General features: G+C 70.0%; 49 protein-coding genes and 1 pseudogene. 35 read left to right on the forward strand and 15 right to left on the reverse strand.

Going from position 1 to position 44,383, the window contains the following annotated elements:
- Positions 1 to 157: 157 nt before the first annotated feature.
- The 10 genes and pseudogenes from folE (at position 158) to QM634_RS05610 (ending at position 7,412) form a co-directional block, all read left to right on the forward strand.
- Entirely contained in the window at positions 158 to 754 is a 597-nt protein-coding gene (gene folE, locus QM634_RS05565) for a GTP cyclohydrolase I FolE (protein ID WP_415041777.1), read from the forward strand.
- A gap of 8 nt (positions 755 to 762) precedes the next feature.
- Positions 763 to 1,617 carry a dihydropteroate synthase gene (gene folP / locus QM634_RS05570; protein ID WP_415041823.1) on the forward strand — a complete coding sequence of 285 codons (855 nt, stop codon included), beginning with the start codon at positions 763 to 765 and terminating at the stop codon, positions 1,615 to 1,617.
- Entirely contained in the window at positions 1,610 to 1,996 is a 387-nt protein-coding gene (folB, locus tag QM634_RS05575) for a dihydroneopterin aldolase (RefSeq protein ID WP_415041778.1), read from the forward strand. Before folP ends, folB begins: the two co-directional genes overlap by 8 nt.
- Entirely contained in the window at positions 1,993 to 2,541 is a 549-nt protein-coding gene (gene folK / locus QM634_RS05580) for a 2-amino-4-hydroxy-6-hydroxymethyldihydropteridine diphosphokinase (RefSeq protein WP_415041779.1), read from the forward strand. Before folB ends, folK begins: the two co-directional genes overlap by 4 nt.
- Positions 2,538 to 3,062 (forward strand): DUF3180 domain-containing protein, encoded by a 525-nt coding sequence (locus QM634_RS05585; protein WP_415041780.1) that lies wholly within the window; start codon positions 2,538 to 2,540, stop codon positions 3,060 to 3,062. Before folK ends, QM634_RS05585 begins: the two co-directional genes overlap by 4 nt.
- A gap of 84 nt (positions 3,063 to 3,146) precedes the next feature.
- The gene (locus QM634_RS05590; protein WP_415041781.1) at positions 3,147 to 4,064 is read left to right on the forward strand and encodes a DUF6779 domain-containing protein; all 918 of its coding nucleotides are present in this window, start codon (positions 3,147 to 3,149) and stop codon (positions 4,062 to 4,064) included.
- A 133-nt stretch (positions 4,065 to 4,197) separates the two neighbouring features.
- Positions 4,198 to 5,145, forward strand: a complete 948-nt coding sequence (locus tag QM634_RS05595; RefSeq protein ID WP_415041782.1) for a Rossmann-like and DUF2520 domain-containing protein — start codon at positions 4,198 to 4,200, stop codon at positions 5,143 to 5,145.
- Positions 5,142 to 6,095 carry a pantoate--beta-alanine ligase gene (panC, locus tag QM634_RS05600; protein WP_415041783.1) on the forward strand — a complete coding sequence of 318 codons (954 nt, stop codon included), beginning with the start codon at positions 5,142 to 5,144 and terminating at the stop codon, positions 6,093 to 6,095. The genes QM634_RS05595 and panC overlap by 4 nt, the downstream gene beginning before the upstream one ends.
- 4 nt (positions 6,096 to 6,099) lie before the next feature.
- Positions 6,100 to 6,501 (forward strand): annotated as a pseudogene (panD, locus tag QM634_RS05605) (aspartate 1-decarboxylase); the annotation flags it as partial.
- A gap of 110 nt (positions 6,502 to 6,611) precedes the next feature.
- Entirely contained in the window at positions 6,612 to 7,412 is an 801-nt protein-coding gene (locus QM634_RS05610) for a type III pantothenate kinase (RefSeq protein ID WP_415041784.1), read from the forward strand.
- 97 nt (positions 7,413 to 7,509) lie between these two features.
- Here the strand turns inward: QM634_RS05610 and QM634_RS05615 are convergent, their stop codons facing one another.
- Positions 7,510 to 8,034: a LysM peptidoglycan-binding domain-containing protein gene (locus tag QM634_RS05615; RefSeq protein WP_415041785.1), complete on the reverse strand. Its 525-nt coding sequence runs from the start codon at positions 8,032 to 8,034 to the stop codon at positions 7,510 to 7,512.
- 318 nt (positions 8,035 to 8,352) lie between these two features.
- Between QM634_RS05615 and QM634_RS05620 the strand changes: the two genes are divergently transcribed.
- The 6 genes from QM634_RS05620 (at position 8,353) to QM634_RS05645 (ending at position 12,567) form a co-directional block, all read left to right on the forward strand.
- Positions 8,353 to 8,790: a rhodanese-like domain-containing protein gene (locus QM634_RS05620; RefSeq protein WP_415041786.1), complete on the forward strand. Its 438-nt coding sequence runs from the start codon at positions 8,353 to 8,355 to the stop codon at positions 8,788 to 8,790.
- A 125-nt stretch (positions 8,791 to 8,915) separates the two neighbouring features.
- The gene (lysS, locus tag QM634_RS05625; protein WP_415041787.1) at positions 8,916 to 10,463 is read left to right on the forward strand and encodes a lysine--tRNA ligase; all 1,548 of its coding nucleotides are present in this window, start codon (positions 8,916 to 8,918) and stop codon (positions 10,461 to 10,463) included.
- A gap of 8 nt (positions 10,464 to 10,471) precedes the next feature.
- Positions 10,472 to 10,957, forward strand: coding sequence for a DoxX family membrane protein (locus tag QM634_RS05630; RefSeq protein WP_415041788.1), 486 nt, complete (start codon positions 10,472 to 10,474; stop codon positions 10,955 to 10,957).
- 69 nt (positions 10,958 to 11,026) lie between these two features.
- A complete protein-coding gene (locus tag QM634_RS05635; RefSeq protein WP_415041789.1) occupies positions 11,027 to 11,437 on the forward strand; it encodes a DUF5313 family protein in 411 nt (136 codons plus the stop codon).
- 38 nt (positions 11,438 to 11,475) lie between these two features.
- On the forward strand, positions 11,476 to 12,108 hold the full coding sequence (locus QM634_RS05640; RefSeq protein ID WP_415041790.1) for a hypothetical protein: 633 nt from the start codon (positions 11,476 to 11,478) through the stop codon (positions 12,106 to 12,108).
- Between the two features lie 30 nt (positions 12,109 to 12,138).
- Positions 12,139 to 12,567 (forward strand): hypothetical protein, encoded by a 429-nt coding sequence (locus QM634_RS05645; protein WP_415041791.1) that lies wholly within the window; start codon positions 12,139 to 12,141, stop codon positions 12,565 to 12,567.
- A 10-nt stretch (positions 12,568 to 12,577) separates the two neighbouring features.
- On the opposite strand, the gene QM634_RS05650 is transcribed toward QM634_RS05645, so the two are convergent.
- Positions 12,578 to 14,152: a FadD3 family acyl-CoA ligase gene (locus QM634_RS05650; protein ID WP_415041792.1), complete on the reverse strand. Its 1,575-nt coding sequence runs from the start codon at positions 14,150 to 14,152 to the stop codon at positions 12,578 to 12,580.
- Positions 14,153 to 14,194: 42 nt separating this feature from the next.
- On the opposite strand from QM634_RS05650, the gene QM634_RS05655 reads away from it, so the two are divergent.
- The 5 genes from QM634_RS05655 (at position 14,195) to QM634_RS05675 (ending at position 20,341) form a co-directional block, all read left to right on the forward strand.
- Positions 14,195 to 15,529 carry an acyl-CoA dehydrogenase family protein gene (locus tag QM634_RS05655; RefSeq protein ID WP_415041793.1) on the forward strand — a complete coding sequence of 445 codons (1,335 nt, stop codon included), beginning with the start codon at positions 14,195 to 14,197 and terminating at the stop codon, positions 15,527 to 15,529.
- The gene (locus tag QM634_RS05660) at positions 15,526 to 16,335 is read left to right on the forward strand and encodes an SDR family oxidoreductase (RefSeq protein WP_415041794.1); all 810 of its coding nucleotides are present in this window, start codon (positions 15,526 to 15,528) and stop codon (positions 16,333 to 16,335) included. The genes QM634_RS05655 and QM634_RS05660 overlap by 4 nt, the downstream gene beginning before the upstream one ends.
- A gap of 22 nt (positions 16,336 to 16,357) precedes the next feature.
- Positions 16,358 to 17,512, forward strand: a complete 1,155-nt coding sequence (locus QM634_RS05665) for an acetyl-CoA C-acetyltransferase (protein ID WP_415041795.1) — start codon at positions 16,358 to 16,360, stop codon at positions 17,510 to 17,512.
- Between the two features lie 97 nt (positions 17,513 to 17,609).
- Entirely contained in the window at positions 17,610 to 19,118 is a 1,509-nt protein-coding gene (locus tag QM634_RS05670) for an aldehyde dehydrogenase family protein (RefSeq protein ID WP_415041796.1), read from the forward strand.
- Positions 19,115 to 20,341, forward strand: coding sequence for a serine hydrolase domain-containing protein (locus QM634_RS05675; RefSeq protein ID WP_415041797.1), 1,227 nt, complete (start codon positions 19,115 to 19,117; stop codon positions 20,339 to 20,341). Before QM634_RS05670 ends, QM634_RS05675 begins: the two co-directional genes overlap by 4 nt.
- A 10-nt stretch (positions 20,342 to 20,351) precedes the next feature.
- On the opposite strand, the gene QM634_RS05680 is transcribed toward QM634_RS05675, so the two are convergent.
- Positions 20,352 to 20,786 (reverse strand): hypothetical protein, encoded by a 435-nt coding sequence (locus QM634_RS05680; protein ID WP_415041798.1) that lies wholly within the window; start codon positions 20,784 to 20,786, stop codon positions 20,352 to 20,354.
- Positions 20,787 to 20,876: 90 nt separating this feature from the next.
- On the opposite strand from QM634_RS05680, the gene QM634_RS05685 reads away from it, so the two are divergent.
- Positions 20,877 to 21,479 carry a TetR family transcriptional regulator gene (locus QM634_RS05685; protein ID WP_415041799.1) on the forward strand — a complete coding sequence of 201 codons (603 nt, stop codon included), beginning with the start codon at positions 20,877 to 20,879 and terminating at the stop codon, positions 21,477 to 21,479.
- Complete coding sequence (locus QM634_RS05690; RefSeq protein WP_415041800.1) at positions 21,476 to 21,988, forward strand: hypothetical protein; 513 nt, start codon at positions 21,476 to 21,478, stop codon at positions 21,986 to 21,988. The genes QM634_RS05685 and QM634_RS05690 overlap by 4 nt, the downstream gene beginning before the upstream one ends.
- Here QM634_RS05690 and QM634_RS05695 read toward each other — a convergent pair.
- Positions 21,970 to 22,578, reverse strand: a complete 609-nt coding sequence (locus tag QM634_RS05695) for a TetR/AcrR family transcriptional regulator (RefSeq protein WP_415041801.1) — start codon at positions 22,576 to 22,578, stop codon at positions 21,970 to 21,972. The two genes, QM634_RS05690 and QM634_RS05695, sit on opposite strands and share 19 nt — an antisense overlap.
- Before the next feature lie 76 nt (positions 22,579 to 22,654).
- Between QM634_RS05695 and QM634_RS05700 the strand changes: the two genes are divergently transcribed.
- Positions 22,655 to 24,103, forward strand: a complete 1,449-nt coding sequence (locus QM634_RS05700) for an MDR family MFS transporter (RefSeq protein ID WP_415041802.1) — start codon at positions 22,655 to 22,657, stop codon at positions 24,101 to 24,103.
- Positions 24,104 to 24,107: 4 nt separating this feature from the next.
- On the opposite strand, the gene QM634_RS05705 is transcribed toward QM634_RS05700, so the two are convergent.
- From QM634_RS05705 to QM634_RS05735, 7 genes are read right to left on the reverse strand one after another with little or no spacing between them, the layout of a single operon-like run.
- Positions 24,108 to 24,674, reverse strand: coding sequence for a nitroreductase family protein (locus tag QM634_RS05705; RefSeq protein WP_415041803.1), 567 nt, complete (start codon positions 24,672 to 24,674; stop codon positions 24,108 to 24,110).
- 42 nt (positions 24,675 to 24,716) lie between these two features.
- Positions 24,717 to 25,829: a class I SAM-dependent methyltransferase gene (locus QM634_RS05710; RefSeq protein ID WP_415041804.1), complete on the reverse strand. Its 1,113-nt coding sequence runs from the start codon at positions 25,827 to 25,829 to the stop codon at positions 24,717 to 24,719.
- A gap of 10 nt (positions 25,830 to 25,839) precedes the next feature.
- A complete protein-coding gene (locus tag QM634_RS05715; protein ID WP_415041805.1) occupies positions 25,840 to 27,789 on the reverse strand; it encodes an acetoacetate--CoA ligase in 1,950 nt (649 codons plus the stop codon).
- A 39-nt stretch (positions 27,790 to 27,828) separates the two neighbouring features.
- Complete coding sequence (locus QM634_RS05720; RefSeq protein ID WP_415041806.1) at positions 27,829 to 28,914, reverse strand: NAD(P)H-dependent flavin oxidoreductase; 1,086 nt, start codon at positions 28,912 to 28,914, stop codon at positions 27,829 to 27,831.
- Entirely contained in the window at positions 28,911 to 29,663 is a 753-nt protein-coding gene (locus tag QM634_RS05725; RefSeq protein ID WP_415041807.1) for a CoA-transferase subunit beta, read from the reverse strand. Before QM634_RS05725 ends, QM634_RS05720 begins: the two co-directional genes overlap by 4 nt.
- On the reverse strand, positions 29,660 to 30,550 hold the full coding sequence (locus QM634_RS05730; RefSeq protein WP_415041808.1) for a CoA transferase subunit A: 891 nt from the start codon (positions 30,548 to 30,550) through the stop codon (positions 29,660 to 29,662). Before QM634_RS05730 ends, QM634_RS05725 begins: the two co-directional genes overlap by 4 nt.
- Complete coding sequence (locus tag QM634_RS05735) at positions 30,550 to 31,320, reverse strand: enoyl-CoA hydratase family protein (RefSeq protein ID WP_415041809.1); 771 nt, start codon at positions 31,318 to 31,320, stop codon at positions 30,550 to 30,552. The genes QM634_RS05730 and QM634_RS05735 overlap by 1 nt, the downstream gene beginning before the upstream one ends.
- 64 nt (positions 31,321 to 31,384) lie before the next feature.
- Between QM634_RS05735 and QM634_RS05740 the strand changes: the two genes are divergently transcribed.
- Complete coding sequence (locus QM634_RS05740; protein ID WP_415041810.1) at positions 31,385 to 32,179, forward strand: SDR family oxidoreductase; 795 nt, start codon at positions 31,385 to 31,387, stop codon at positions 32,177 to 32,179.
- 29 nt (positions 32,180 to 32,208) lie between these two features.
- Positions 32,209 to 33,105: an SDR family oxidoreductase gene (locus tag QM634_RS05745; RefSeq protein WP_415041811.1), complete on the forward strand. Its 897-nt coding sequence runs from the start codon at positions 32,209 to 32,211 to the stop codon at positions 33,103 to 33,105.
- Between the two features lie 24 nt (positions 33,106 to 33,129).
- Here the strand turns inward: QM634_RS05745 and QM634_RS05750 are convergent, their stop codons facing one another.
- Positions 33,130 to 33,786, reverse strand: coding sequence for a GNAT family N-acetyltransferase (locus QM634_RS05750; RefSeq protein WP_415041812.1), 657 nt, complete (start codon positions 33,784 to 33,786; stop codon positions 33,130 to 33,132).
- A gap of 174 nt (positions 33,787 to 33,960) precedes the next feature.
- Between QM634_RS05750 and fadD8 the strand changes: the two genes are divergently transcribed.
- Positions 33,961 to 35,568 (forward strand): fatty-acid--CoA ligase FadD8, encoded by a 1,608-nt coding sequence (gene fadD8 / locus QM634_RS05755; protein ID WP_415041813.1) that lies wholly within the window; start codon positions 33,961 to 33,963, stop codon positions 35,566 to 35,568.
- Position 35,569: 1 nt separating this feature from the next.
- On the opposite strand, the gene QM634_RS05760 is transcribed toward fadD8, so the two are convergent.
- On the reverse strand, positions 35,570 to 36,826 hold the full coding sequence (locus tag QM634_RS05760; RefSeq protein WP_415041814.1) for a cytochrome P450: 1,257 nt from the start codon (positions 36,824 to 36,826) through the stop codon (positions 35,570 to 35,572).
- 113 nt (positions 36,827 to 36,939) lie between these two features.
- Between QM634_RS05760 and QM634_RS05765 the strand changes: the two genes are divergently transcribed.
- Complete coding sequence (locus QM634_RS05765) at positions 36,940 to 37,539, forward strand: TetR/AcrR family transcriptional regulator (RefSeq protein ID WP_415041815.1); 600 nt, start codon at positions 36,940 to 36,942, stop codon at positions 37,537 to 37,539.
- Here QM634_RS05765 and QM634_RS05770 read toward each other — a convergent pair.
- Both QM634_RS05770 and QM634_RS05775 read right to left on the reverse strand, forming a co-directional pair.
- A complete protein-coding gene (locus QM634_RS05770; protein WP_415041816.1) occupies positions 37,536 to 38,018 on the reverse strand; it encodes a nitroreductase family deazaflavin-dependent oxidoreductase in 483 nt (160 codons plus the stop codon). The two genes, QM634_RS05765 and QM634_RS05770, sit on opposite strands and share 4 nt — an antisense overlap.
- Before the next feature lie 7 nt (positions 38,019 to 38,025).
- Positions 38,026 to 39,189, reverse strand: a complete 1,164-nt coding sequence (locus QM634_RS05775) for a steroid 3-ketoacyl-CoA thiolase (protein ID WP_415041817.1) — start codon at positions 39,187 to 39,189, stop codon at positions 38,026 to 38,028.
- 176 nt (positions 39,190 to 39,365) lie between these two features.
- Here QM634_RS05775 and QM634_RS05780 point away from each other — a divergent pair, with 176 nt between their 5' ends.
- From QM634_RS05780 to QM634_RS05810, 7 genes are all read left to right on the forward strand, one after another.
- Entirely contained in the window at positions 39,366 to 40,628 is a 1,263-nt protein-coding gene (locus QM634_RS05780; protein ID WP_415041824.1) for a cytochrome P450, read from the forward strand.
- Positions 40,615 to 41,079 (forward strand): nuclear transport factor 2 family protein, encoded by a 465-nt coding sequence (locus tag QM634_RS05785; RefSeq protein WP_415041818.1) that lies wholly within the window; start codon positions 40,615 to 40,617, stop codon positions 41,077 to 41,079. Before QM634_RS05780 ends, QM634_RS05785 begins: the two co-directional genes overlap by 14 nt.
- A 67-nt stretch (positions 41,080 to 41,146) precedes the next feature.
- Positions 41,147 to 42,289, forward strand: coding sequence for an NAD(P)/FAD-dependent oxidoreductase (locus tag QM634_RS05790; protein ID WP_415041819.1), 1,143 nt, complete (start codon positions 41,147 to 41,149; stop codon positions 42,287 to 42,289).
- Positions 42,289 to 43,185, forward strand: a complete 897-nt coding sequence (gene sigJ / locus QM634_RS05795; protein ID WP_415041825.1) for an RNA polymerase sigma factor SigJ — start codon at positions 42,289 to 42,291, stop codon at positions 43,183 to 43,185. The genes QM634_RS05790 and sigJ overlap by 1 nt, the downstream gene beginning before the upstream one ends.
- 9 nt (positions 43,186 to 43,194) lie before the next feature.
- Positions 43,195 to 43,644: a flavodoxin family protein gene (locus tag QM634_RS05800; RefSeq protein ID WP_415041820.1), complete on the forward strand. Its 450-nt coding sequence runs from the start codon at positions 43,195 to 43,197 to the stop codon at positions 43,642 to 43,644.
- Positions 43,645 to 43,684: 40 nt separating this feature from the next.
- A complete protein-coding gene (locus QM634_RS05805) occupies positions 43,685 to 44,176 on the forward strand; it encodes an RNA polymerase sigma factor (RefSeq protein WP_415041821.1) in 492 nt (163 codons plus the stop codon).
- On the forward strand, positions 44,173 to 44,383 hold a 211-nt coding region (locus tag QM634_RS05810; protein WP_415041822.1), incomplete at its 3' end, for a hypothetical protein. The genes QM634_RS05805 and QM634_RS05810, both read left to right, overlap by 4 nt.

A 44,383-nucleotide genomic window follows, 5' to 3' on the forward strand; every position in this document is an offset into this window, starting at 1 on the left:
GCCCAGCCGACCGCCTCCGGCGTCGACTACGGCGCCCCGGCGGGCTGGTCGGCGCCCGGTTGGCCCCCGGCGCCGCCGCAACCCGGTCAGCCGCAGGCCGCACCCGAGCCCAACGGGCACGTCCCGGCCGAGCAGGCGAACCCGGAGGCGGGCGGCGATGAGCGCTGACGAAACGTCGACCGAGAACGGTCGATTCGACCAGGCGCGCGCCGAGGCGGCCGTGCGCGAGTTGCTGATCGCCGTCGGCGAGGACCCCGACCGCGAAGGACTGCGCCGCACGCCCACGCGCGTGGCCAACGCCTTCCACGAGGTGTTCGCCGGGCTCTACACCGACCCCGACGAAGTCCTCGAGACCACCTTCGACGAGAACCACCAGGAACTCGTGCTGGTCAAGGACATCCCGCTGTACTCCACCTGCGAGCACCACCTCGTTGCCTTCCACGGCGTCGCCCACGTCGGCTACATCCCCGGTGCGTCGGGGCGCGTGACCGGACTGTCGAAGCTGGCACGTGTGGTCGACCTGTACGCCAAGCGCCCGCAGGTCCAGGAGCGGCTCACCAGCCAGATCGCCGACGCGGTGATGAACAAGCTCGACCCGCGCGGCGTGATCGTCGTGATCGAGGCCGAGCACCTGTGCATGGCGATGCGCGGCATCCGCAAGCCGGGGTCGCGGACCACGACGTCGGCGGTGCGCGGCATCTTCAAGTCCAACGCGGTTTCGCGCAGCGAGGCCTTGCAGCTGATCGTCAACTGACGGTGAAGATCCTCGGCGTGGTGAACGTGACCGCGGATTCGTTCTCCGACGGCGGGAAGTACCTCGACGTCGATGCGGCCCTGGCCCATGCCCGCGGGCTGGTCGCCGACGGCGCCGACATCGTCGACATCGGTGGCGAGTCGACCCGTCCCGGCGCCCACCGGGTCGAGGAGGACGTCGAGGCCGACCGGGTCGTCCCGGTGATCCGGGAACTCGCCCGCGAGGGCGTGACGGTCTCGGTGGACACGATGCGCTCGGGTGTTGCCGCCGCCGCCATCGAGGCCGGCGCGGCCTACGTCAACGACGTCTCCGGCGGCCGCGCCGACCCGCAGATGGCCAAGGTCGTGGCCGCGTCGGGGCTGCCCTGGATTCTGATGCACTGGCGGCCGCTGACCGATCGGGCCGGTCGCGACGGTCCCTACGGCCCGGAGGACTTCACCCACCGCCCCGGTCAGACGGGCGCCTACCGCGACGTCGTCGGCGAGGTCAGCGGCGAACTGTTGGCGCAGGTCGACGCGGCGGTGGCCGCGGGGGTCGACCCTGACCGGTTGATCCTCGACCCCGGGCTGGGCTTCGCCAAGAGCGCCGAACACAACTGGGAGCTGCTGCGCGGCCTGCCGACGCTGCTCGGACTCGGGTTCCCGGTCCTGGTCGGCGCCTCGCGCAAGCGGTTCCTCGGGACGCTGTTGGCGGCCGACGGGGCCGAGCGACCGCCCGCCGGCCGCGAGATCGCCACCGCCGCCATCTCGGCATTGGCGGCCGCGGCAGGCGTGTGGGGAGTACGGGTGCACGACCCGGCGGCCAGCCGTGATGCGATTGCGGTGGCCCAGGCATGGACCGGAGCGGGGGAAGCAGATGGCTGATCGGATCGAGTTGCGCGGACTGAGGGTGCGCGGGAACCACGGGGTGTTCGACCACGAGCGGCGCGACGGTCAGGACTTCATCATCGACGTCTCGGTGTGGCTCGACCTGTCGATCGCCGCCGACTCCGACGACCTCGGCGACACCCTCGACTACGGCGAACTCGCCCAGTTGGTGCACGACATCGTCGCCGGCGAACCGTGCAACCTGATCGAGAAGGTCGGCTCCGACATCGCCGAGGCCGTGATGGCCGACGACCGGCTGCACGCCGTCGAGGTCACCGTGCACAAACCATCGGCACCGATCCCGCTCACCTTCGAGGACGTGGCGGTCGTGACGCGCCGTTCCCGCAAGACGATGCTCGCCCGGGGGCATGGATGACGCGACGGTCCACCGCCGTGCTCTCGGTCGGCTCGAACATGGGCAACCGACTGGCCCACCTGGCCGGCGTCGTCGACGGCTTCACCGCCTCCGGCGACCTGGTGCGGGCGGTCTCACCGGTGTACGTCACCCCGCCGTGGGGCGGCGTCGAGCAGGACGACTTCTACAACGTGACGATGATCGTCGAAGGGGAGCGCGACGGACTGTCGTGGCTGCGCCGCGGCGCCGAGTTGGAGCAGGCGGCCGATCGTCGTCGCGAGGTCCGCTGGGGGCCGCGCACCCTCGACGTGGACGTCGTGGCGGTGCGCGACGACACGGGTGCGCCCGAGTTCAGCGGCACCGACGAGCTGACCCTGCCGCATCCGCGCGCGCACGAGCGCGGATTCGTGCTGATCCCGTGGCTGGCCGCCGACGCCGACGCCGTGCTGGACCGGCCCGACGGGTCGTCGATCCGGGTGGCCGACCTCGTCGCCGAGCTCGACCCCGCCGAGCGCGACGCCATCACACCGCTGGGCGTCGACCTGCCCGTCGGGGGTGGGCGATGACCGCCGCGCCGCCGCCGCCGGACCAGTCCGAGGGGCATCTGGGCCCCACCAAGGTGCGCGACCTGGTGCTGGTCGCCGCCGGTGCCGCGGTCCTGGGCTGGGTCTTCATCGCCTACAACTTCGGCGACTTCCCGATCATCCGCTGGTACACCAGCGCAGTGCTGCTCGTCCTGGCCGCTCTCGAGGGGAGCGCGGCCCTCGTCGTGCGCCGACGGGTCGCCGACAACGAGGTCGGACAGGCGCCTCAACAACTCCACCCGGTGATCGTCGCGCGCCTGGTCGCCCTGGCCAAGGCGTCGGCGTTGCTGGGTGCGGTGGCCGCCGGCGGGTGGGGTGCGATCACCGTCTACCTGTTCCGCCTCGACGACGTCGCGAGTGCCAACGCCAGCAAGGCGGGTACCATCATCGGAGCTTTGGGGGGCATCGCGCTGGTCGCCGCCGCGTTGTGGCTCGAGCAGTGCTGTCGGACCCCCGACGACCCGACCGAGGACGGACAGGTCGCCAATCCCGACGCCGCGTGAGCGGTTTCGGGGCGCGGAGGGCAATAGTGACTCTCCGGTGGAGCTTGAGCCCTTTCCCGATCACAGACAGGTAAGTTCACGATTATGGCGACCAATGGGAGTCGTTCGGCCGACCGGCGCGCGGCTTCGACGCGCGCGGCGGGCCAATGGCTGCTGGGTCTGCTCATCGTGTTGGCGCTGATCGCCAGCTGCCTCATGATCTGGAGCAAGCAGCTCTCGGTCCCCGCCTCGATCGCCGTCATCGCCGCCCTGTGGGCAGCGGTCCTGGGTGCCATCGGCATCACCCGCTTCCGCCGTCAGGCAGAGGTGGCCGAGGCGCGCAGCCGCGACATGCGTCTGGTCTACGAACTGCAGCTGGAGCGGGAGATCGCCGCGCGCCGCCAGTACGAGATGGACATCGAGGCGCAGATCCGCAGCGAGGTCGCCGCCGAGGCGAACCACGAGCTGCAGGAACTGCAGGCCCAGATCGCCTCGCTGCGCGCGAGTCTCGAATCGATGATGGGACACCCGCTGCCGGAGGAGCGCGTCGCGCTGCCGAATGAGCGGCTGCGCGAGCTGGCGTCGTCGATGCCCACCTACGAGCCCGACGACAGCGTCCTGGCAGCCACCGACTTCGCGTCGACGGCGCCGCCGGCCGGCGAGGGGCGACACGTCCCGCCGCCCGAGGGCGGCCAGGCCGATTGGACCGAGATCATCCCCGTCGTCGAGGACGCCCGCGAGCAGCCGCCGTCGTACACCGCACAGTGGGACGACGCGCAGGGGTACTCGGCCGGCGACTACAGCGTGACGACGAACCCGCGCGGGACCGACGATTCCGATGACTCGCCGACCGAGTCGTGGGTGACCCCGTCGCGGCAGAGCGACGTCCTCGGCGACTTCGACGCCCCCCAGCGCCCGGAACCGCGGTCGGGCGGGCGTCGCCGCGGCGACGGTCACGGTAAGCGCGACACGGGGATCTCGGCCGCCGAGCTCCTCGATCAGCTCCGCCGCGAAGACGGCTGATCACCCGCGGTGAGACGCCCGGGTGAGGCCGGTCACACCGCATAGTCACGATTCGCCCAAGCGCAGTATTCTGGGGTCGTAAACGTCTGGTACCCGCCGATGGTGGGACTGGAACGACTCTGGAGGATCCACGGTGACCGATTCACCGATGCTGGGTGTTGCCGACCCGTCGGCGCCCGCCCGCCTTGCCGTGGGGCTCATCTCTGCCGGTCGCGTCGGCACCGCGCTGGCCCAAGCGCTCGAATCCGTCGGCCACGTCGTCGGCGCCGTCCTCGCCCGATCCGACGAGTCGCGTGAACGTGCGGCGCAGCGCCTCCCGGATTCGGAGGTTTTCGACGACCCCGCCGACGTCGCCGCCCGCAGTGAGCTGCTGATCCTCGCCGTTCCCGACGACGCCCTCCCCGCCGTGATCGCCGAACTGGCCGCAAGCGGTGCCGTGCGCCCGGGCACGATCGTCGCCCACGTCGCCGGGGCCCACGGAGCCGCCATCCTCGCGCCGCTGACCGAGCGGGGCGCCCTCGGATTGGCCATCCACCCGGCGATGACCTTCGTCGGCGGGCCCGAGGACACCGAGCGCCTGCAGTCCGCCTGCTTTGCCGTCACCGCCACCGACGAGGTCGGCGACACCGTCGGTGCGTCGCTGGTCTACGAGATCGGCGGTCAGCCGGTCCGCATCGCCGAGGCGGACCGCACCCTGTACCACGCGGCGCTGGCCCATGGCGCCAACCACCTCGTCGCGTTGATCAGCGATGCGGTGACCGTGCTGCGGTCGGTCATCGACCGGGCCGATGTCGACGGCACCGGCGCTCCGCTGCGCTCGGCGCCGGAGATGTTGGCGCCGTTGGTGACCGCGGCGCTCACCAACGTCCTGGAACAGGGGCCGTCGGCGTTGACCGGACCGGTCGCGCGCGGGGACGCCGACGCGGTGGCCGCCCATCTGGGCGCCCTGCGCGACTGGACGCGGACCGCGCCCGCCGCCGATGCGACGATCGTCGACTCGTACCTGGCGCAGGCCCGCCGCGCCGCGGTCTACGCCGCACCCTCGGAGGCGCTGGACCGGGTGCTGGAGGAGGCGTCATGACCGCGCCGACCACCGAGCGGGCCTTCGTCCCCGGCGAGCTCACCGTCCACCGCGACCCGGCGACCATGAACCGGGTCAGCAAGGCACTGCGCGCCACCGGCAAGCGCGTCGCCCTCGTGCCGACGATGGGTGCCCTGCACGACGGCCACCTGCAGCTGGTCCGTACCGCGCAGGCGGCCGGCAACGTCGTCGTGATCGTGTCGATCTTCGTCAACCCGCTGCAGTTCGCCGCGGGCGAGGACCTCGACGCCTACCCGCGCACCTTCGACGAGGACTGCGCCAAACTGCGCACCCTCGGCGTCGAGCTCGTCTTCGCCCCGACCGTCAGCGTCATGTACCCGAACGGTCCGCGGACCACGATCAACCCCGGACCCGCGGGCGTCGGGCTCGAGGCAGCCTCGCGCCCCACGCACTTCTCCGGGATGTTGACCGTCGTGAACAAGCTGCTGAACATCGCGGCCCCGCACGTCGCCTACTTCGGCGAGAAGGACTACCAGCAGTTGGTCCTGATCAACCAGATGGTCGCCGACCTCGACATGGACGTCGAGATCCGCGGCGTGCCGATCGTCCGCGAGGCCGACGGCTTGGCGATGAGTTCGCGCAACGTCTACCTGAGCCCCGACGAGCGCGAGCTGGCCACGACCTTGTCGGCCGCGTTGGTCGCCGGGCGGCACGCCGGTCCCGGTGGCGGCGAGGCCATTCTCGCCGCGGCGCGCGCCGTGCTCGACACGCAGCCCGACATCGCCGTCGACTACCTCGAACTGCGCGACCGCAACCTGGCGGAGGCGCCCGACGAGGGCGACGGTCGCCTGCTGGTCGCGGCCAAGCTGGGCAGCACGCGACTGCTCGACAACGTCGGCGTCGTGATCGGCGAGCCCGCAGACAACCATCAGACAGCCGACACAGACGGCCCGGACCCCGCGGGGCCGGGACTGGAAGAAAAGGGATAACACCATGTTCCGCACCATGATGACGTCGAAGATCCACCGCGCCACGGTGACGCAGGCCGACCTGCACTACGTCGGCTCGGTCACCGTCGACGAGGACCTGCTCGAGGCCGCCGGGCTGCTCGAGGGCGAGCAGGTCGCGATCGTCGACATCGACAACGGCAACCGCCTGGAGACGTACACGATCGCCGGTGAGCGCGGCTCGGGCATCATCAGCATCAACGGCGCTGCCGCACATCTGGTGAAGCCGGGCGACCTGGTGATCATCATCGGCTACTCCATGCTCGACGAGAAGGAGCTGAAGGAGTACTCGCCGAAGGTCGTCTTCGTCGACGAGAACAACCGGCAGGTCACCCTCACCGACGACCCGGCCGACGTACCCGAGGGCTCGGGCCTGAAGGATCCGCGCGTGCCGGCCAACGGCCATGCGCACGCGCACCAGCCGTTGCCCGAGTACGACGTCGACAAGCTGTCCGCCGACGAACTCCTGGCGCTGGCCGGCGAACCGCGCTGGTACAAATGCTGCTGACGATCGACGTCGGCAACACCAACATCCACCTGGGGGTGTTCGCCGGCGCGGGCGACCACGCGACGCTCGTGCGGGACTGGCGGATCCACACCGATCCGCACCTGACCGCCGATGAGCTGGAGCTGATGATCCGCGGCCTGCTCGGTCCCGATCTGGAGCAGGTGACGGCGGTCGCCGGGCTCTCGACCGTGCCGTCGTTGCTGCGCGAGCTGCGCGTCATGGTCGACAAGTACTTCGCCTCCGAGCACAACGTGCTGCTCGAGCCGGGCGTGCGGACCGGGGTGCCGCTGTTGGTCGACAACCCCAAGGAGGTCGGCACCGACCGTGTCGCCAACGCCGTCGCCGCGCACGGCAACTTCGGCGGTGGGCCGTGCATCGTCGTGGCCTTCGGCACCGCCACCGTCGTCGACGCCGTGTCCGCCAAGGGCGAGTTCCTCGGCGGGGCGATCGCGCCCGGGGTGAACCTGGCCGTCGACGCGCTGTCCGAGCACACCGTCACCGTGCGCCGGGTCGAACTGCGGCCGCCGCGCAGTGTGGTCGGGAAGAACACCGTCGAGGCGCTGCAGTCGGGAATCCTGTTCGGCTTCGCCGGTCAGGTCGACGCCCTGGTCGACCGTATCCGCGACGAGGTCGACGGCTTCGACTCCGACGATGTCACGGTGGTGGCGACCGGCTACCTCGCCCCGCTGATGGTCGGCGAGTGCGAGACGATCACCGACCACCACGCCCACCTCACGCTGGACGGCCTGCGCCGCGTCTACGAGCGGGTCAAGTCCGGCAAGAACCGCTGACGGCCCCGACGCGCAAACCCCACAGAAAAGGACAACCCAGCACCTCGAAGGTGCTGGGTTTGTCTCGATCTGTGGGGTTTGGGTACCCAAGCAGCCCTTACGGGAGCTTGATGACCTGCCCGACGTTGATCAGATCCGGGTTGGCGATCCCGTTCAGCTCGGCGAGCTGCGGGAACTTGTCGCCGTCGCCCAGGAAGCGCTCGGCGATGGCCCACAGGGTGTCGCCCTCGACGACGGTGTAGGTCTTCTCGCCGCCGGCGTCGTTGGACACGGTCTCGACGTGCGCGTTCTTGTCGACGGTCTTCGAGCTCCACTTGCCCTGCTGGCCGACGTACAGGACGACGTTGCGGTCGTTCTGCAGCACCAGGCGGGCACCGTCACCGGAGGTCTTGGTCGACCAGACGCCCTTGTCGGAACCGTCGTACAAGACGAAGTTGCCGTCTTCCTGCACGGACGCGCGGACGACGCCCTTGCCGTTGGTCTTGGTCGACCAGATGGCGTTGCCGCCGTCGTTCAGCACGAGGTTGCCGTCGTCCTGCAGGGTCAGGGTGTAGGCCCCGTTGGCCGAGGTCAGCGACTGGCCGGTGCCGAGACGGTCACCCACGTTGAGCGTGTCACTCATTAAAAATCCACCTTCACATCGGTTGTACAGCCGTGCGTTGCACGATGCGCCTCCACCTTAGTCGCCCGTTGGTTAACGGGCATGAACCGACGGTGAAATCTGGTGGATTTCGCGCTCGGCTGAACGAAATGTTGAGCGGCCGCGATGCGCATGGCAGACTGGTCGTCGTGATCAAGCGTTGTCGGAAGTGTTGTCAGGGCTGAGCTGCCTCTCCAGCAAGTGATCTTGCTGTGGCGCCGGCCCCGAGTCCCGCTTCCCGAACAACCGCTTCGCTCGTCCGAATGAGGACTTGAGCGATCACCCCCGAAAGGTCCTTCGATGACCACCGCTGTCACGACCACCGTCCTCCCCGCCGCACCGACGCAGGCCGCTGCTCCCGCTGCCCGCCTCTCGGTCCCCGCCCGCGACTTCCGTGCCGCCGTCGACGCCGGTCTGCGCGCCGTCGACATCCGCACCCAGGAGAGCCGCAACGCCGGTGGTGCCATCCACGGCGCTCTCGCGCTGAGCCCACTCGAGGCGCTCGATCGACTCACCCCCGGCGCCGACGACGCGCTGCGCTCGGCGACCGTCGACGCGCGTTGGCTGTTGATCTCCGACGACGGCGACGACGCCGAGTGGCTCGCTTGGCACCTGCAGGCCCGCGGGGTGACCGGCGCGGTCTTCCTCGCCGGCGGTCACGAGGCGCTGCGCCGCCTCCGTCTGGGCGGGGATCTGCCCGACGCCGAGCTGGCCGTGTTCGCCGAGCACGAGCGCTAGCCTTTTCGCCGAGCGTGCCCAGATTCTCGCCGAGCGTGCCCAGGATCTCGTCGAGCGTGCCCAGGATCTCGTCGAGCGTGCCCAGATTCTCGTCGACCGTGTCCTAGCCGATACAGTTGGCACCCGTGAGCGATGCCAAGAATCCCGCCGCCGATGCCGGCGACGACCTGCCCGAGCAGCTGCGGATCCGGCGCGAGAAGCGCGAGAAGATCCTGGCCGACGGGCGCGAGGCGTACCCGGTCGAGGTGGCGCGCACCCATACGCTCGCCCAGATCCGCGACGAGTACGGCCACTTGGAGGCCGGCGAGGAAACGGGCATCGGTGCCGGCGTCGCCGGTCGCATCATCTTCCTGCGCAACAAGGGCAAGCTCTGCTTCGCGACCCTGCAGGAGGGCGACGGCACGCAGCTGCAGGTCATGATCAGTTTCAACGGCGTCGGCGAGGAGGCACTGGCCAGGTGGAAGGCCGACGTCGACCTCGGTGACATCGTCTTCGTGCACGGGCAGATCATCTCCTCGCGCACCGGCGAGCTCTCGGTGATGGCCGACGATTGGGCGCTGGCCTCCAAGGCACTGCGTCCGCTGCCGGTCGCGCACAAGGACCTCAACGAGGAGACGCGGGTGCGGCAGCGCTACGTCGACCTCATCGTGCGACCGGAGGCCCGCGAGATCGCCCGGACCCGCATCAAGGTGATGGCCGAGCTGCGCGCCTTCCTCGGCGAGCGCGGCTTCCTGGAGGTCGAGACGCCGATGCTGCAGACGCTGCACGGCGGTGCCGCGGCACGACCGTTCGTCACCCACTCCAACGCCTTCGACATCGACCTCTACCTGCGGATCGCGCCGGAGCTGTTCCTCAAGCGCTGCGTCGTCGGCGGCATCGACCGCGTCTTCGAGGTCAACCGCAACTTCCGCAACGAGGGCGCCGACTCCACGCACAGCCCCGAGTTCGCGATGCTCGAGACCTACCAGGCCTACGGCACCTACGACGACGCTGCCGAGCTGATCCGCAGCCTCGTGCAGACCGTCGCGCAGCGCGCCCTGGGCACCCTCACCCCGACCATGCCCGACGGCAGCACCTACGACCTGTCCGGCGAGTGGACGTCGCTGTCGATGTACCCGTCGCTGTCGGAGGCGTTGGGCCGCGAGATCGTCCCGCAGCACGAGGTCGACGGCGTCGCGCAGGGCACCAGCGTCGACGAACTGCTGAAGATCGCCGACGACGTGGGCCTGGACGTCCCGAAGGACAAGGGTTACGGCCACGGCAAGCTCGTCGAGGAACTGTGGGAGCACCTCGTCGGGTCGAAGCTGGACCAGCCGGTCTTCGTGCGCGACTTCCCGGTGGAGACCTCTCCGCTGGTGCGCGCGCATCGCAGCATCCCCGGCGTCGTCGAGAAGTGGGACCTCTACGTCCGCGGGTTCGAGCTCGCCACCGGCTACTCCGAGCTGGTCGACCCGATCATCCAGCGCGAGCGCTTCGTCGACCAGGCCCGTCTGGCGGCCGCCGGCGACGACGAGGCGATGGTGCTCGACGAGGAGTTCCTGGCCGCGATGGAGCACGGCATGCCGCCGACCGCCGGCACCGGCATGGGCATCGACCGCCTGCTGATGGCGCTCACCGGCCTCGGAATCCGCGAGACCGTGCTGTTCCCGCTGGTCAAGCCGCGCGTCGACTGAGCCGGGCCATGCTCGCGTTGGTGCACCTGTTGGACAGGGTCTACCTGCGGGTGACCGGTGCGGTGCCGTTCCACCTCCTGGTCTGGCCGACGCGGATCCTGCTGGCCATCGCATTCCTGCCGTCGGGGGCGACGAAAGTGATGCGGGCGCCCTTCACCGAGTTGCCGCCTTCCGATCCGATCGGAGGGTTCTTCGATCACTTGGAGGCCATGCCGCCCGTCTATGTCCTGGCCGGCGTGGCCCAGCTGGCCGCCGCAGCGTTGCTGGTCCTCCCGTGGACCGCGCTTCTGGGTGCGCTCGTGTACTTTCCCGTGATTGTCGGCATCGTCGTCATCACCTGGTCGCTGCCCTTCGGCAACACGAGGTACATCACCGCGGCGATGCTGCTGGGCACGGTGTTCCTGTTGTGCTGGGACTGGCCGCGCATCCGCTACATCTTGGTGCCGCGGGCGAATCTGCCGACTCCGCCGGACAACGACTCCGGCTCGCGATGAGCCAGGCATCGTCATCCACCCGGGGGGATGGGCCAAAGGTCCCGGATGCCCGGCTTCTAGACTGACGGTGTGAGCAACAAAGAACGTCCGCGGCCGACCTTCTGGGAGTTCATCCCCTATGCATACGGTCGACGCACCTACGGCAAGCGCCCGCTGCCCGAGAAGTACCGCGACTGGGTGCGCGAGGACAACGCCGGGCCGGGCGCCACGCGCCGGGTCGTGACCCGGTTCATGATCCCGGTCGTCCTGCTGATGTCGCCGTTCCTGCTGACCGCCCGGAGCGTCGGGTGGGGCACCGCGATCATCGTGACACTCCCGATCATCCTGGGTGCCCTGTACTTCTGCTTCGTGTTCGACAAGTACTACCGGCGCGCGACGCTGCGCCGCCACGGGTTCGACGAGGCCCTCGCCGACGAGACGGTCCGCCAGAAGGACGCGGCCGCCCACCTCGAGTACGAGAAGCGGCACGGCCGCGCCTGACGCCGGTGCCCGCCGCCGATCCAGATGTGCTCGCGTCGATGACGCGCGTCCTCGATCCCGGCGGCAAGTCGTACTTCCTGGTGCCGACGGGCACGTCGGCCCGTGACATGCGCCGCGCGGTACTGGCGACCTACGTTCGGAACGCGGAGACGGGATACGGGCGCGATCCCGACTGTGACTTCCCGGCGACGCCGTACTCCGCCGACGAGGTCTTCCGCATCAAGGCCCGCCAGGCGGGCAACGCCTGGACCTACAGCCGCATCGCGGGGTGGGCCGCCGCCAATGGCGCCGCCATCGCGACCACGCCGAACGGGATGCTGATGGGTGCGGGCGGTAACCCGGCCGCACGGGTGTGGAGCCAGCGCGGCGGCACCACCTGGGGCGACCTCTTCCTGATCAACGTCGGGCGCCGCGTCGACCCGACCGAGGTGCTCACGACCGCTATCGCCGTCGGTGCCCCCGTCTACGAGCAGGGCGACCGCCTCTACAAGGGCGGGGTGTCACTCGACCGCCTGCTGCACCACGAGGAGATCCACGCCCGGCAATGGGCCCGCTACGGCCGGACCGGGTTTGCCGCGGCCTACCTGCGCGAGCAGTCGCGCGCCGCGCTCACCGGCACGCCCAACCGCTTCGAGGTCGAGGCCGGTCTGCGCGACGGCGGCTACCTGTGAGGGCGAGTCGTCGGGGATAGGGTGGTCCGCATGACCATGGGGATGAAGCACAAGACCGGTTCTGCGGTGGCCATGGCGGCCGCCGCGGTGATGATCGCGGGTGCCGGGGCGGCAACGGCGGCTCCGCCGTCGGCCTTCCTCGGATCCTGGGACGGCCACGGGCGGCAAGTCGTGCTCAAACCGGGTGGATCGGCGACCGTCTCGTTGGCGTCGGGTGCCGCCAACGTCGAGAAGTGGACGGCGACGTGGGGGCCCGCGGAGGGCCGCATCGACGTCGCCTTCGTCAAGCGCACCCTTCGCCACGGCGACACCGCCGGCTTCGGTCTCGCGCCGGGCAAGCACTGGCTGGGGCGGCTGACGAAGGTGCGAGGGTTCACCGTCCTCGAATTCAACCCGGGGCTCCAGGGGGTCTACTGGTGCCGGGCCGCCGCGAACCGCGCCGGGGTGTGCGGCGCCTGAGGTCGGCCGATTAGGACAGCTCGCGCTTGAGGATCTTGCCGGCCGCGTTGCGGGGGAACTCCTCGACGACGACGACTGAGCGCGGCACCTTGAAGTTGGCCAGGTGTTCGCGGGCGTATGCCACGACCGCATCCTCGTCGACCGCGGCGCCGGGCTTGGCCGTGACGAATGCTCGGCCCACCTCGCCGAGTCGTTCGTCCGGCACCCCGATGACTGCGACCTCGGCGACCCCGTCGACGCGGGAGAGCACCTGCTCGACCTCGGCCGGATAGACGTTGAAGCCGCCGCAGATGTACATGTCCTTGAGGCGGTCGGTGATCTTGAGGTTGCCGTGGGAGTCGATCGTTCCGACGTCGCCGGTGTGCAGCCAGCCCTCGTCGTCGATCGTCTTGGCGGTGGCGGCCGGGTCGTCGAGGTAGCCGCGCATCACCATTGCTCCCCGGGCGAGGACCTCCCCGGCACCGCTGTCATCGGGGTTGTCGAGCTTGATCTCCATCCCCGGGTAGGCACGCCCACACGTCGTCGCGACGGTGACGTCGTCGTCCTCGGCCGTGCAGGTCGTGATGAAGCCGCTGGTCTCGGTCTGGCCGTAGGCGGTCAGCACGGTCTCGACGCCCAGGTCGGACTGCAGCCGTTCGACGAGCACCACCGGAACGACAGTCGCCCCGGTGACCACGAGGCGCAGCGAGGAGAGGTCGTAGCCGGAGCGCTCGGGCGAATCGAGGATGGTCTGGAAGACGGTCGGGGCGCCGGGGAAGACGGTGATCTTGTGCTCGTCGACCGCGCGCATCGCGGCGGTGGGGGAGAACACGGCCAGCGGCACCATCGTCGCGCCGAACAGGATCGACACCAAGATTCCGGCCTTGTAGCCGAAGGTGTGGAAGTAGGGGTTGGCCTGCAGATAGCGATCGGCGTCGGTCAGCCCGCCGTTGGCCCCCCAGCCGTGCGCGCCGGCGATGGTGTGTCGGTGCTCGGCCAGCACGCCCTTCGGGGCCCCGGTGGTACCGGAGGTGAACAGGATGTCCGACAGGTCGGTCGGCTCGACGTGGTCGGCGCGTGCGTCGGCGGCGGACAGGTCGGTGCCCCGGGTCATGAACTCCGCCCAACCGATGGCCGGCGCGGGCGGCGCGCCGGAGCCGGTCAGGTCGATGCCGACGATGGTGCGACCCTCGCCGACCGGGTTCCCGAGGAGATCGGCGAGGCGGTTGGTGCCGACGAACTCCCCGACCGTCACCACCAGGCGCGCGTCGGAGCGCTCGATGATGTCGGCGGCCTCGCTGATCGTGTACCGCGTGTTGAGCGGAACCAGGACCGCGCCCGCGTAATGGGTGCCCAGCGCCGCGATCGGCCAGTGGTAGCTGTTGGGCGCCCAGATGGCGACCCGGTCGCCCGGCTCGACTCCCGAGGCGACCAGGGCGGCCGCGAAGACCCGGACCTGGCCGAGCAGTTGCTCCCACGTGAGGATGATCGGTTCGGTCAGGCCCAGGACGTCGGACCACTGATCGTCGACGATCGCGGGTCGGTCGGGCCAGTTCTGCGCCGCCCGTCGCAGCGCTTGCGGGGTGGTCTGTACGGGCGCATCCATAACCAAAACCTAGCAAATGCTTGGTAGGTTAAGCTAGGGGTCATGACGTCGATCAACCTGGCCGACCGCGCCGTCGACCTCGGCGAATGGGCGGCGAACACCCCCGACGCCGATGAGGTCTTCGCCCGTGCGGTGCGGGCCTGGCTCGATGAGAACCTCGCCGGTGAATTCGCGCACCTGCGCGGTCGCGGCGGACCGGGCAGCGAGCACGAGTTCTTCGCCGACCGCCTCGCGTGGGACCGCCACCTGGCCAAGGCCGGCTGGACCTGCCTGGGCTGGCCGTCGCAGCACGGTGGTCGAGGCGCGACGATGAACCAGCGGATCATCTTCCACCAGGAATATGCCCGCGCGAATGCACCCGCCCGGGTGAACCACCTCGGCGAAGAACTCCTCGGCCCGACGCTCATCGAGTTCGGCACCCCCGAGCAGCAGGAGCGCTTCCTGCCCGGCATCGTCAACGTCACCGAGCTGTGGGCCCAGGGCTACTCCGAACCCGGCGCGGGCTCCGACCTGGCCGGAGTCGCGACCACCGCCCGCCTCGACGGCGCCCCGGCGGACGGGCCCGCTCGCGGAGCTCCCGGCGCCCAGTGGACGATCAACGGCCAGAAGATCTGGACCTCGCTGGCGCACGTCGCCCAGTGGGTGTTCGTACTTGCCCGGTCCGAACCAGGCTCCCAGCGTCACGCCGGCCTGTCCTTCCTGTTGGTGCCGCTGGAGCAGCCCGGCATCGAGGTGCGACCGATCCAGCAGCTCACCGGCACCTCGGAGTTCAACGAAGTCTTCTTCGACGACGCCAAGACCGACGCAGACCTCATCGTCGGCAAGCCCGGCGAGGGCTGGGCCGTCGCGATGGGCCTGCTGCAGTTCGAGCGGGGCGTGTCCACCCTCGGCCAGCAGGTCGGCTTCGCGCGGGAACTCGACGACCTGGTCGAGATCGCCCAGCGCAATGGGGCGGCCGACAACCCGGAGATCGCGGGTGCCCTCAAGCGGGCCCGCATCGAACTCGCCGTGATGCGCGCCCACGCGGGCCGCACCCTGGACGCCGCGCTCGGCGACAACACCGCGTCGCGCACCACCCACGGCTTCGCCACCGCCGCGGGGGACGCCTCGGTGGCCAAGCTGCTGTGGGCCAACTGGCACCGACGCCTGGGCGAGCTGGCCATGCAGGTCATCGGCGCCCCGTCGCTCGTCGGCCCGGCCACCACCACCGAGGGCGTGCCCAACGACCTCACCGACCCCGAGCACGTCGAGCTCGACGAATGGCAACGACTCTTCCTCTTCACCCGCGCCGACACGATCTACGGCGGGTCGAACGAGGTGCAGCGCAACATCATCGCCGAGCGCGTGCTCGGCCTACCCCGAGAGGCCCGCGCATGACCGACCGCCCCCAGTCCCCGCTCGCAGCCGTGCCCGACGAGATCGGCGGCCACGACCTGCTCGCCGGCAAGAAGGTCGTCGTGACCGCGGCGGCCGGCACCGGCATCGGCTTCGCCAGCGCCCGCCGCGCCCTCCTCGAGGGGGCCGACGTGCTCGTCTCGGACTTCCACGAGCGGCGCCTGGCTGAGACCGTCGAGAAGCTGTCCGGCGAGTTCGGCGACCAGCAGGTCACCTCTTTCGTCTGCGACGTGTCCAGCACCGAGCAGGTCGACGCGCTGTTGGCCTCGGCAGCCGAGCAGTTGGGCCGCGTCGATGTGCTGGTCAACAACGCCGGCCTCGGCGGCGAGACCCCCGTCGTCGACATGACCGACGAGCAGTGGGACCGTGTCCTGGACATCACCCTGAACAGCTGCTTCCGCGCCACTCGGGCCGCGCTGCGCTACTTCCGCGAGGCGGACCACGGCGGGGTCATCGTCAACAACGCCTCGGTCCTGGGCTGGCGCGCCCAGCGCGGCCAGGCCCACTACGCCGCCGCCAAGGCCGGCGTGATGGCCCTGACCCGCTGCTCGGCGGTCGAGGCCGCCGACTACGGCGTCCGCATCAACGCCGTCGCCCCGTCCATCGCCCGGCACCCGTTCCTGGCGAAGGTCACCAGCGACGAGCTGCTCGACGAGCTGGCCTCCCGCGAGGCCTACGGCCGCGCCGCGGAGGTGTGGGAGATCGCCGCCACCATCGCCATGCTCGCCAGTGACTACACGACCTACCTGACCGGCGAGATCGTGTCGATCTCCAGCCAGCGCGCCTGACCCGCGAAACCAAGGAGCCCCCATGAGCACCCCCCAGGCCTACATCGTCGACGCCGTCCGCACCCCGGTCGGCAAGCGCAACGGATCGCTCGCCAAGGTCCACCCCGCCGACCTCGGCGCACACGTCATCTCGTCGATCGTCGAGCGCACCGGCATCGACCCGGAGGTCGTCGACGACGTCGTCTTCGGCTGTGTCGACACCATCGGACCGCAGGCCGGCAACATCGCCCGCACCGCGTGGTTGACCGCCGGGATGCCGCTGGGCGTCCCCGGCACCACCGTCGACCGCCAGTGCGGCTCGAGCCAGCAGGCGATCCACTTCGCGGCGCAGGGCGTCATGAGCGGCACCCAGGACGTGGTGCTCGCCGGCGGCGTCCAGAACATGAGCGCCATCCCCATCAGCCAGGCGATGATCGCCGGCCAGGAGTTGGGCTTCACCACGCCGACCGCCGAGTCGCCGGGCTGGACCAAGCGCTTCGGCGACGCCGAGATCAGCCAGTTCGTCGGCGCCGACATGATGGCCAAGAAGTGGGACATCAGCCGCCGCGACATGGAGGAGTGGGCGCTGCAGAGCCATGAGCGCGCCCGTGCGGCCATCGCCGAGGGGCGCTTCGACGCCGAGTACGTGCCGCTGGGGGACTGCGTCGTCGACGAGTGCCCGCGCGAGACCTCGCTGGAGAAGATGGCGTCGCTGGACGTGCTGGCCCCCGGCTCCGACCTGACCGCCGCCGTCGCGTCGCAGATCTGCGACGGCTCGTCGGCGGCCCTGGTCGTCTCGGAGAAGGCGCTCAAGGAGTACGGCCTGACGCCGCGCGCCCGCATCCACCACATGTCGGTGCGCGGCGACGATCCGGTGATGATGCTCTCGGCACCGATCCCGGCCACCAAGTACGCGCTGGAGAAGACCGGCATGAGCATCGACGACATCGACGTCGTCGAGATCAACGAGGCCTTCGCACCGGTCGTCCTCGCCTGGCTCAAGGAGACCGGCGCCGATCCGGCGCGGGTCAACCGCAACGGCGGCGGCATCGCGCTGGGCCACCCGCTCGGCGCCACCGGGGCCAAGCTGTTCGCGACGATGCTCAACGAACTCGAGCGCACGGGCGGCCGCTACGGTCTGCAGACGATGTGCGAGGGCGGCGGCACGGCCAACGTCACCATCATCGAACGGCTCTGACCGGCATTCCCGCCCAGGCGGGGCTGTGACCGGCGCCACCTTCGGGGTAGGCTTGGGATAGATCAGTGGATTTGTCTCACCGTATTGGAGTTCCCGCATGACCAAGCCAGCCGAAGCCGGAGTGCGCACCGGTGACAAGGTCTCGTCCGAGACCCACACCATGGAAGAACTGCTGGAGATCCAGCGCGCCGCTTTCCTGCGCGACGGGATCCCCGATGCGAAGACGCGGATCGACCGCATCAACCGGCTGCAGGCCCTGCTGCTCGACAACGCCGACGAGATCTGCGAGGCCCTCGACGCCGACTTCGGCACGCGCCCGCGCGAACTCTCCATCGCGGCGGATGTCGCGGGCTGCATGATCGACCTCACCCATCAGCGCCGCAGCGTCGCGAAGTGGATGAAGGAGACCAACGTCGCCAAGCTCCAGGGCGCCCTCGGCTTCAAGCAGCGCCTGCGCCACGACCCGCTCGGCGTCGTCGGCATCATGGGGCCGTGGAACTTCCCGCTGCAGCTGACGGTCGTGCCCGCGGGCTCGGCGTTCGCCGCGGGCAACCGCGTGCTGCTGCGCCCGTCGTCGATCACCGCGAAGACCACCGAGGTCATCGCCAAGCACGCGCCGGACTACTTCTCGATCGAAGAGCTGGCGGTCATCACCCCCAAGCACGGCGGCGGCTCGGACTTCGCCAAGCTGAAGGTCGACCACATGTTCTTCACGGGTTCGCCCGAGGTGGGCGCCTCGGTGGCGTCGGAGGCCGGTAAGAACCTGGTCCCGGTGACCCTCGAGCTCGGCGGCAAGAACCCCGCCATCGTGGACGTCGACGCCGACATCGACGACGCGGCCAAGTTCCTCGCCGACGCCCGCATGGTCAACGGCGGCCAGGTCTGCCTCTGCCCGGACTACGTGTTCGTCCCGGAGAGCAAGCTCGGCGAGTTCACCGACAAGGTCATCGAGCGCTGGACCACCAACTTCCCGTCCATCGTCGGGAACCGCGAGTACACCTCGACGATCAACGAGAAGAACTACACCCGCATCGTCGGGCTGATCGACGACGCGGTGGAGCTGGGTGCCACCAAGCGCCAGGTCATCCCGGCCGGCGAACAGCTGCCCAACGCCGACGCGCGCAAGATCCCGCCGACCCTGCTGACCGGCGTCAAGGCCGGCATGAAGATCGAGGAGGACGAGGTCTTCGGACCGGTCCTGTCGGTCTACCCGTACCGGGAGCTGGACGAGGCGATCGACAAGATCAACTCGGCCGGCCACCCGCTGACCCTGTACTGGGTCGGCAAGGACAACGCGCGCATGGCCCGCGTCGCCGACCACACGCGCAGCGGCTCGATCAGCGGTAACGACTTCGCGTTGCACCTGCTGTCGCACGGACTGCCCTTCGGCGGCGTCGGCCGTTCCGGAATGGGCAACTACCACGGCCAGTTCGGGTTCGAGACCTTCAGCCACGCCCGGGCGGTCACGGTGTCGTCGATGCCGATCAACTTCGCCGAGATGATGTCGGCACCGTTCACCGACCGCGACAAGAAGATGACCGAGACCCAGATGAACATGTTCCGCCGTTTCCTGCGCGGGTCGATCCGCAAGAACGCCAAACGGTGACGGTGGCGCAGAAGGGGACCTGCGACCCCCGGTTCGAGGGAGTCGGCAAGGCGTTCACCCGCCTCTTCGGCGGTCGCCTCAACGGCGGCGGCGCGCTGTGCGTGTACGAGGACGGCAAGCCGATCGTCGACATCTGGGCCGGAACCTGCGATCGCCGGGGCAAGCAGCCGTGGACGCAGTCGACCGGCGCGATGCTCTACTCCGCGTCGAAGGGCCTGTCCGCGCTCGTCATCCACCGGCTGGCCGACCGCGGCCTCATCGACTACGACGAGCCGGTCGCGACGTACTGGCCGGAATTCGCCTCGCGCAGCGGTGAGCGGATCACGGTCCGCCAGCTGATGCTGCACCGCGGTGGACTGTCGCAGCTGCGGGGGATCGCCGAGGACGCCTCCGACCTCCTCGACCACGAACTGATGCACTCGCGGCTGGCCGAGGCCATGCCCGACCGGCACTACGGGTCACCGGCGTACCACGCGTTGACCTTCGGTTGGCTCATGAGCGGGCTGGCCGGTGCGGTGACGGGCAAGTCGATGCGCGAACTCTGGCAGACCGAGCTCGCCGAGCCGCTCGGCATCGACGAGCTGTCCCTCGGTGCGCCGCCGGCCGGCAGCCCGATGACCGTGGCCGAGTTCGTCGACCCGTTCCACATCGGCGAGTACGGGCTGAGTGACGCGGTGTTCTCGGTGGTCAAGCACCTGCCGACGTCGCTGGGCAACATGGTCGGCAGCGTCGACGCCGGTGCCGGCAGTGCCGAGCTCCTCAAGGGCCGGGACCCGGCGCTGCTGGAGACCCAGATGCCGGCGGCGAACGGTGTCGCGACTGCGCGCGCCCTCGCGCGCATCTACGCACCGCTGGCCACCGACGGCACGCTCGACGGCAAGCGGTTCCTGTCCGAGGAAGCGGTCCGCTCCTTCGACGGCCCGTACCGCTGGCGCCGTGACCGCGGCCTGGGCCTGCCGATGTCGTGGAACCACGGCTTCCACCGTGCGCCGATCCCGGTCGCGAACGGATTCGGGCACGTCGGCATCGCCGGATGTTTCGGCTGGGCGGACCCGGCGACGGGTGTCTCGGTCGGATTCGTCCACAACCGCATGCTGTCGACGGTCGTCGGCGACCTGGGCATCTTCCTGTGGCTGCTGCCGATGGTCACCCGTGCGGCGGCCAAGCCGGTGCGCGGCTCGACGGCCGGCCCGGTGCCGACCCGCCCCTCCCGCGTCGGGTGACGGCGGTCGGTCAGCAGGCCTGGTAGACCCGGCGCACCCGGAAGGTGCCCAGGTCGACGACGCTGCCGCGCCGCGTCACGCCCCAGCGGCTGGAGCCGACTTCGTGGCCCTCGCTGCCCCAGCGGTACGTCGTCCCGTCCGCCCGGGTGCCACTGTTGCAGCTGGAGAAGATGCGGTCGACGACGACCCGGTAGGCGCGGCGGGACTGCAGGCCGCCGAACACCATGCATCCGCGCGGCGACGAGTTCAACGTCCGCTTGGCGCCGAAGTCCCAGAAGTTGCGGTTGTTGATGGTCATCGGCCCGACGTAGGGATCGCCGCCGATCCGGGCGCAGACGCGCGCCCCGGTCACGGCCGCCTCTGCGGGGGCGGGTTGGACGGCGAGGGTGCCGCCGAACACCGCTGCGAGGGCGGTCAGCGTGACGATGAGCTTCTTGGTGATCATGGGTTTGGCCTTCCTCGAGGTCTTGTAGCGGAGGGTAACAACCAAGCACTTGCTAGGGTGAAGAGTCGACGGAAATCCCTGGGAGGTGTGGTGGCGACGAAGACGGGTGCCGGCTCCGGCGCGACCCGGCGCGACGAGCTGCTCGGGATCGCCGGCGAGCTCTTCGCCGACCGTGGGCTGCGCTCGACGACGGTGCGCGACATCGCCGATACCGCCGGGATCCTCTCGGGCAGCCTGTACCACCACTTCGACTCGAAGGAGTCGATGGTCGACGAGCTGCTGCGGGCCTTCCTCGACGGGCTCTTCGACCGGTACCGCTCGATCGCCGCGGCCGGCCTGCCGGCCACCGAGACACTGCGACAGCTGGTCGTCGCCTCCTTCGAGGCCATCGACGAGCGCCACACGGCCGTCGCGATCTACCAGAACGAGGCGCGACATCTCGCGTCGCAAGAGCGGTTCGGCTACATCAACGAACGCAACATCGAGTTTCGTCAGCTGTGGGAGTCGGTGCTGCGACGGGGGGTCGCCGAGGGCGACTTCCGGGCCGACCTGGACGTCGACCTGGTCTACCGCTTCCTGCGCGACACGGTGTGGGTCGCGGTCCGCTGGTACCGCCCCGGTGGCCCCAAGACCGTCGACGAGATCGCCGACCAGTACCTGGGCGTCGTGCTGGACGGCATCCTCCCGCGATGACCGCCGACATCCCCGAGATCCAGTACACGTATGTCTGCGGTGAGGGCGACGCCCGGCGCTTCACCCGCGACGGCCTGTGGCGCTACTACCGCCACTCGCGCCGACCGTGGATCGTGCTGGCCGTCCAGACGGTGATTTTCGCCGCCATCGCCGCACTCACCGGGTGGTGGTGGCTGCTGGTGCTGGTGCCGCTGACCCTCGCGCTCGCCGTCGCCATCGACACGCGCAACGTTCGACGCCGTTTCCGCGCGATCGCGGCACCCGGTACGGAGTGGGCCTCCGGCTTCGGCGACACCGCGTTCCGGGTCATCGACGGCGGCGCCCAATCGGTCATCGACTACTCCCAGGTCGCGTCTGTGCAGCGGATGGAGCGCGGCTATCTGGTGATCCGAACGGTCTCGAGCGGGATCCTCGTGCTGCCCCCGGAGATCGCACCCCGGCCTGCCGAACAGGTCCTGCGCGGCGGCATGGTCACCGGTGGGCGACCGCCTCAGTCTTTGGCGGAGTGATACGCCGCGAGGGGGAGGAAGATGTCGTCGACGATCGTTCGGGCGTAGTCGTCGTCGATGGGGCCGAAGGTCATGAGCACGTGGTGGCGCCACAGGTCGAGCGGTAGCGAACGGACCGCGGGTGGGATCTTGGCCAGGTCGATCTCGCCGCGCGCATCGGCCCGCTCGAGGATGATCGTGTCCGACGGGGTCCGCGATTGGATCAGCTGTTCGCGGGCCTGCGCCATGGTGATCCCGGACTCGTAGAGGTTGCCCAGCTGCACCACCATCGGTACCGCCAGGCCGGTCCGCTGCTCGGCGAGCTGATGCAGGAGCTCGAGCAGGTCGCCGCGCAGGCTGCCGGTGTCGGGGACCTCGACCGGACGCTGGTCGGAGTAGTGGCGGATCGCCGCGATGATCAGGTCCTCGCGCGTCGGCCAGCGGCGGTACAGCACCGGACGGCTCGTCCGGGCCCGCTTGGCGACCGCGTCGAAGGTGAATGCTGCGACGCCGCGCTCCTCGAGTTCGTCCCATGCCGCGTCGAGGAGGGCGTTCTCGAGTTCATCACCCCGCCGCCTGGTCCGCGACGCCTCCGGCTCATTAAGAGTCACTTGCGTATCTTAACATTCGGGACTACCTTGACCGTTGGATACAGAAATGTATCTAACAGATGCGAGGAGAGTGCAGATGACCTCAGCCGAGACCGCCCGGCCCCAGCCGGACTCATTGGGCCGCGAAGAGAAGAAGCTGATCGCGGTGTTCATCATCGGGGTGCTGGCGGTCGTCTTCGACACGACGATCATGAGCATCGCGCTCCACTCGCTCTCGTCCGACCTGAAGGCGCCGGTCTCGACCATCCAGTGGGTGACGACCGGGTATGTGCTCGCCTTGGCCGCGACGGTGCCACTCACCGGCTGGCTGCAGCAGCGGATCGGCGGCAAGCGCGCTTGGATCCTCGCTGTCTCGCTCTTCCTGATCGGCTCGGTGCTGTGCAGTCTCGCGTGGAGTGCGTCGAGCCTGATCGCCTTCCGCGTCGTCCAGGGCATCGGCGGCGGCATCATGATGCCGTTGATGCAGACGCTGCTCATGCAGCGCGCCGGTGGCCGGAACCTGGGCCGCCTGGCCGCGACCGTCGGCCTGCCCGCGATGCTCGGACCGATCCTGGGGCCGGTCGTCGGCGGCGCCATCCTGCACTGGTTCGACTGGCCGTGGTTGTTCTGGGTGAACGTGCCCTTCTGTGTCGTGTCGTTGCTGCTCGCCTGGCGCTGGCTGCCCACCGACGAGCCGCCCGCCGTGCGTCCGCGGCTCGACGTCATCGGCGCGGTCCTGCTGCTTCCCGCGCTCGTCGCCCTCCTGGTCGGCCTGTCGAACTCCGCCGGACACGACGGCTTCGGGGCCCGGGACGCGTGGATCCCGATCCTGGCCGGCGCGCTTCTCCTCGCGGCCTTTGTCGCCTATGCGACGAAGGTCGGCGACCGTGCCCTGGTCGACGTCCGGCTCCTGCGCTACCGGCCGGTCGCCTCGGCGTCGGCGCTGCTGTTCCTCTCCGGTGTCGCCGCATACGGCATCATGCTGCTGCTCCCGCTCTACCTGCAGGAGCTGCGCGGGATGGACGCCCTGGGAGCCGGACTCTTCCTCATCCCGCAGGGCATCGGCATGCTCGGCAGCCGGAGCCTGGCCGGCCGGTTGTCGGACACCATCGGGACGCGTGCTGTCGCGCTCTTCGGGTTCGCCGTCGTCGGCCTGGCGACCATCCCGTTCGCCCTCAGCACCGCCACCACCGACAAGTGGCTGTTGATGGCCGTGCTGGTGGTGCGCGGATTCGGGCTCGGCGCGATCATCATGCCGCTGATGGTCGCGTCGTATCAGGGGTTGCCGGCGGCCGACATCCCGCACTCGAGCATCATCACCCGAACCGCGCAGCAGCTCGGCGGGTCGTTCGGCACGGCGGTGCTCGCCGTCATCCTGCAGTCCGCCCTCCTGACGCGTGGCGCGCACGGCCCGTCCGGGGTCTCCGCCTCGTTCGACATCGCCTTCTGGTGGTCGATCGGCTTCGCCGCCTTGGCGACGGTGCTGGCCTTCACGCTGCCCGGCCGGGTGGCGCCGCCGGCGGAGGCGGCCGGACCGCGGCGGTGATCCCTCAGACGCGCGCCCAGGTGATCTCGTCGAGTGAACGCCGCTCCGGCGTCGACGACGAGTGGCCGTCGGGGGTCAGACGCGGGGTGGGACCGCTGGGCGCGCCGACCGCCGCCATGCTCGTCGCCTCCCAGTGGTCGGCCACGTCGAAGGCGGCTGCCACCGCGTCGCGGTCGAACGCGCGGAATTGATGCACCGACAGGCCCAGTGCGCCCGCCTGAACGGTGAGATGCGCGACGGCCTGTCCCAAGTCGTAGTGGGAGAACTCCGAGTACTCGAGGTCGCCGTCCTCGACGCGGATCTGCGCCAGGTTGACCAGCAGCAGTCCCGCCGCCGGGGCCCAGCGACGGGTGCTGGGTGCCAGGCAGTCGACGAGGGCGTCGTGAACGGCGTCGCCGCGCCGGCCGACGATGAACGACCACGGCTGTGAATTGCCCGCCGACGGCGCGCGCCCGGCGGCTTGCAGCAGCAGGTCCACCGTGGTCTCGTCGATGTCGTGGTGGGGGTCGAATGCCGCGGCACTGAGGCGTTCGGCCAGCACGGGCAGCAGGGTCTCGCGGGCGGCGTCCATGCGTGGATACAACCGGCGACGGCGCGACGGGATTCCCCGCGGTCAGTCGCGGGTCGAGGCGGTGACGGTGAACTTGCGGTTCCGCGCGATCTGACGGGTCGGGCCGACCATTCGCTCCAGCGCGCTGCGATAGCGCAGGTGCGAGTTCCACACGCACCACAGTTCACCGCCGGGCCGCAGCACCCGTCTCGCCTCGGCGAACAGGTGCTCGGCGATCCCCGTGCTGAGGGCCGCGTCGGAGTGGAACGGCGGGTTGAGCAGTACGAGGTCCGTGCCGCCGTCCTCGACGGTCTCCGCCGCATCGGCCCGCACCGCGTCCACCCGGGCGGCCACGCCGTTGGCCTCGACGGTGGCCCGCGCCGACGCCACCGCGAGGGCCGAGCGGTCCGTGGCGAGTACCCGCGAGTCGGGACGGGTGCGTGCGAACCACGCCGCCGCGCTGCCGTTTCCGCACCCGAGGTCCACGACCGTCGTCCCGGCGGCTCCGTCCAGCTGGTCGAGCAGGAACCGCGTCCCGATGTCGATGCCGGTACCGGCGAAGACGCCGCCGTGGGCGGCGATCGTGAGGTCGGGATCGGTGTGGTGCTCGGTTCGCGGCCACGTGGAGAGGGCGTCGGCGGCCGCCTCGACGCGCGGGCCGCGGGCCAGCAGCACCCGTGACTTCTGCCGCGCATGGGTCACGTCGACGCGGTCGAACACCGCGCCCAGCACCTCGTTCATCCGCGGGGTCATGTGCTTGATCCGGCCGCCTGCGACGACCACGACGTCGGGTGCGGCGTGGGCGGCGAGGAGCGCTGCCGCTTCGGCGAGCCGGTCCAACGATCGCGGGAGGCGCATGACGACGAGCCGGGCATCGGCGATGGCGGCAGGACTGAAAGGCATCGAGGTGTAGCCGGACAGTCCGTTGCGCTCGGCGTTCGCCGCCAGTGCGCGCTCCCCGGTCACCAGGTCCTGGTGGACGCGGATCTCACCTGCACCGTCAACGCCGTCGAGGAGCCCCAGGGTGAGTGCCCCGTAGGCATCGTCGAGGACGCAGACCTCACCGCGGGTAAGTGCACCGGTGAACGCCGCCGCCTCGTCGAGGATCAGCCGGTCGGCCGCGTCCACGGCGACCAGCCCGGGTCCCTCGACGTCGGGGTAGCGGCGCAGATCCACGCCGCCGAGCCTAGCGGTCGCGTCGACGTGCGAGTTCGGCGTAGACCGCCAACAGCTCCGGATCGTCGACGGAGGCGGGGTTGGCGACCGCGCCGATGTCGGCCCCCTGCAGCAGCCGCTTGACCGGGATCTCCAACTTCTTGCCGGTCTTGGTGTGCGGGATGCCGGGCACGGCGATCACCTCGTCGGGGACGTGCCGCGCCGAGGCCCGCTCACGGATCCGCGTCTTGATGGTGGCGACCAGGTCGTCGTCGAGGTCGCGGCCGGGTTCGAGTACGACGAACAGCGGCATCCAATAGGAGCCGTCGGGTTGTTCGGCGCCGATGACCAGCGACTCGGCGACGCCGTCGACGGTGTCCACCGCCGCGTAGATGTCGGCGCTGCCCATCCGGACGCCGTGTCGGTTGAGCGTCGAGTCCGAGCGGCCGTGGATGACGACGGTGTCGCGCTCGGTCAGCGTGATCCAGTCGCCCTGGCGCCACGCGTGCGGGTACATCTCGAAGTAGGCGTCCCGGTAACGCTGCCCGTCGGGGTCGTTCCACAGCTTCACCGGCATGCTCGGCAGTGGTTTGGCCAACACGAGTTCGCCGACCGCGCCGACCGGCACCGGATCGCCGTCGGGGTCCCAGGCCTGCACGTCGGCGCCCAGGCAGCGCACCGACAGCTCGCCAGGCCAGACCGGCACCGTCGGCGCGCCCGCGATGAACGCGCTGCAGACGTCGGTGCCGCCCGACAGCGACCAGAGCGGCACGTCGGGCAGTTGCTCGGCCTGCCAGCGGTGCACATCGGGGGACAGGGGCGATCCGGTGGAGCCCATCGACCGGAGCGAGGCGAGCGTGCGGGTGCCGCTGACCGGGCTCACCCCCGCGCTCTGTGAGGCGAGCAGATACCCGGGGCTGGTGCCGAAGAACGTGGCGCCGTGCTCGTGGACGAGGTCCCACATCGCGGCGGCGTCGGGGAAGGTGGGCGAGCCGTCGTAGCAGATCACCGAGGCGCCGACCGCCAATGCGGCGATCTGGGCGTTCCACATCATCCAGCTGGGCGAGGTGTACCAGAACAGCCGGTCGCCGGGCCCCAGGTCCCAGTGCAGCCCGAGCTGCTTGAGCATCTCGACGAGGATCCCGCCGTGGCCGTGGACGAGGCCCTTGGGGATGCCGGTCGTACCGGAGGAGAACAGCACCCACAGCGGGTGGTCGAAGGGGACGCGGACCGGCTCGAAGGCGGCCGGGCGGGCCACGGCCTCGGCCCACGCGGTCCCCAGGCCGTCGGCGGAAAAGCCCAGGCGCCCGATGACGATGGTCAGGTCCACGGTGGGCAGCCCCGCGCGCAGGCGCTCGATGTCGGCGCGGCGGTCGTGTTGCTTGCCGCCGAAGGTGTAGCCGGTCGCGGTGATGAGCACCGTCGGCTCGAGCTGGCCGAAGCGGTCGATCGCGGCGTCGGCGACGTAGTCCTGCCCGACACACGACCAGATCGCGCCGAGCGAGGCGGTGGCGGCGAAGGCGACGATCGTCTCGGCGATGTGCGGCAGATAGCCGACGACCACGTCGCCGCGGCCGACCCCGGCCTGCGCCAGCGTCGCCGCCAGGGCGCCGGCGGCCTCGCGCAGGTCGGCCCGGGTCCACGTCGTCGACGACCCGGACTCGTCGGTTGCGATCACCGCGACGTCACCGGGCTCACCACGGCCCAGCAGATACTCGCCGAAGTTCACCTCGGCACCGTCGAACCAGCGCGCGCCGGGCATTTGTGCGTCGGGGAGCACCTCGGAGTACCCGCTGCTCGCGGCGTCGAGGTCGAAGTAGTCCCACACGGCCGCCCAGAACGACTCGGGTGCGCTCGTCGACCACTCCCACAGCGCGGCGTAGTCGTCCGAGGCGTGCCCGGCCCTCGCCGCGAACTCGGTGATCCGGGCCCGCGCGATGCGCTCGGCGTCGGGGGTCCACAGGGGAGGGGTGTGCGCCATGGGGTGATTATCACCCCAAACCCACTCAGTTACTAGGGATTAACCGAGTTTCTTCAGTGCCGCCAGCCGCGCGTGCGCCTGGGTCATGATCGACTCGATCAGCTCCTCGCACGACGGCAGGTCCTCGATCATGCCGACCACCTGGCCCGACGCGAGCACGCCGGCATCGGTGCGCCCCTCGACGAGGCCGGCCTTGAGCAGCATCGGCGTGTTGCCGGCCATGATGACCTGCTGCCAGGTGCGCTCGCCGGACTTCTTCATGGTCCGGCCGTCGCGCAGCATGGTCGTCCAGCGCATGCCGGTCATCTGCTTGAACTCGTTGGCGTTGCGAGCGGCGGCGGCCAGCGCCTTGACGCTCGAGCCGCTCTCGAGGGCCTCCACCAGCTGGGTCCGCAGCACGCGGTGCGGCATGCCGTCGACCTTCGTCGACACGACCGTGTCACCCAGGCCGCGGGTCAGGTACTCCTGCTTGACCGAGTCCGGCACCGCCGAGTCCGACGTCAGCAGGAAGCGGGTGCCCATCGCCACGCCCTCGGCGCCGTAGGCCAGCGCCGCGACGAGGCCGCGACCGTCGAAGAAGCCTCCGGCGGCGACAACGGGGATCGAGGTCTGCCCTTCCTTGCCCCCGAGGGCGTCGATGACCGACGGCAGCAGCAGTGTCGTGGCGACCGGGCCGGTGTGCCCACCGCCCTCGCCGCCCTGCACGATGACCGCGTCGGCGCCCCACGAGGCGACCTTCACGGCGTGCTTGGCCGCGCCGATCGACGGGATGACCACGACGCCGTTGTCCTTCAGCTTCGCGATCAGCTCGGGCTTGGGCGCCAGCGCGAACGACGCGACCTTCACGCCCTCGCGGATGAGCAGGTCGATCCGCTCGCCGGCATCGGTGGCGTCGGCGCGCAGGTTCACGCCGAAGGGCTTGTCGGTCAGCGACTTGGTCTTGGCGATGGCCGCCTCGAGCTCGTCGTAGGTCATCGTCGCCGAGGCGAGAATGCCCAGACCGCCGGCGTTGGCCGTCGCCGAGGTCAGCGCCGGGCCCGACACCCAGCCCATGCCGGTCTGCACGATCGGGTACTTCACCCCGACCAGCTCGGTGAACCGGGTGGACAGCGTCGGCGCGCTCACGCCTTCACCTCGCGGTCGCGCACACCCTTGGGGTCGAGCACCTCGCGGATGATGCGCAGCTGCTCGTCGGTGGGCGCGGCGGTCTCCGGCGCCTTGTCCAGCCCGACGATCTCGAAGGTCGTGTTCTCGGCGACCTCGGCGGCGGTGACACCCGGGTGCAGCGACAGCGCCTGCATCGTGTGGTCGGGGCCGTTGAAGTCGAAGACGCCCAGGTTGGTGACAACGCGGTGGATGTTCAGGTGGTCGTACGCCGGATTCTTCGGATCGACCTTGTCGAAGCCAACGCCCGAGACGATGTCGACCTGGTCGACGAACACCCGCGAGCTGTGCCGCGCCACCCAGTAGCTCGTCGGGTGGTTGATGGTGTTGCCCGGCGCCCCGCGCACGCCGAACATCTGGCGCTTGGGGTGCTGCAGCGGACCGAAGGCCGACAGGTTCTGGTTGCCGTGGCGGTCGATCTGGTTGGCACCCATCACCACGTGGCGGCGGCCCGACGCGACGACGTCGAAGACCTTCCGGAAGGGCATCCAGCCCTCGATCGGACCGGGCTTGCCGATGGCCGGGGTGTCGGCGAAGATCAGCGCCTCGCCGTCGGTGATCAGCAGGTCGGGCTCGGTGGTCAGGCGGGCCAGGCGGGCGCCCAGCAGCGGCGTCGGCGCCATCGGCGACGCCATGATCTCGCCGGCGCCGGTGAAGATGTCGGCGCAGGCCGCGACGCAGTACTCGGCGCGGGTGATGTCGGTACTCACTTGCTGTCCTCCTGCTCGGTCTGCCACTTGGCGACCTCGGACTGATAGGTCTGCTCGTCGATGTCGAGGAAGCGCGCCTTGAAGGCGGCCCAGGTGTCATCCTCGCCGGCGGCCTCGACGTAGAACCGCTGGAACGCCTCGTCTCGGCCGTAGCCGCCGGCGAAGGTGAAGTGCGCGCCGTTCGGCGCGTGCACGACGCGGTCGACGTTCATCCGGTTGACCAGCAGGCGCTCGCGCTCGACCGAACCGACCAGGTCCTCGGTGGAGACGAGCTCGTCGGTCTCCAGGTAGCGGCGGTCGGCGGCGGCCAGGTAGAGGTCGTCGAAGTACGGGTCGACGCCGGTGTAGGCGGCGTTGCCGTGGCAGTCCGCTCGGTCCAGGTGGACGAATGCGGCGTCCAGGCGCAGGCCCGGCATTGCGATCAGCGTCTGGGTGCGGCCGTCGGCGTCGGCATACGGAGACTCGACGGTCTTGAGCTCGCCCTCCCAGAAGTTGGGGACGTCCGAGCCGAGGCCGGCGCGGATCGGCAGGAACGGCAGGCGCGCCGCGGCGGCCTCCAGGCCGCACTTGACCATGCCCTCGTCCATTTCGCGCACGGTGATCGCGCCGGTGGTGCGCGCCTTGGCGAACCAGGGGTCGTAGAACGGCGCCGAGTCCAGCGACACGAAGCCGTAGTAGGCCTTGGTGACCTTGCCGGCCTCGCACAGCAGGCCGAGGTCGGGGCCGCCGTAGGTGACGACGGTCAGGTCCGTGACGTTCGAGCGGGCCAGCGCGCGCACCAGTGCCATCGGCTTGCGCCGCGAGCCCCAGCCGCCGATCCCGATGGTCATCCCGTCGCGCAGCTCGCCGATCACATCGTCGAGCGATGAGGTCTTGTCGGTTGCCATTACTTCTTCGCCTTCCCGGTCTCGACGAACGCGTCGCGGTGCTCGTCGGCGACGCCCGCCAGATTCAGTTCGTAGGTGTAGCGCTGCTCGAGCAGGTAGCTGTTCTTGACGTCGACCGGGTCGATGCCGTTGATCGCGGCCTTGGCGCGACGGATGACGCGGGTGTCCTTGGTGGTGATCATGCGCGCGACCTCGAGGGCGGCGTCGTCGAGCTCGGCGCGCGGCACGACCTTGTACACCGAGCCGAACTGGTGGAGCTGCTGGGCGGTCGCGTTCTGCGCGGTGTAGTACAGCGTGCGCATCATGTGCTGGGGCATCAGGCGCGCCAGGTGGGTGGCCGCGCCGAGCGCGCCGCGATCGACCTCGGGGAGGCCGAAGACCGCGTCGTCGGAGGCGACGATGCAATCGGCGTTGCCGACCAGGCCGATGCCGCCGCCGACGCAGAAGCCGTTGACCGCGACGATGACCGGGACCGCGCAGTCGTAGACCGCGGAGAAGGCGGCCGCGCAACCCTGGTTCGCAGCGATGAGTGCGTCGAAGCCGCTGGTCTGCTGCATCTCCTTGATGTCGACGCCGGCGTTGAAGCCGCGGCCCTGCGCCCGCAGGATCACCACGTGGGTGGTCTCGTCGGCGCCCGCGGCGGTGATGGTGTCGGCCAATTCGAACCAGGCCGCGCTGGGCAGCGCGTTGACCGGTGGGAAGTCGACGGTGATGGTCACGATGCCGGAGTCATCGGACCCCGCGGCACCGCGAGTGGTCGTGATGGGCACGGGTGCGGCTCCTCATCTCTGGGCAAACCAAGCAAGTGCTTGGTTGTTTGTTAGAGTAGCAGCCATGACACCGACGCGTCTCGCGACGTCAAGCACCGCTGATCTCGGCCTGAAGGGTCGAGTGGTCTTGGTGACCGGCGGTGCCCGAGGGGTCGGTGCGGGAATCGCGACGGTGTTGGACGGGCTCGGCGCGATCCCGATCGTGTGCGCCCGGAACAAGCCGGACGCCGGGAACGGATTCGAGTTCCATTCCTGCGACGTGCGCGACTCCGATGCCGTCGCGGCGATGATCGCCGCGATCGTCGACAAGCACGGTCGACTCGACGGTGTGGTCAACAACGCCGGCGGCTCACCGTTCGCACTCGCCGCCGATGCGTCGGACAACTTCGCCCGCAAGATCGTCGAGCTGAACCTCGTCGCGCCGCTGGTCGTGGCCCGGGCCGCCCACGCGGTGATGGCCGAGCAGGAGGGCGGGGGAGCGATCGTCAACGTCTCCAGCGTGAGCGGCCACCGACCGTCGCCGGGGACCTCGGCGTACGGGGCCGCCAAGGCCGGCCTGGACAATCTGACCGCCAGCCTCGCCGTCGAGTGGGCGCCGGCGGTGCGCCTCAACTCGGTCGTCTGCGGCCCGGTCGAGACCGAGCTGTCGCACATGCACTACGGCGACGAGGACGGGGTGGCCGCCGTGGGGGCGACCATCCCGATGGGCCGCCTGGCCGCGCCCGCCGACATCGGCAACGCCGTCGCCTTCCTGCTGTCCCCGCTCGCCGGGTACATCACCGGATCGACCCTCACCGTGCACGGCGGCGGCGAGAAGCCCGCCTTCCTCGACGCCGGCAACGCCGACAACCGCGTCTGATTCCGAACCATCGACTTCAAGGAGCAACCATGTCCGAGCAGATCAGCACCGACCGCGTCGTCATCGTCACCGGCGCCGGGCAGGGCATCGGCCGCGCCCACGCGCTGGCCTTCGCCGCCGACGGCGCGAGTGTCGTCGTCAACGACTACGCGAAGGAGGCCGCGCAGGCCGTCGCCGACGAGATCGTCGCCGCCGGCGGCAAGGCGGTCGCGAACGGGGCCGACGTCGCCGACTGGGCCGCGGGCGCTGAGCTGGTCAAGACGGCCATCGACGAGTTCGGCGGCCTGGACACCGTCGTGAACAACGCCGGCTTCGTGCGCGACCGCATGCTGGTGTCGCTCTCGGAGGACGAGTGGGACTCGGTCGTGCGCGTGCACCTCAAGGGCCACTTCGTGATCCTGCGCCACGCCGCCGAGTACTGGCGCGCCCAGTCGAAGGCCGGTGCGCAGCGACAGGCACGCGTGGTGAACACGTCGTCGGGCGCCGGACTGTTCGGCTCGGTCGGCCAGGGCAACTACGCCGCCGCCAAGGCGGGCATCGCCGAGCTGACCATCCAGGCGGCCGCCGAGCTCGGCGGCTACGGCATCACCGTCAATGCGATCGCCCCGGCGGCCCGCACCGCCATGACCATGGGCGCCGGCGAGGCGATGGCCGCACAGATGGCCGCCCCCGAGGACGGTTCCTTCGACGCCATGGACCCGGCGAACATCTCGCCCCTGGTCGTGTGGCTCGGTTCGGCGCAGTCCGGCGACGTGTCCGGTCGGGTCTTCGAGGTCGAGGGCGGCGTGATCACCGCGCTCGACGGCTGGCAGCGGGCCGCGACCACGGACAAGGGGGCCCGCTGGGAGCCCGCCGAGGTCGGACCCGCGGTCGCCAAGCTGATCGCCGACTCGCCCGCGCCGGTTCCGGTCTACGGCGCCCGCTAGACCGGAACCGCGCTCGGCCGGGCGTCAGGCGCCGGGCGCCCGCACGACCATCGGCACACCCGGGAAGAGTGCGGCCATCTCCGAACGCGACTTGCGCAGGGTGGCCATGCCGAAGCCCTGCTTGCGGCGGGCGGGGCGGATCCAGATCCGCACGTCGACCTCGCCGTCGGTGAGCTCGCCCATGACCAGGCCGACCTTGGCGTCGCCCTCGACGGCCGTCAGCCACACGGCCTCTTCGTCGTCGACGCGGTCGGCGGCGGCGGACATCTCGTCGTGCAGGGCGCCGGCCGGCTTGCCCGAGCCGTCGCCGGCCGAGCCCTGCTCGGCGGTGCGCTCGGCGAACAGGTCCGCATCGTCGTCGGGGGAGAAGGGGCGCAGTTCGAGGGTGTCGCCGCTGGAGGCGGGGCGCTCGGCGAGGGTGAAGGTCAGCGTCGAGTTCAGGTCCTCGAGCTCGGCCTGGTTGCGGCGGCGCTGATCCTTGGTGAGCTGGTAGAAGGACATGCCCAACACGGCCTCGGCGCCGAGCTTGGACTTGCCGAGCAGGTCGGCGACCGCGTCGACGGCGGCGGCGCGGTTGTCCGCGGCGACGATGGCGTCGAGGACCTCGTGGCGGCGCTCCAGCGCGGTGAGCAGGGCGTCGGTGATGTCGCGGCGGGCGGTGGTCTTGTCCAGATCAGTCATGAGGCCGATGGTAACGCCGTATCCTTGTTACCGGTGCGTCTACTGGTGAGTAGTTTCGCAGCCGAAAAAATGTAACACGTTCTTGATACTCCGGTTACACACGAAACCGCGTGTGAACTGCGTGTTATCCGCTTGTACTTCCCTCAAACTAGAACACGTCCTAATCTGGACGGTATGACGGAAATCGACCTCCTCCGCGGTGACACCCACCTCGGCGACTACCTCGTCGCCGCCCTGCACCGCCACGCGAACCGACCAGTCCTCCAGCTCGGCGACGTCGAGCTGACCGGCGCCGAGATGGCCGCCGCGATCAGCACCTACGTCCAGGCCTTCGAAGCCGTCGGCGCCGGCACCGGGACGGCGGTCGGTCTGCTCGCGTTGAACCGGCCCGAGGTCCTGCTCGTCATCGGCGCCGGGCAGACCCAGGGCTACCGGCGCACCGCACTACACCCGCTCGGCTCGGCCGACGACCACGCCTACGTCCTGAACGACGCGGGCGTCTCGACGATCATCATCGACCCGGTCCCCAAGTTCGTCGAGCGCACCGTCGAGCTCCTGGCGAAGGTGCCCGGCCTCACAAAGGTGTTGACCCTCGGCCCGGTTCCGCCGGAGCTCGCCGAGGTCGGCACCGACCTCATCGCGACGGCGGCGGGGTTCGAGCCCAAGCCGCTCGAGGCCGCCCGCCTCGCCCCCGACCACGTCGTGTCGATCACCTACACCGGCGGCACCACCGGTAAGCCCAAGGGCGTCGTCGGCACCGCTCGCGCGATGTCGACGATGACGCAGATCCAATTGGCCGAGTGGGAGTGGCCCGAGCGCCCGCGCTTCCTGATGTGCACGCCGCTCTCGCACGCCGGCGCGGCCTTCTTCACGCCGACGCTGATGAAGGGCGGCACGATGATCGTGCTCCCGACCTTCGACCCCGCACTGGTCCTCAAGACCATCGAGGAGCAGAAGATCAGCGCCACCATGCTCGTGCCGTCGATGCTCTACGCGCTGATGGACCACCCCGACTCCAAGACCCGCGACCTGTCGTCGCTGGAGACCGTCTACTACGGCGCCTCGCCGATCAACCCGGTGCGTTTGGCCGAGGCCATCGAGCGCTTCGGCCCGATCTTCGCCCAGTACTACGGCCAGTCCGAGGCGCCGATGGTCATCAGCTACCTGCGCCGCGACGAGCACGACCCCGCCCGGCTCGGCAGCTGTGGCCGCCCGTCGGCCTTCCTGCGCACCGCGCTGCTCGACGGCGACGGCAAGCCCGTCGCCCAGGGTGAGCCGGGGGAGATCTGCGTGTCCGGTCCGCTGCTGTCCGGCGGCTACCTGGACCTTCCGGAGCAGACCGCCGAGACCTTCACCGCCGAGGGCTGGATGCACACCGGCGACGTGGCGCGCGAAGACGAGGACGGCTTCTGGTTCATCGTCGACCGCACCAAGGACATGATCGTGTCCGGCGGCTTCAACGTGTTCCCGCGCGAGGTCGAGGACGTCATCGCCGAGAACCCGGCCGTCGCGCAGGTCGGCGTCGTGGGTGCCCCCGACGAGAAGTGGGGTGAGGCGGTCACCGCCGTCGTCGTGCTGCGCCCGGGTGCCGGTGAGAGCGATCAGGCCAAGAGCGTCATCGCCGACGAGATCAAGGCAGCGGTCAAGGACCGCAAGGGCGCCGTGCAGTCGCCCAAGGAGGTCTTGTTCGTCGACGCGCTGCCGCTCACCGCGCTGGGCAAGCCGGACAAGAAGGCGCTGCGCGCCCAGTTCTGGGCCGACAGCGCGCGCAGCGTCGGCTAGATCAGGCCTTGGCCATCGGGCAGCCGTAGTCGACGCCCAGGCCCTTCACGCCGTTGAGCCAGCCCGAGCGCACCCGCCGGATCTCGCTGACCCGGCTGATGTCGGGCATGACGTCGGCGATGGCGTTGAAGATCAGCCCCAACTCCATGCGGGCGAGGTTGGCGCCGATGCAGAAGTGGGCGCCGTTGCCGCCGAAGGCCAGGTGCGGGTTCGGGTCGCGCAGGATGTTGAACGAGAAGGGGTCGTCGAAGACCTCCTCGTCGTAGTTGGCCGAGCTGTAGAACAGTCCGACGCGCTGGCCCTTGGCGATGTCGACGTCGCCGACCCGGGTGTCGGCGGTGGCGGTGCGCTGGAAGGCATGCACCGGCGTCGACCAGCGCAGCACCTCGTCGACCGCGGTCGCCGGGCGGTCCTTCTTGAACAGCTCCCACTGGTCGGGATTGTCGAAGAAGGCGTTCATGCCGTGGCTGGTCGCGTTGCGGGTGGTCTCGTTGCCGGCGGTGATGAGCAGGATGACGAAGAAGCCGAACTCGAGCTCGGTCATCGCCTCGCCGTCCTCGCCGGCCTGCACGAGGGCGGTGACGATGTCGTCGGTCGGGTTCTTCCGGCGCTCCTCGGCCATCTGGTACGCGTAGGCCATCAGCTCGGCGTTCGCGGTGACCGGGTCGAAAGGCTGGTCCGGGTCGTTGTAGTTGATGATCGAGTCGACCAGCTGGTGGATTCGGTGCTGGTCCTCTTCGGGGATGCCCAGCAGGCCCATGATCGCCTTGAGCGGCAGGTGGATGGCGACGTCGTCGACGAAGTCCCCGTTGCCCTTGGCGGCGGCTTCCTCGACGACGCGGCGGGCCGTCTTGGTGAGCTGCTCCTCGAGCGAGTGGACCGCGCGCGGGGTGAACATCCGCGACACGATCTTGCGCAGGCGGGTGTGCTCGGGCGGATCGTGGTTGATCAGCAGCGCCTTGGTGAACTCGAGCTGGTCGGGCTCCATGTACTCGGGCAGGCGGATGATCGCGCCCTTCTCATTCGTCGACCACAGGCCGCTGTCCTTGGAGATGTCGCGGACGTGCTGGTGCTTGGTCACCACCCAGAAGCCCTCGTCGCCGAAGATCTCGCCCATCACCGGCTGCTCGTTCCACCAGACCGGCGCGGTCTTGCGGAGTTGGGCGAACTCGGCGACGGGCATGCCGCGCTCGAGGACGTCGGGGTCGGCGAAGTCGAAGCCCTTGCTGATCGGACAGGCATCGGGGACTGCGGTCATGGGAGATCCTCCGCGTTGGGGTCGGCTGTGGCAGCGGTCACTACACCATACATCAATGAATCGAGTGTATGGTCGCCGATCCGTCGACGGTCGGCTGGGTAGGCTGTGCAGCCATGCGCACCCACGGATGGGGCGGGAACCCGCCCGTCGACGACGAGGAGGCGGTCGCCCGCATCCTCGCCGCCACCCGCGAGTGCATCGACGAGACCGGCCCGGCGACGAGCCTGGCCGACGTCGCCCGGCAGCTCGGCGTGACCCGGCAGACCGTGTACCGGTACTTCCCGAGCACCGGGGACCTGCTGGCGGCGACGGCGATGGGGGCGGTCGGCGGGCTGCTCGACAGGGTGGCCGCCGAGCTCGCCGACTACACGAGGCCCGACGAGGCCGTGGTCAAAGGGCTGGTGGTCGTGATGAGCGCGCTGGCCAACGACGACTACGTCGGCCTGGTCCTGCGCGGCGACCAACTGAGCCTGCCGGTGGTCGGCGACTTCACGTCGGAGGTCGGGCAGGGGTTCGCCCGGGAGATGATGGGCCGCATGGCCGTCGACTGGCCGTCGTGGGGGCTGGGCGAGCGCCAACTCGCCGACATCTCCGAGATCATCCTGCGCACGCTCCAGTCACTCGTCCTCGACGACGGCAAGCGCGATCGCGCGGACCTCGCCGCCTTCCTCGACCGGTGGGCGGGCGCGGCGATCCGCGAGATGAGCAGCTAGCCGCGGGGCTCGCAGATCACGACCGGGATCTCCCGCTCGGTCCACGCGTCGTAGGTCTCGAAGTCGGCGTAGAGCGCGACCAGGCGCGGCCACAGCTGCGCCTTCTCCGCCGGCGACGCCGTGCGCGCCGTCAGCTCGTGTTTGTCGCCGCCGACCTCGATGGTGACATGCGGATTCGCCTGCAGGTTGAGGTACCACGCGGGGTGCTTGGGCAGCCCGCCCTGCGAGGCGACGACGACGAAACGGTCGCCGTCGGCCAGGTAGATCAGCGGCGCTGTCCGCGGCTGCCCGGATTTGCGGCCGATGGTCGTGAGCAGGCACACCGGGGCGGGCTTGCGCAGCCCGGCCCCGATCCGCCACGTGCCGCCCACCCGACCGCCGGTGAGGCGGTACAGGCGGGTGTTGAACCGCGAGCCGACCTTGATCAGCTTCGCGACGACCGGGGAGTCGAGCTGGTCCGGCCGCTTGTCGCCGTCCATGGCGCCGTCAGATCCGCTCGATGATGGTGCCGGTGGACAGGGCCCCGCCGGCGCACATCGTGATGAGCGCGGTCTCGCCGTCGCGGCGCTCCAGCTCGTGCAGCGCGGTGGTGATCAGGCGCGAGCCGGTCGAGCCGACCGGGTGGCCCAGCGCGATGGCGCCGCCGTTGACGTTGACCTTGTCCATGTCGGCCTTGTGGACCTGGGCCCAGCTCAGCACGACCGAGGCGAAGGCCTCGTTGATCTCGACCAGGTCGATGTCGGACAGCTTCATGCCCGACTTGGCCAGCACGCGCGCGGTCGACTGCACCGGGCCGTCGAGGTGGTAGTACGGCTCGGCGCCGACGAGGGCCTGCGCCTTGATGCGCGCCCGGGGCTTGAGGCCCAGGGCCTTGGCCTTGTCCTCGTCCATCAGCAGGACCGCGGCGGCGCCGTCGGAGATCTGCGACGAGGTGCCGGCGGTGTGCTTGCCGCCCTCGATGACGGGCTTGAGCGCCGCGAGTGACTCGAGCGTGGTGTCGCGCAGGCCCTGGTCCTTGTTCACGGTGAGCTTGTTCCCGGTCAGCTCGCCCTCCTTGGTGCGCTCGGGGGCGATGACCTCGAGGACCTCGCGGTCGAAACGACCCTCGTCCCAGGCCTGCTTGGCGAGCTGCTGGCTGCGCAGACCGAAGGCGTCGAGGTCCTCGCGGGTGATGCCGCGCAGGTCGGCGATGCGCTCGGCGGCGTCGAACTGGTTGGGCATGTCGATGTCCCACGACTCGGGGCGGCGCGGGCCGGCGCTCTCCACGACGTTCGCCCCCAGCGGCACGTGGCTCATGGCCTCGATGCCGCAGGCGACACCGACGTCGATGGCGTCGGCGGCGATCAGGCCCGCGATGAGGTGGTTGGCCTGCTGGGCCGAGCCGCACTGACAGTCGACCGTCGTGGCACCGGTCTGCCACGGGAGTCCCGCGTGCAGCCACGCGGTGCGCGTCACGTTGTTGCCCTGTTCGCCGACCTGCATGACGCAGCCGCCGATGACCTGCTCGACCAATGCGGGGTCGATCCCGGCGCGTTCGATGACGCCCTTCTGTGCCGCGCCGAGGATTTCTGCAGCGTGCAGACCCGACAACCAGCCGTTGCGCTTGCCGATCGGCGTCCGAGCGGCTTCCACGATTACCGGAACACCCATGTCCGTCTCACTTCCCTTGGAGGATTCTCAGGTTCAAAACTAGAACAAGTTCTTGTTTGGTGTCTATGCAGTGTGGCAGAGTGATCACTGTCATAAATTGAAACACGTTCTCGTTCGGTCGCAGCCCGGCAGAACAGTTTGGAAGAGGTGCAGACGTGACCCAGGCGAACGACACCATGGTCTCGCAGGGCGACGCCGCAGGGCAGTGCCCGTTCATGAAGGAGAAGGGTTGGGACTTCACGAGTCCCGACCTGCTGGAGCAGGGCATCCCGATGGAGGAGTTCGCCTGCCTGCGCAAGACCGCGCCGGTGTGGTTCAACGCCCAGGAGCCCGGCAAGGGCGGCGGCTTCCACGACGCGGGCTACTGGGTCGTGTCCAAGCACGCCGACATCCGCGACATCTCGAAGAACTCCGAGGACTGGTCGACCAACGCCAACGGCGTGATCATGCGCTTCGAGGACGACATGCCGCCGGAGGCGATGGACGTCACCAAGGCGCTGCTGATCAACAAGGACGCCCCCGAGCACACCCGTCTGCGCAAGGTCGTCGCGAAGGCCTTCACCCCGCGCGCCGTGCAGGCGCTCGAGGAGAAGCTCGACGACGCGGCCCGCAAGATCGTCAAGGAGGCGTCCGAGAAGGGCAAGGGCGACTTCGTCCACGACGTCGCGGTCGGCCTTCCCCTGATGGCCATCGCCGACCTGCTCGGTGTGCCGCAGGAAGACCGCATGAAGCTCTTCGACTGGTCGAACTCGATGATGAACGCCGACGACCCGGAGTTCACCACCCCGCCGGACCAGGCGTCCGCCGAGATCCTCGGCTACGGCTACAACATGGCCGACGAGCGCCGCAAGTGCCCGGCCGACGACATCGTCACCACGCTGATCACCGCCGACATCGACGGCCACTCGCTCGATGAGACCGAGTTCGGCTTCTTCTTCATCCTGCTGACGGTCGCCGGCAACGAGACCACCCGCAATGCGATCAGCCACGGCATGAACGCCTTCATGGACAACCCCGACCAGTGGGAGCTGTTCAAGAAGGAGCGCCCGGCGACCGCGGTCGACGAGATCGTCCGGTGGGCGACGCCGGTCAACTGCTTCCAGCGGACCGCGCTGCGCGACACCGAGATCCGCGGTGTGCCGATCAACAAGGGCGACCGCGTCGGCATGTTCTACGGCTCGGCCAACTACGACGAAGAGGTCTTCGAGGATCCCTTCACCTTCAACATCCTGCGCGACCCGAACCCGCACGTCGGCTTCGGCGGCAACGGCGCCCACTTCTGCGTCGGCGCCAACCTCGCCCGCATGGAGATCGGCCTGATGTTCAACGCGCTGGCCGACCTGGTCCCCGACATCACCAAGCTGGAGCAGCCGCGTCGTCTGCGCCACGGCTGGATCAACGCGATCAAGGAGCTGCAGGTCGACTATGGCACCAAGTGATGCCGTCGCCGGTGAGCAGCTGCCGCCGTACCTGAACATCGACCGGGAGAACGCCCCCGGCGTCGTCGTCGGGCGCAAGTCCCGCGAGGCCGTCGAGAAGCGGGACAAGCAGGCGTGGCTGGACAACTTCGCCGAGGACGGGATCGTCGAGGATCCGGTCGGACCGTCGATGTTCGACGAGGAGGGTGTCGGCCATCGCGGCCGCGACGCCCTGTCGAACTTCTGGGACATCACGATCGCGACCACCGAGAAGATCGAGTTCGTCTTCGACGAGGGCACGATCTGCGGCAACGAGGTGGCCTACATCGGCAAGATCGTCACGCACATCGCCGGACACATCTCCGAGGCGAAGGGCGTCTTCACCTACGCCGCCGACGAGAACGGCAAGCTGAAGTCGCTGCGCGCGTTCTGGGAGGTCGCCAAGACCATGGAGAGCCTCCGCCCGGCCTAGTTGTCACAAATCACCCTTCCCCGGTGTCTCGGGGTTTGACAGACTCGAGACACCAAGGAGCGAACGCATGGGTGACAAGCAACGGGTAGTGGTCCTCGGCGGTGGATACGCCGGCACCACGACGGCCAATCGACTCGCGAGGTCCTTCGACGTCGTCCTGGTCAACGAGCGCGACCGGTTCGTCGAACGCATCCGGCTGCACCAGTGGGCCGCGGGCACCGGCGGGGCCGCGCGCGACTTCTCAACGATGCTCGCACCGGGCGTCCGGCTGTTCGTCGACACCGCGACGGCGATCGACGCACCCGGCCGAACGGTCGCGCTGGCCTCGGGCGCGGCCCTGCCCTACGACTACCTGGTCTACGCCCTCGGCAGCGGTGCACCCGATGCGACGATCCCCGGTGCCGCCGAGCACGGCCACCGACTCGAGGACTGGGAGTCCGCCGACGCCCTGCGGGAACGGCTCGCGGCCGGGCCGCGGACGATCACGGTGGTGGGTGCCGGCCTCACCGGGGTGGAGGCGGCGGCCGAATTCGGCGAGCAGGGCCACCGGGTCACGCTGCTGTCCGACGGCGAGATCGCCCCCAGCATCTCCGACAAGGGTCGGGCCACCACTCGCGACACCCTCGCCCGCCTCGGCGTCGAGGTCCGTGAGAACGCCGAGGTGGTGGCGATCGGTCCCGAATCGGTACGCCTCGCCGACGGGGTCGAAGTCCCCGCCGAGGTCACCGTGGTCACCGCCGGATTCGCCTACCCCGACCTCGCCCGGCGCAGCGGGCTGACCGTCGACGACGACGGGCGGCTGCGCACCGACGCCGCCCTGGTCAGCGTCGGCGACGACCGCATCGTCGGAACCGGGGATGCGGTGGCGCCCAGCGGCGTGCTGCTGCGCAACAGCTGCCAGGCCGCCATCCCACTCGGCTCGAAGGCCGCGGCCGCGGTCCTCGCGCTCGCCTCGGGCAAGCAGCCGAAACCGGTGGACCAGGGGTTCGTCGCACAATGCCTGAGCCTGGGCCGCGGTGCGGCGACGCTGCAGTTGACCAGCCGCGACGACACACCCAACCGAGCAGTGGTGGGCGGGCGCACCGCCGCGCTGGTGAAGGAGACCATCTGCCGCACCACGATCATCGGGGTGCGCCACCCGCGGCTGTTCCGGTGGGTCAAGGGCGGACCGACCCAGGCGTCGCGGGTTGCCGCGACGGCGGGGCGGTGATGGACGAGACGGGCGAGCACGCCACGGTCTTCGCCGAGTTCCGGCCGCTGCTGTTCACCATCGCCTACGAGATCCTCGGCTCGGCGGCCGATGCCGACGACGTGCTGCAGGAGAGTTATCTGCGCTGGGCCGGCGTCGACCTCGCCACCGTCGAGAACCCGCGGGCGTATCTCGCCCGCGTGGTGACCAGGCAGGCGCTCAACGCCGCGCGGGCGGCCACTCGTCGACGCGAGGAGTACGTCGGCCCGTGGTTGCCCGAGCCGATCCTGCTCGACGAGAACGATCCCGCCGACGACGTGGTCCTGGCCGAGTCGGTGTCCACGGCGATGCTCGTCGTCCTGGAGACGCTGCGGCCGCAGGAGCGCGCGGTGTTTCTCCTGCGCGAGGTGTTCGGCTTCGGCTACGACGAGATCGCCGGCATCGTCGGCACGTCGGTCGACGCCGTGCGGCAGACCGCGCATCGGGCGCGCGGGCACGTGCAGGCCAGGCGGCCGCTCTACGACGCGGCCGATGCCGCGAAGGCGCAGGAGGTGGTCGACGCCTTCCAGCTCGCGGCGGTCACCGGCGACATGGACGCGCTGCTGGCGCTGCTCGCGCCGGATGCGGTCTACACCGCGGACAGCGACGGCAAGGCGAGCGCCGCCAAGCGGCCGATCGTCGGCGCCGACGCGATCGCACGGATCCTGCTCGGCTTCGTGCGCATCGGGATGAAGAAGGACATGGCCACGCGCACCCTCCGGGCCAACGGGATGCCGGGCTTCGCGGTGACGATGACCGACGATCCGGGCGGTGTGTTCTGGTTCCACGTCGTCGACGGGACGATCGCCCACATCTACGCCATGCGCAACCCCGACAAGCTCGGCGGCCTCGTCGAGCCGCGCACCATCGCCCGATAGGAGGGGCTCATGTCCACTGCTCTGCTCGTCTGCGTTTCCGTCTCCCACGGCAACACCCGGAGGGTCGCCGAGGCCATGGCGCCGGTACTCGGCGCGCGGGTCGTCGAGCCCGAGGACATCACCGCCGACGACCTGGTCGGCTGCGACCTCGTCGGGTTCGGCTCGGGGATTTACAACCAGCGCGTCCACCCCCGGCTGCGCGACTTCGTCGCCGCCCTCCCCGACGAGTCGATGACCGGGCGGGCCTTCGTCTTCGGCACCAGCGGCTTTCCGCCGCTGACCACCAAGCCGTTGCACCGGCGACTGCGGCGGGCCGGGTTCACCGTCGACGGGGAGTTCTTCTGCCGCGGCTATGACACCTCGCCGCCCTTCGGGTGGTTCGGCGGTGCCAAGCGCGAACGCCCGAACGGGTCCGATCTCGAGTCGGCACGGGAGTTTGCCCGCACGCTGATCGCCTAGCGGCGTTACAGTTTCGCCGTCCGGCGCGAAGGGGTGATGGATGGACGGTGGATTCGAGGGTGTTTACCGCGAGCACGTGACGCCGCTGTGGCGCTACGTGCGTCTGCGCGTGCCCTCGGACGCCGACGCCGAGGACGTGATCAGCGAGGTGTTCGTGGCGGCGATGAAATCGTGGGACCGGTACGACCCGGCTGCGGGCACCGTCGGTGCCTGGCTGACCGGCATCGCGCGGCACAACGTCGCGGGCTGGTGGCGCCGCAACGGACGGGAGATCCCGTCGGAACACGTCGGGTCCGACCGCGTCGAACCCGGCGACGGACCGGAGACCGCCGCGCTGCGCCGGATCGCCGACGACGAGGTGCGCGCACACCTGTCGGTCCTGACCGAGCGCGAGCGGGACGCCGTGGCACTCCGATTCGGTGCGCGATTGTCGTCACCGGAGATCGGTGCGGCACTGGGCATCTCGGCGCCGGCCGCGCGGATGCTGGTCTACCGCGCCGTGGCGAAGCTGCGGAAGGAGGTCGTGGCGTGAGTACGCACTCCGACGATCAGCGGGCCGCCGACGCTCTCGACGTCGCCATCGCCGACGCGCTCGCCGGTGATCGCACCGACCCCGTCCTGGGGCGGGTGGTCGACGCTTTCGCGGTGGAACCGCCCCCCGACGCGACGGCCCGTATCGCGCGGCGGCTCGCCGCCGCCTCCCCGCGCCCCGCGACGCCGCGCCGGCATCGGCCGCCCC

Origin of the sequence: Gordonia sp. (in: high G+C Gram-positive bacteria) (assembly GCF_047606305.1) — a bacterium.
Lineage (GTDB): Bacteria > Actinomycetota > Actinomycetes > Mycobacteriales > Mycobacteriaceae > Gordonia.

Bases quoted from the DNA above. Each gene is read 5' to 3' on its own strand.
- folE (WP_415041777.1), top strand. From the start codon at position 158: ATGAGCGCTGACGAAACGTCGACCGAGAACGGTCGATTCGACCAGGCG.
- folB (WP_415041778.1), top strand. From the start codon at position 1,610: ATGGCTGATCGGATCGAGTTGCGCGGACTGAGGGTGCGCGGGAACCAC.
- folK (WP_415041779.1), top strand. From the start codon at position 1,993: ATGACGCGACGGTCCACCGCCGTGCTCTCGGTCGGCTCGAACATGGGC.
- QM634_RS05585 (WP_415041780.1), top strand. From the start codon at position 2,538: ATGACCGCCGCGCCGCCGCCGCCGGACCAGTCCGAGGGGCATCTGGGC.
- QM634_RS05590 (WP_415041781.1), top strand. From the start codon at position 3,147: ATGGCGACCAATGGGAGTCGTTCGGCCGACCGGCGCGCGGCTTCGACG.
- panC (WP_415041783.1), top strand. From the start codon at position 5,142: ATGACCGCGCCGACCACCGAGCGGGCCTTCGTCCCCGGCGAGCTCACC.
- QM634_RS05610 (WP_415041784.1), top strand. From the start codon at position 6,612: ATGCTGCTGACGATCGACGTCGGCAACACCAACATCCACCTGGGGGTG.
- QM634_RS05615 (WP_415041785.1), bottom strand. From the start codon at position 8,034: ATGAGTGACACGCTCAACGTGGGTGACCGTCTCGGCACCGGCCAGTCG.
- QM634_RS05620 (WP_415041786.1), top strand. From the start codon at position 8,353: ATGACCACCGCTGTCACGACCACCGTCCTCCCCGCCGCACCGACGCAG.
- QM634_RS05630 (WP_415041788.1), top strand. From the start codon at position 10,472: ATGCTCGCGTTGGTGCACCTGTTGGACAGGGTCTACCTGCGGGTGACC.
- QM634_RS05640 (WP_415041790.1), top strand. From the start codon at position 11,476: ATGACGCGCGTCCTCGATCCCGGCGGCAAGTCGTACTTCCTGGTGCCG.
- QM634_RS05645 (WP_415041791.1), top strand. From the start codon at position 12,139: ATGACCATGGGGATGAAGCACAAGACCGGTTCTGCGGTGGCCATGGCG.
- QM634_RS05650 (WP_415041792.1), bottom strand. From the start codon at position 14,152: ATGGATGCGCCCGTACAGACCACCCCGCAAGCGCTGCGACGGGCGGCG.
- QM634_RS05655 (WP_415041793.1), top strand. From the start codon at position 14,195: ATGACGTCGATCAACCTGGCCGACCGCGCCGTCGACCTCGGCGAATGG.
- QM634_RS05660 (WP_415041794.1), top strand. From the start codon at position 15,526: ATGACCGACCGCCCCCAGTCCCCGCTCGCAGCCGTGCCCGACGAGATC.
- QM634_RS05665 (WP_415041795.1), top strand. From the start codon at position 16,358: ATGAGCACCCCCCAGGCCTACATCGTCGACGCCGTCCGCACCCCGGTC.
- QM634_RS05670 (WP_415041796.1), top strand. From the start codon at position 17,610: ATGACCAAGCCAGCCGAAGCCGGAGTGCGCACCGGTGACAAGGTCTCG.
- QM634_RS05680 (WP_415041798.1), bottom strand. From the start codon at position 20,786: ATGATCACCAAGAAGCTCATCGTCACGCTGACCGCCCTCGCAGCGGTG.
- QM634_RS05690 (WP_415041800.1), top strand. From the start codon at position 21,476: ATGACCGCCGACATCCCCGAGATCCAGTACACGTATGTCTGCGGTGAG.
- QM634_RS05700 (WP_415041802.1), top strand. From the start codon at position 22,655: ATGACCTCAGCCGAGACCGCCCGGCCCCAGCCGGACTCATTGGGCCGC.
- QM634_RS05705 (WP_415041803.1), bottom strand. From the start codon at position 24,674: ATGGACGCCGCCCGCGAGACCCTGCTGCCCGTGCTGGCCGAACGCCTC.
- QM634_RS05715 (WP_415041805.1), bottom strand. From the start codon at position 27,789: ATGGCGCACACCCCTCCCCTGTGGACCCCCGACGCCGAGCGCATCGCG.
- QM634_RS05730 (WP_415041808.1), bottom strand. From the start codon at position 30,550: ATGGCAACCGACAAGACCTCATCGCTCGACGATGTGATCGGCGAGCTG.
- QM634_RS05740 (WP_415041810.1), top strand. From the start codon at position 31,385: ATGACACCGACGCGTCTCGCGACGTCAAGCACCGCTGATCTCGGCCTG.
- QM634_RS05745 (WP_415041811.1), top strand. From the start codon at position 32,209: ATGTCCGAGCAGATCAGCACCGACCGCGTCGTCATCGTCACCGGCGCC.
- QM634_RS05750 (WP_415041812.1), bottom strand. From the start codon at position 33,786: ATGACTGATCTGGACAAGACCACCGCCCGCCGCGACATCACCGACGCC.
- fadD8 (WP_415041813.1), top strand. From the start codon at position 33,961: ATGACGGAAATCGACCTCCTCCGCGGTGACACCCACCTCGGCGACTAC.
- QM634_RS05760 (WP_415041814.1), bottom strand. From the start codon at position 36,826: ATGACCGCAGTCCCCGATGCCTGTCCGATCAGCAAGGGCTTCGACTTC.
- QM634_RS05765 (WP_415041815.1), top strand. From the start codon at position 36,940: ATGCGCACCCACGGATGGGGCGGGAACCCGCCCGTCGACGACGAGGAG.
- QM634_RS05770 (WP_415041816.1), bottom strand. From the start codon at position 38,018: ATGGACGGCGACAAGCGGCCGGACCAGCTCGACTCCCCGGTCGTCGCG.
- QM634_RS05775 (WP_415041817.1), bottom strand. From the start codon at position 39,189: ATGGGTGTTCCGGTAATCGTGGAAGCCGCTCGGACGCCGATCGGCAAG.
- QM634_RS05780 (WP_415041824.1), top strand. From the start codon at position 39,366: ATGGTCTCGCAGGGCGACGCCGCAGGGCAGTGCCCGTTCATGAAGGAG.
- QM634_RS05785 (WP_415041818.1), top strand. From the start codon at position 40,615: ATGGCACCAAGTGATGCCGTCGCCGGTGAGCAGCTGCCGCCGTACCTG.
- QM634_RS05790 (WP_415041819.1), top strand. From the start codon at position 41,147: ATGGGTGACAAGCAACGGGTAGTGGTCCTCGGCGGTGGATACGCCGGC.
- sigJ (WP_415041825.1), top strand. From the start codon at position 42,289: ATGGACGAGACGGGCGAGCACGCCACGGTCTTCGCCGAGTTCCGGCCG.
- QM634_RS05800 (WP_415041820.1), top strand. From the start codon at position 43,195: ATGTCCACTGCTCTGCTCGTCTGCGTTTCCGTCTCCCACGGCAACACC.
- QM634_RS05805 (WP_415041821.1), top strand. From the start codon at position 43,685: ATGGACGGTGGATTCGAGGGTGTTTACCGCGAGCACGTGACGCCGCTG.